The sequence below is a fragment of the Roseateles sp. Mitsp63 genome, from assembly GCF_059491535.1.
Genome location: NZ_CP168509.1, coordinates 2,361,263 through 2,414,848 on the forward strand (window position 1 = coordinate 2,361,263; position 53,586 = coordinate 2,414,848).

Annotated in this window: 56 protein-coding genes, 2 tRNA genes and 1 pseudogene (2 of these 59 only partly in view); 42 read left to right on the forward strand and 17 right to left on the reverse strand. The window is 70.0% G+C overall.

From position 1 onward, the window contains the following. On the forward strand, positions 1 to 46 hold the final stretch of the coding sequence (locus tag ACEN96_RS10400) for a helix-turn-helix transcriptional regulator (protein ID WP_495587944.1). The gene continues 482 nt to the left of window position 1, outside the view; the window shows 46 of its 528 coding nt (coding positions 483-528); its start codon lies off the left edge, out of view; it ends in the stop codon at positions 44 to 46. 130 nt (positions 47 to 176) lie between these two features. Here ACEN96_RS10400 and ACEN96_RS10405 read toward each other — a convergent pair whose 3' ends face one another. Continuing rightward, positions 177 to 488, reverse strand: coding sequence for a c-type cytochrome (locus ACEN96_RS10405; RefSeq protein WP_343641530.1), 312 nt, complete (start codon positions 486 to 488; stop codon positions 177 to 179). A gap of 151 nt (positions 489 to 639) precedes the next feature. Here ACEN96_RS10405 and ACEN96_RS10410 point away from each other — a divergent pair, with 151 nt between their 5' ends. Further along, positions 640 to 888 (forward strand): TIGR04438 family Trp-rich protein, encoded by a 249-nt coding sequence (locus ACEN96_RS10410; RefSeq protein ID WP_343641532.1) that lies wholly within the window; start codon positions 640 to 642, stop codon positions 886 to 888. A 91-nt stretch (positions 889 to 979) separates the two neighbouring features. Here the strand turns inward: ACEN96_RS10410 and ilvD are convergent, their stop codons facing one another. Continuing rightward, on the reverse strand, positions 980 to 2,689 hold the full coding sequence (gene ilvD, locus ACEN96_RS10415; protein WP_495587945.1) for a dihydroxy-acid dehydratase: 1,710 nt from the start codon (positions 2,687 to 2,689) through the stop codon (positions 980 to 982). 104 nt (positions 2,690 to 2,793) lie between these two features. Between ilvD and ACEN96_RS10420 the strand changes: the two genes are divergently transcribed. From ACEN96_RS10420 to ACEN96_RS10465, 10 genes are all read left to right on the forward strand, one after another. After that, positions 2,794 to 3,768, forward strand: coding sequence for a LysR family transcriptional regulator (locus tag ACEN96_RS10420; protein ID WP_495587946.1), 975 nt, complete (start codon positions 2,794 to 2,796; stop codon positions 3,766 to 3,768). Between the two features lie 14 nt (positions 3,769 to 3,782). After that, positions 3,783 to 4,850: a tetratricopeptide repeat protein gene (locus ACEN96_RS10425; RefSeq protein ID WP_495587947.1), complete on the forward strand. Its 1,068-nt coding sequence runs from the start codon at positions 3,783 to 3,785 to the stop codon at positions 4,848 to 4,850. 80 nt (positions 4,851 to 4,930) lie between these two features. Further along, the gene (lgt, locus tag ACEN96_RS10430) at positions 4,931 to 5,752 is read left to right on the forward strand and encodes a prolipoprotein diacylglyceryl transferase (RefSeq protein WP_495587948.1); all 822 of its coding nucleotides are present in this window, start codon (positions 4,931 to 4,933) and stop codon (positions 5,750 to 5,752) included. Positions 5,753 to 5,803: 51 nt separating this feature from the next. Then, complete coding sequence (gene dnaQ / locus ACEN96_RS10435) at positions 5,804 to 6,559, forward strand: DNA polymerase III subunit epsilon (RefSeq protein WP_495587949.1); 756 nt, start codon at positions 5,804 to 5,806, stop codon at positions 6,557 to 6,559. A gap of 110 nt (positions 6,560 to 6,669) precedes the next feature. Next, a tRNA-Val gene (locus ACEN96_RS10440) sits at positions 6,670 to 6,744 on the forward strand. Positions 6,745 to 6,791: 47 nt separating this feature from the next. Beyond that, positions 6,792 to 6,866: transfer RNA gene (locus tag ACEN96_RS10445), tRNA-Val, on the forward strand. 92 nt (positions 6,867 to 6,958) lie between these two features. Continuing rightward, on the forward strand, positions 6,959 to 7,096 hold the full coding sequence (locus ACEN96_RS10450; protein WP_495587950.1) for a hypothetical protein: 138 nt from the start codon (positions 6,959 to 6,961) through the stop codon (positions 7,094 to 7,096). Positions 7,097 to 7,182: 86 nt separating this feature from the next. Further along, positions 7,183 to 8,031 (forward strand): NUDIX hydrolase, encoded by an 849-nt coding sequence (locus ACEN96_RS10455; RefSeq protein WP_495587951.1) that lies wholly within the window; start codon positions 7,183 to 7,185, stop codon positions 8,029 to 8,031. Between the two features lie 30 nt (positions 8,032 to 8,061). Next, on the forward strand, positions 8,062 to 9,171 hold the full coding sequence (locus tag ACEN96_RS10460) for an NAD(P)/FAD-dependent oxidoreductase (RefSeq protein WP_495587952.1): 1,110 nt from the start codon (positions 8,062 to 8,064) through the stop codon (positions 9,169 to 9,171). Between the two features lie 49 nt (positions 9,172 to 9,220). Continuing rightward, positions 9,221 to 10,627: a hypothetical protein gene (locus ACEN96_RS10465; protein ID WP_495588589.1), complete on the forward strand. Its 1,407-nt coding sequence runs from the start codon at positions 9,221 to 9,223 to the stop codon at positions 10,625 to 10,627. A 24-nt stretch (positions 10,628 to 10,651) separates the two neighbouring features. Here ACEN96_RS10465 and ACEN96_RS10470 read toward each other — a convergent pair whose 3' ends face one another. Continuing rightward, positions 10,652 to 11,275: a hypothetical protein gene (locus ACEN96_RS10470; RefSeq protein ID WP_495587953.1), complete on the reverse strand. Its 624-nt coding sequence runs from the start codon at positions 11,273 to 11,275 to the stop codon at positions 10,652 to 10,654. Positions 11,276 to 11,623: 348 nt separating this feature from the next. On the opposite strand from ACEN96_RS10470, the gene ACEN96_RS10475 reads away from it, so the two are divergent. Continuing rightward, positions 11,624 to 12,109 carry a hypothetical protein gene (locus tag ACEN96_RS10475; protein WP_495587954.1) on the forward strand — a complete coding sequence of 162 codons (486 nt, stop codon included), beginning with the start codon at positions 11,624 to 11,626 and terminating at the stop codon, positions 12,107 to 12,109. A 25-nt stretch (positions 12,110 to 12,134) separates the two neighbouring features. On the opposite strand, the gene ACEN96_RS10480 is transcribed toward ACEN96_RS10475, so the two are convergent. Together ACEN96_RS10480 and ACEN96_RS10485 are read right to left on the reverse strand one after the other, a co-directional pair. After that, positions 12,135 to 13,991 carry a glycoside hydrolase family 13 protein gene (locus ACEN96_RS10480; RefSeq protein WP_495587955.1) on the reverse strand — a complete coding sequence of 619 codons (1,857 nt, stop codon included), beginning with the start codon at positions 13,989 to 13,991 and terminating at the stop codon, positions 12,135 to 12,137. 90 nt (positions 13,992 to 14,081) lie between these two features. After that, entirely contained in the window at positions 14,082 to 15,806 is a 1,725-nt protein-coding gene (locus tag ACEN96_RS10485; protein WP_495587956.1) for an alpha-amylase family glycosyl hydrolase, read from the reverse strand. A 205-nt stretch (positions 15,807 to 16,011) separates the two neighbouring features. Between ACEN96_RS10485 and ACEN96_RS10490 the strand changes: the two genes are divergently transcribed. Both ACEN96_RS10490 and ACEN96_RS10495 read left to right on the forward strand, forming a co-directional pair. Beyond that, positions 16,012 to 18,789 (forward strand): alpha-1,6-glucosidase domain-containing protein, encoded by a 2,778-nt coding sequence (locus tag ACEN96_RS10490; RefSeq protein ID WP_495587957.1) that lies wholly within the window; start codon positions 16,012 to 16,014, stop codon positions 18,787 to 18,789. 124 nt (positions 18,790 to 18,913) lie between these two features. Continuing rightward, complete coding sequence (locus ACEN96_RS10495; RefSeq protein ID WP_495587958.1) at positions 18,914 to 20,167, forward strand: tetratricopeptide repeat protein; 1,254 nt, start codon at positions 18,914 to 18,916, stop codon at positions 20,165 to 20,167. Here ACEN96_RS10495 and ACEN96_RS10500 read toward each other — a convergent pair. From ACEN96_RS10500 to ACEN96_RS10510, 3 genes are read right to left on the reverse strand one after another with little or no spacing between them, the layout of a single operon-like run. Then, the gene (locus ACEN96_RS10500; RefSeq protein WP_495587959.1) at positions 20,157 to 20,537 is read right to left on the reverse strand and encodes a YkgJ family cysteine cluster protein; all 381 of its coding nucleotides are present in this window, start codon (positions 20,535 to 20,537) and stop codon (positions 20,157 to 20,159) included. The genes ACEN96_RS10495 and ACEN96_RS10500 overlap by 11 nt on opposite strands. A gap of 48 nt (positions 20,538 to 20,585) precedes the next feature. After that, positions 20,586 to 22,202, reverse strand: a complete 1,617-nt coding sequence (locus ACEN96_RS10505) for a protein kinase domain-containing protein (RefSeq protein WP_495587960.1) — start codon at positions 22,200 to 22,202, stop codon at positions 20,586 to 20,588. Then, positions 22,108 to 22,866 (reverse strand): metallophosphoesterase family protein, encoded by a 759-nt coding sequence (locus ACEN96_RS10510; RefSeq protein WP_495587961.1) that lies wholly within the window; start codon positions 22,864 to 22,866, stop codon positions 22,108 to 22,110. The genes ACEN96_RS10505 and ACEN96_RS10510 overlap by 95 nt, the downstream gene beginning before the upstream one ends. A 301-nt stretch (positions 22,867 to 23,167) precedes the next feature. Here ACEN96_RS10510 and ACEN96_RS10515 point away from each other — a divergent pair, with 301 nt between their 5' ends. Continuing rightward, positions 23,168 to 24,019, forward strand: a complete 852-nt coding sequence (locus ACEN96_RS10515) for a substrate-binding periplasmic protein (protein ID WP_495587962.1) — start codon at positions 23,168 to 23,170, stop codon at positions 24,017 to 24,019. Between the two features lie 71 nt (positions 24,020 to 24,090). Here the strand turns inward: ACEN96_RS10515 and argF are convergent, their stop codons facing one another. Beyond that, positions 24,091 to 25,053, reverse strand: a complete 963-nt coding sequence (argF, locus tag ACEN96_RS10520) for an ornithine carbamoyltransferase (protein WP_495587963.1) — start codon at positions 25,051 to 25,053, stop codon at positions 24,091 to 24,093. Continuing rightward, positions 25,050 to 26,273 (reverse strand): aspartate aminotransferase family protein, encoded by a 1,224-nt coding sequence (locus ACEN96_RS10525; RefSeq protein ID WP_495587964.1) that lies wholly within the window; start codon positions 26,271 to 26,273, stop codon positions 25,050 to 25,052. Before ACEN96_RS10525 ends, argF begins: the two co-directional genes overlap by 4 nt. 241 nt (positions 26,274 to 26,514) lie before the next feature. Between ACEN96_RS10525 and ACEN96_RS10530 the strand changes: the two genes are divergently transcribed. The 3 genes from ACEN96_RS10530 to ACEN96_RS10540 all read left to right on the forward strand — a co-directional run bounded on the left by ACEN96_RS10530 (position 26,515) and on the right by ACEN96_RS10540 (position 28,825). After that, positions 26,515 to 26,850, forward strand: coding sequence for a DUF3579 domain-containing protein (locus ACEN96_RS10530; RefSeq protein WP_091723465.1), 336 nt, complete (start codon positions 26,515 to 26,517; stop codon positions 26,848 to 26,850). Between the two features lie 116 nt (positions 26,851 to 26,966). Further along, entirely contained in the window at positions 26,967 to 28,022 is a 1,056-nt protein-coding gene (locus ACEN96_RS10535; RefSeq protein WP_495587965.1) for a M14 family zinc carboxypeptidase, read from the forward strand. Continuing rightward, positions 28,019 to 28,825: an alpha/beta fold hydrolase gene (locus ACEN96_RS10540; protein WP_495587966.1), complete on the forward strand. Its 807-nt coding sequence runs from the start codon at positions 28,019 to 28,021 to the stop codon at positions 28,823 to 28,825. The genes ACEN96_RS10535 and ACEN96_RS10540 overlap by 4 nt, the downstream gene beginning before the upstream one ends. A 197-nt stretch (positions 28,826 to 29,022) precedes the next feature. Here the strand turns inward: ACEN96_RS10540 and rpsT are convergent, their stop codons facing one another. After that, entirely contained in the window at positions 29,023 to 29,319 is a 297-nt protein-coding gene (gene rpsT / locus ACEN96_RS10545) for a 30S ribosomal protein S20 (RefSeq protein WP_067066702.1), read from the reverse strand. 136 nt (positions 29,320 to 29,455) lie between these two features. Between rpsT and murJ the strand changes: the two genes are divergently transcribed. From murJ to ACEN96_RS10585, 8 genes are all read left to right on the forward strand, one after another. Further along, entirely contained in the window at positions 29,456 to 31,030 is a 1,575-nt protein-coding gene (gene murJ, locus ACEN96_RS10550) for a murein biosynthesis integral membrane protein MurJ (protein ID WP_495587967.1), read from the forward strand. A 47-nt stretch (positions 31,031 to 31,077) separates the two neighbouring features. Then, positions 31,078 to 31,854: a SirB1 family protein gene (locus ACEN96_RS10555; RefSeq protein WP_495587968.1), complete on the forward strand. Its 777-nt coding sequence runs from the start codon at positions 31,078 to 31,080 to the stop codon at positions 31,852 to 31,854. Between the two features lie 157 nt (positions 31,855 to 32,011). Further along, positions 32,012 to 32,686 carry an HdaA/DnaA family protein gene (locus tag ACEN96_RS10560; protein WP_495587969.1) on the forward strand — a complete coding sequence of 225 codons (675 nt, stop codon included), beginning with the start codon at positions 32,012 to 32,014 and terminating at the stop codon, positions 32,684 to 32,686. Positions 32,687 to 32,732: 46 nt separating this feature from the next. Next, positions 32,733 to 33,401 carry a histidinol-phosphatase gene (locus ACEN96_RS10565; RefSeq protein ID WP_495587970.1) on the forward strand — a complete coding sequence of 223 codons (669 nt, stop codon included), beginning with the start codon at positions 32,733 to 32,735 and terminating at the stop codon, positions 33,399 to 33,401. Next, positions 33,398 to 35,023, forward strand: coding sequence for a polynucleotide adenylyltransferase PcnB (pcnB, locus tag ACEN96_RS10570; protein WP_495587971.1), 1,626 nt, complete (start codon positions 33,398 to 33,400; stop codon positions 35,021 to 35,023). Before ACEN96_RS10565 ends, pcnB begins: the two co-directional genes overlap by 4 nt. Beyond that, the gene (folK, locus tag ACEN96_RS10575; protein WP_495587972.1) at positions 35,020 to 35,559 is read left to right on the forward strand and encodes a 2-amino-4-hydroxy-6-hydroxymethyldihydropteridine diphosphokinase; all 540 of its coding nucleotides are present in this window, start codon (positions 35,020 to 35,022) and stop codon (positions 35,557 to 35,559) included. The genes pcnB and folK overlap by 4 nt, the downstream gene beginning before the upstream one ends. Positions 35,560 to 35,617: 58 nt before the next feature. Next, a complete protein-coding gene (locus ACEN96_RS10580) occupies positions 35,618 to 36,265 on the forward strand; it encodes a DUF47 domain-containing protein (RefSeq protein WP_495587973.1) in 648 nt (215 codons plus the stop codon). 27 nt (positions 36,266 to 36,292) lie between these two features. Further along, complete coding sequence (locus ACEN96_RS10585) at positions 36,293 to 37,303, forward strand: inorganic phosphate transporter (protein WP_495587974.1); 1,011 nt, start codon at positions 36,293 to 36,295, stop codon at positions 37,301 to 37,303. A gap of 70 nt (positions 37,304 to 37,373) precedes the next feature. Here the strand turns inward: ACEN96_RS10585 and ACEN96_RS10590 are convergent, their stop codons facing one another. Both ACEN96_RS10590 and ACEN96_RS10595 read right to left on the reverse strand, forming a co-directional pair. Further along, positions 37,374 to 37,847 (reverse strand): NINE protein, encoded by a 474-nt coding sequence (locus ACEN96_RS10590; protein WP_495587975.1) that lies wholly within the window; start codon positions 37,845 to 37,847, stop codon positions 37,374 to 37,376. Beyond that, positions 37,844 to 38,464 (reverse strand): GNAT family N-acetyltransferase, encoded by a 621-nt coding sequence (locus tag ACEN96_RS10595; protein ID WP_495587976.1) that lies wholly within the window; start codon positions 38,462 to 38,464, stop codon positions 37,844 to 37,846. The genes ACEN96_RS10590 and ACEN96_RS10595 overlap by 4 nt, the downstream gene beginning before the upstream one ends. Before the next feature lie 274 nt (positions 38,465 to 38,738). Here ACEN96_RS10595 and rpsP point away from each other — a divergent pair, with 274 nt between their 5' ends. The 6 genes from rpsP to ACEN96_RS10625 all read left to right on the forward strand — a co-directional run bounded on the left by rpsP (position 38,739) and on the right by ACEN96_RS10625 (position 42,958). Beyond that, positions 38,739 to 39,011: a 30S ribosomal protein S16 gene (gene rpsP / locus ACEN96_RS10600; RefSeq protein WP_495587977.1), complete on the forward strand. Its 273-nt coding sequence runs from the start codon at positions 38,739 to 38,741 to the stop codon at positions 39,009 to 39,011. 21 nt (positions 39,012 to 39,032) lie between these two features. Next, positions 39,033 to 39,629, forward strand: a complete 597-nt coding sequence (gene rimM / locus ACEN96_RS10605) for a ribosome maturation factor RimM (RefSeq protein ID WP_495587978.1) — start codon at positions 39,033 to 39,035, stop codon at positions 39,627 to 39,629. A 21-nt stretch (positions 39,630 to 39,650) separates the two neighbouring features. Beyond that, positions 39,651 to 40,442 (forward strand): tRNA (guanosine(37)-N1)-methyltransferase TrmD, encoded by a 792-nt coding sequence (gene trmD / locus ACEN96_RS10610; protein WP_495587979.1) that lies wholly within the window; start codon positions 39,651 to 39,653, stop codon positions 40,440 to 40,442. 196 nt (positions 40,443 to 40,638) lie between these two features. Further along, a complete protein-coding gene (rplS, locus tag ACEN96_RS10615) occupies positions 40,639 to 41,007 on the forward strand; it encodes a 50S ribosomal protein L19 (protein ID WP_091723501.1) in 369 nt (122 codons plus the stop codon). A 133-nt stretch (positions 41,008 to 41,140) separates the two neighbouring features. Then, positions 41,141 to 41,923: an NUDIX hydrolase gene (locus ACEN96_RS10620; protein WP_495587980.1), complete on the forward strand. Its 783-nt coding sequence runs from the start codon at positions 41,141 to 41,143 to the stop codon at positions 41,921 to 41,923. Between the two features lie 45 nt (positions 41,924 to 41,968). Beyond that, the gene (locus ACEN96_RS10625) at positions 41,969 to 42,958 is read left to right on the forward strand and encodes a CobD/CbiB family protein (protein WP_343642492.1); all 990 of its coding nucleotides are present in this window, start codon (positions 41,969 to 41,971) and stop codon (positions 42,956 to 42,958) included. Positions 42,959 to 42,963: 5 nt separating this feature from the next. Here ACEN96_RS10625 and ACEN96_RS10630 read toward each other — a convergent pair whose 3' ends face one another. The 3 genes from ACEN96_RS10630 to ACEN96_RS10640 are packed head-to-tail and all read right to left on the reverse strand — an operon-like array spanning position 42,964 to position 44,926. Beyond that, the gene (locus ACEN96_RS10630) at positions 42,964 to 43,743 is read right to left on the reverse strand and encodes an SDR family NAD(P)-dependent oxidoreductase (protein ID WP_495587981.1); all 780 of its coding nucleotides are present in this window, start codon (positions 43,741 to 43,743) and stop codon (positions 42,964 to 42,966) included. 44 nt (positions 43,744 to 43,787) lie between these two features. Further along, a complete protein-coding gene (locus ACEN96_RS10635) occupies positions 43,788 to 44,444 on the reverse strand; it encodes an RluA family pseudouridine synthase (protein ID WP_495587982.1) in 657 nt (218 codons plus the stop codon). A 5-nt stretch (positions 44,445 to 44,449) separates the two neighbouring features. Then, positions 44,450 to 44,926 carry a protein-tyrosine phosphatase family protein gene (locus ACEN96_RS10640; protein WP_495587983.1) on the reverse strand — a complete coding sequence of 159 codons (477 nt, stop codon included), beginning with the start codon at positions 44,924 to 44,926 and terminating at the stop codon, positions 44,450 to 44,452. Between the two features lie 132 nt (positions 44,927 to 45,058). Here ACEN96_RS10640 and ACEN96_RS10645 point away from each other — a divergent pair. The 4 genes and pseudogenes from ACEN96_RS10645 to ACEN96_RS10660 all read left to right on the forward strand — a co-directional run. Beyond that, positions 45,059 to 45,463 (forward strand): annotated as a pseudogene (locus ACEN96_RS10645) (VOC family protein); the annotation flags it as partial. Positions 45,464 to 45,931: 468 nt separating this feature from the next. Then, positions 45,932 to 46,381, forward strand: coding sequence for a questin oxidase family protein (locus ACEN96_RS10650; protein WP_495588590.1), 450 nt, complete (start codon positions 45,932 to 45,934; stop codon positions 46,379 to 46,381). Next, entirely contained in the window at positions 46,378 to 47,628 is a 1,251-nt protein-coding gene (locus ACEN96_RS10655) for an MFS transporter (RefSeq protein WP_495587984.1), read from the forward strand. The genes ACEN96_RS10650 and ACEN96_RS10655 overlap by 4 nt, the downstream gene beginning before the upstream one ends. Beyond that, positions 47,625 to 48,332 (forward strand): helix-turn-helix transcriptional regulator, encoded by a 708-nt coding sequence (locus ACEN96_RS10660; protein ID WP_495587985.1) that lies wholly within the window; start codon positions 47,625 to 47,627, stop codon positions 48,330 to 48,332. Before ACEN96_RS10655 ends, ACEN96_RS10660 begins: the two co-directional genes overlap by 4 nt. Positions 48,333 to 48,569: 237 nt before the next feature. Here ACEN96_RS10660 and ACEN96_RS10665 read toward each other — a convergent pair whose 3' ends face one another. Continuing rightward, positions 48,570 to 49,043 (reverse strand): thioesterase family protein, encoded by a 474-nt coding sequence (locus ACEN96_RS10665; RefSeq protein WP_495587986.1) that lies wholly within the window; start codon positions 49,041 to 49,043, stop codon positions 48,570 to 48,572. 116 nt (positions 49,044 to 49,159) lie between these two features. Between ACEN96_RS10665 and ACEN96_RS10670 the strand changes: the two genes are divergently transcribed. The 5 genes from ACEN96_RS10670 to ACEN96_RS10690 form a co-directional block, all read left to right on the forward strand. Continuing rightward, positions 49,160 to 49,705: a YbaK/EbsC family protein gene (locus ACEN96_RS10670; RefSeq protein WP_495587987.1), complete on the forward strand. Its 546-nt coding sequence runs from the start codon at positions 49,160 to 49,162 to the stop codon at positions 49,703 to 49,705. Beyond that, positions 49,702 to 49,938, forward strand: a complete 237-nt coding sequence (locus ACEN96_RS10675; RefSeq protein WP_495587988.1) for a DUF1289 domain-containing protein — start codon at positions 49,702 to 49,704, stop codon at positions 49,936 to 49,938. Before ACEN96_RS10670 ends, ACEN96_RS10675 begins: the two co-directional genes overlap by 4 nt. A 36-nt stretch (positions 49,939 to 49,974) precedes the next feature. After that, positions 49,975 to 50,616: a 2-hydroxychromene-2-carboxylate isomerase gene (locus ACEN96_RS10680; RefSeq protein WP_495587989.1), complete on the forward strand. Its 642-nt coding sequence runs from the start codon at positions 49,975 to 49,977 to the stop codon at positions 50,614 to 50,616. Between the two features lie 210 nt (positions 50,617 to 50,826). Further along, complete coding sequence (locus ACEN96_RS10685) at positions 50,827 to 52,509, forward strand: MFS transporter (RefSeq protein ID WP_495587990.1); 1,683 nt, start codon at positions 50,827 to 50,829, stop codon at positions 52,507 to 52,509. Between the two features lie 226 nt (positions 52,510 to 52,735). Further along, positions 52,736 to 53,586, forward strand: the beginning of a protein-coding gene (locus ACEN96_RS10690; protein ID WP_495587991.1) for a type I secretion system permease/ATPase. The gene runs 1,387 nt beyond the window's last position; the window shows 851 of its 2,238 coding nt (coding positions 1-851); the start codon lies at positions 52,736 to 52,738; the stop codon falls past the right edge of the window.

Below are 53,586 nucleotides of genomic sequence, written 5' to 3' on the forward strand. Positions count from 1 at the left end.
TCTGGACGACAGCCGGCGCGAGGAGCTGGTCAGGCTCGTGGCCTGAGGGCGCGGGGCAGGGCGCCCGGGACGGGACGCCCTGGCATCCGCCGCAATGAGCAAAGGCCCCGAAGGGCCTTGGTCGCGAGGGGCGCGGAAGGCGCGTAAGGCGTGCGAGACGCGCGAGACGCCGCCGGTCACTTCGTGGACAGCACCCACTTGGCGAGCTGCTCGGCCTCGGCCGGGCTGACCTGCGTGTTGGCGGGCATCGGGACCGGGCCCCAGACGCCGGAGCCCCCCTTCTGGATCTTCTCGGCCAGCTTCTTCACCGCGTCCTTGTCCTTGGCGTACTTGGCCGCGACATCCTTGTAGGCGGGGCCGACCAGCTTCTTGTCGATGGCGTGGCAGGCCATGCAGTTCTTCTTCTGGGCCAGCTCCTGGTTGGCGAAGGCGCTGGGCGCGGCCAGGGCGGCGGCGAGGGCCGCGGAGACGAACAAGGCGTTTTTCATGGCATCCTTTCAGATCCTGCCGGGAAGAATCGGCACCCTGGGTCACCGGAGCCGCCCCGCGAGGCGGACGTGCCGGCCGGGGGGTGTCCGGGCTCGGGCGATTGTAGTGTTGGGGACCGCGCGGCCAGGGCGCGGCGAGAGGAGAACGACGATGTGGTTTGTGGTGATCGGTGTCTTGTTGATCTTGCTCAAGCTGATCGAGTTCGGCCCGGTCGGCGGCCTGAGCTGGTGGTGGGTGCTGTCACCCTTCGTGCTGGCGGTGCTGTGGTGGGAATTCGCCGACAAGTCCGGCTACACCAAGCGCAAGGAGATGGACAAGATGGACGCCCGCAAGGAGGAGCGGCGCCAGCGCTCGATGGACGCGCTGGGCCAGGGCGACAAGCAGCGCAAGCGGCGCTGAGCCCTTCGCATCCCTCCATGCAGAGCGGGGCCCTTGAGGCCCCGCGCTTGTTGCATCGGCGCGGACGCCGATGCCGCTCTGGCCGAGGGCCTTATTCGAACTTGTCGAGCACGGCGCCCGAGCTGGCGCTGGACGCGCTCTTCGCGAACTTGGCCAGCACGCCACGCGTGTAGCGCGGCGCGGGCTGGGTCCAGGCGGCCTTGCGGCGCGCGAGTTCGGCGTCGTCGACATGCAGCTGCAGCAGCAGCTGATGGGCGTCGATGGTGATGGCGTCGCCTTCCTTGACCAGCGCGATCGCGCCGCCCTCGTAGGCTTCCGGCGCGACGTGGCCGACCACCATGCCCCAGGTGCCGCCGGAGAAGCGGCCGTCGGTGATCAGGCCGACGCTCTCGCCCAGGCCCTGGCCGATCAGCGCGCCGGTCGGGGCCAGCATCTCCGGCATGCCGGGCCCGCCCTTGGGACCGAGGTAGCGCAGCACCATCACGTCGCCGGCCTTGATCTGGCCGGCCATGATCGCGGCGAGCGCCGACTGCTCGTCGTCGAAGACCCGCGCGGGGCCGGTGATCACCGGGTTCTTCAGGCCGGTGATCTTGGCGACGCAGCCTTCGGGCGACAGGTTGCCCTTCAGGATCGCCAGGTGGCCTTCGGCGTAGATCGGGTCCGAGACGGCGCGGATCACTTCCTGCTCCGGCGAGAGGTCCGGCACGTCGGCCAGGTTCTCGGCGACGGTCTTGCCGGTGATGGTGATGCAGTCGCCATGCAGCAGGCCGGCCTTGAGCAGCTGCTTCATCACGGCGGGGATGCCGCCGGCCTTGTGCAGGTCCACGGCCAGGAAGCGGCCGCTGGGCTTGAGGTCGCACAGCACCGGGATCTTCTTGCGCATGCGCTCGAAGTCCTCGATGGTCCATTCGACCTCGGCCGCGTGCGCGATCGCCAGGAAGTGCAGCACCGCGTTGGTCGAGCCGCCGGTGGCCATGATCACCGCGACGGCGTTCTCGATCGCCTGCTTCGTCACGATGTCGCGCGGCTTCAGGTCGGCCTTGACGGCCTGGACCAGATAGTCGGCGGCGCGCCGGGTGTTCTCGACCACCTCGTCCTCGACGTTGGACATGCTGGACGAGTAGGGCAGCGACATGCCCAGCGCCTCGAAGGCCGAGCTCATCGTGTTGGCGGTGTACATGCCGCCGCAGGAGCCGCTGCCGGGGATGGCGCGCTTCTCGATCTGGCAGAAGTCCTCCTCGCTCATCTTGCCGGCGCTGAACTGGCCGACGGCCTCGAAGACGCTGACGATGTTGAGGTCCTGGCCCTTGTAGTGGCCGGGCTTGATGGTGCCGCCGTAGATGTAGATCGCCGGCACGTTGGCGCGCAGCATGCCCATCATGCCGCCGGGCATGTTCTTGTCGCAGCCGCCGATCACCATCACGCCGTCCAGCCACTGGCCGCCGACGCAGGTCTCGACGCAGTCGGAGATGACCTCGCGCGACACCAGCGAGTACTTCATGCCCTCGGTGCCCATGGCCATGCCGTCGGAGATCGTGGGCGTGCCGAAGAGCTGCGCGTTCGCGCCGGCCGCCTTCAGTCCGATGACGGCGGCGTCGGCCAGCTTCTGCAGGCCGGAGTTGCAGGGCGTGATCGTCGAATGGCCGTTGGCCACGCCGATCATCGGCTTGCCGAAGTCGCTCTCCTGATAGCCCATGCCGTAGTACATCGAGCGGTTGGGCGCGCGGGCGACGCCCTCGGTGATGTGCTTGGAGCGGCGGTTGGGCGCGTCGTCGTGGGGGGCGTTCTTGGCGTCGGTCATGGCGCGGATCCTGGCGGGGAATGCTTGGAGCCGGCCAGTATGCGCCGCGTCATGAAGCGGGTCCAATATATAGTTGATGGCGTTTTGATTCATGGGATGTATCGATGCTCGAACTGCGTCCGCTGCGCCAGTTCCTCGTGCTGGCCGAGGAATTGCACTTCGGGCGGGCCGCGCAGCGGCTGCACATGACGCAGCCGCCGCTGAGCCTGGCGGTGCAGAAGCTGGAGGCGCAGCTGGGCGTGCCGCTGCTCGAGCGCGGCCGGCGCGCCGTCGCGCTGACGGCGGCCGGGCAGGCGCTGGTCGAGGCGGGCGCGCGGCTGCTGGAGCAGGCGGAGCAGGTGCCGGCCCGCGTGCGCGCGGCCGCCGGCGGCGAGGCGGGGCGGCTGAGCCTGGGCTTCGTCTCGACGGTCGGCTACGGCGACATGCCGCGCTGGCTGCGGCTGTTCCGCGAGGCGCTGCCAGGCGTCCAGCTGGCGCTGCGCGAGGCGACGCTGGATGTGCAACTGCGCGGCTTCGAGTCCGGCGAGCTCGACGCCGGCTTCGTGATCCACGCGCCGGGCGCGGAGCCGGCGGGCTTCGAGCGGCTGATCGTCTCGACCGAGCCGCTGGTGCTCGCGCATGCGCAGGACTGGGGACTGAAGCGCCGAGGGCGCGCGGCGCCGGCGCTCGACGAGGTGCTGCGGCAACCGCTGGTGGTGTTCCCGCGCGAGATCGCGCCGTCGCTGTTCGACGCGCTGCTGGGCTTCTACCGCGCGCATGGCGCCACGCCGCAGATCGCGCAGGAGGCCATCCAGATGCAGACCATCGTCAACCTGGTGTCGGCGGGCATGGGCGTGGCGTGGGTGCCGCAGTCGGTCTGCGCGCTGCAGCGGCCGGGCGTGCGCTATCAGCCCTGGCCGGCCGCGCGCGTGCCGGCCTGTGACACCAGCCTGATCTGGCGGCCGGACGCGTCGCCGGTGGTGCACCGGTTCGTCGAACACGTGCGCGGCCAGTTGCCGCAGGCGTTGGGCGATGCCTCGGGAGGACGTTCCCAGGCGCGCGTGCGCCCATCGCGGAGTTCTGCGACCATGCGCCGTTGAAAGGAAGTACGCCCGTGAAAACTCCCCGCGATTCCCATGGCTGCCGCCTCGATGGCCAGCATGGCCGCCTGCGCCGGCTGATCGGCGCGATCTGCGTCGTCACCGGTTTCTCGATGCTCATGAGCCTCGCCTTCGCCTCGCCGGCGCAGGCCGCCGTGTTCAAGGATCAGGAGCTGCAGTCGCTGCTGGATGCCGGACGCGCCGACGACCTCGAGAAGCTGGCCAGCCAGCGCGTCAAGGCCGATCCCGACGATGCGCAGGCGGTGGCCGCGCTGGCGCTGGCACAGCTGGACCTGGCGGACCCGTCGGTGCTGAAGCAGAACACCCAGCGGCTGGAGCAGTGCGTGCAGCGGGCGCCGGGCGAAGGCGCGTGCCATTACGCGCTGGCGCTCGCGCTGGTGATGCAGGCGCGCGGCGGCAGCAAGTTCAAGGCGCTGGGCTCGCTGGGCCGGGTCAGCGAGCTGGCCCAGCGCGCGATGGCGCTGCTGCCCGACGCGCCCGAGCCGCGCAGCGCGCTGCAGCAGTACTACCTGGCGCTGCCGGGCTTCATCGGCGGCGGTGAATCCAAGGCGCGCGCGCTCGAGCAGGACGTGAAGGACCAGGCGCAGCTGCATCTGATGCGGGCCCGCGTGGCCGCGTCGAAGAAGGACTGGACGGCGGTGGAGAAGGAGCTGCGCGCGGTGAGCACGCGGCGTCCCGAGCTGCTGCTGGAGCTGCGCGTGCTGTGGAGCGACTATGGCCGCAACCTGATGTACAGCGACCGCAAGGAGAAGGCCGTGCCCTGGTTCGAGGAGCTGCTCAAGAGCCAGCCGGCGCAGGCGATGGGCGCCTACAACCTGGGCCGCGCGTACGACGCGCTGGGCCAGTACGACAAGGCGGTGGCCGCCTTCGAGCGCGCCCGCGGCCTGCAGGGCGCGGAGCAGCTGGGCCTGGACCGCCGCCTGGCCAGCGCGCTGGCGGCCAGGGGCGACAAGGCCGAGGCGCGCGCCGCGCTGCAGCGCTGCATCGACAACCGCCGCGGCAGCAGCGGCGACGTCGAGGACTGCCGCAAGCAGCTTGCCGCGCTGGGCGCGGGCGGCTGACGCGCCGCCGGGCTGTCCAATCCGGGCCCGGATGCCGGGCCCTTATGATTCGGCCCTTCCCGCCCCGCTCAAGCTTTCTCATGTTGGTGCACCCCCAGTTCGATCCCGTGGCCTTCACGATCTGGCGTTGGCCGATCCACTGGTACGGGCTGATGTACCTGACGGCATTCGGGCTGTTCCTGTGGCTGGGCAACCGGATGGTGAGCAAGCCCTGGAACGCGGCGCGCGGCTGGACGCGGCGCGACATCGACGACCTGCTGTTCTACGGCGTGCTGGGCGTGGTGCTGGGCGGGCGGCTGGGCTACGTGCTGTTCTACAAGCCGGCCTACTACCTGAGCCATCCGCTGGAGATCTTCGCCGTGTGGCAGGGCGGCATGGCCTTCCATGGCGGGCTGCTGGGCGTGCTGATCGCACTGGCGTTCTTCGCCTGGCGGCGCGGCTTCCACTTCCTGGAGGTCGGTGACATCGTCGCGCCCTGCGTGCCCACGGGCCTGGCGGCGGGGCGGCTGGGCAACTTCATCAATGGCGAGCTGTGGGGCCGGCAGGCCGACGCCAGCCTGCCGTGGGCCATGATCTTCCCGCAGGCCGCCGACGGCCTGCCGCGCCATCCGTCGCAGATCTACCAGTTCCTGGGCGAGGGCGTGCTGCTGTTCATCGTGCTGTGGCTGTTCGCGCGCAAGCCGCGGCCGATGGCGGCGGTGTCGGGGCTGTTCCTGCTGGGCTACGGCATCGCGCGCTTCACCGCCGAGTACTTCCGCGAGCCCGATGCCTTCCTGGGCCTGCGCGCCTTCGGATGGAGCCAGGGCCAGTGGCTGAGCACGCCGATGATCGCCGGCGGCGCGCTGATGATGCTCTGGGCCTATCGCCGGCAGGCGCGGCTGGGCACGGCCCCGGCCCGCTGAGTCCTTCGCGCGCCCGCGGCGGCGGGCGCTCCGCACACGAGACTTCGAGACATGCGTCAGATCTTCTTCGATACCGAAACCACCGGCCTGAATCCCGAATCGGGCGACCGCGTCGTCGACATCGGCTGCGTGGAGATGGTCAACCGTCAGCTGACGGGCCGGCATCTGCACTTCTATCTGAACCCCGAGCGCGACATGCCCGAGGAGGCCTTCCGCGTCCACGGGCTGAGCAGCGAGTTCCTGGCGGACAAGCCCAAGTTCGCGGACGTCGTCGACGAGCTGCTGGAGTTCATGCGCGATGCGGAACTGGTGGCCCACAACGCGGCGTTCGACGTGGGCTTCATCAACGCGGAGCTCAAGCGCTGCGGGCGGGCGCCGCTGCATGAATGCGTGGGCAGCGTGCGCGACACGCTGCTGATGGCGCGGGACATGTTCCCGGGCAAGGCGAACTCGCTGGATGCGCTGTGCCGCCGGCTGGAGGTCGACAACAGCAACCGCGGCCTGCACGGCGCGGTGAAGGACGCGGAGCTGCTGGCGGAGGTCTACATCCGGCTGACGCGCGGCCAGGACTCGCTGGTCATCGACGACAGCGGGACGTCGACGCCGGGGCAGGGCGGGTCGATGGAGATCGCGGCGATCGACTTCAGCGCCTTCGATCTGCCGGTGATCGCGGCGACGGCCGAGGAGCTGGCGATGCACGACAAGGTGCTGGCGGAGCTGGACAAGGCCAGTGGGGGCAAGCGGATCTGGCAGGTGGAAGCGGTGGCGGAGGCTGCCGTGGCGGCGGAGGCCGCGACGGCGGCTTGAGCGTGAATCTCAAAGAGTTCTTGAGTGGCGTCAAAAACTCATGGCATAATCTTCGACTTTCCCGGACATCCCCGGCGGGCGCGAAAGCGGTGGCTGAGGGTGACAAGACCGGGCGGTTAGCTCAGCGGTAGAGCACTGCCTTCACACGGCAGGGGTCGCAGGTTCGAACCCTGCACCGCCCACCAAGTTCTTGTCGATGTCTCGCGAAATCCGGCAACCCGGTCCGAATACCGGGCGGTTAGCTCAGCGGTAGAGCACTGCCTTCACACGGCAGGGGTCGCAGGTTCGAACCCTGCACCGCCCACCAGAACAACCCCGTCAGCGCAAGCTGGCGGGGTTTTTTCTTTGTGGGCCTTTCCAGCGCGAGCCTCTTCGATCGCGGAGACAAAGCAGGCAAACATGGAGAGCGCGATAGCCATCGTCGAAGCCTGGCATGCGACGAAGGTCCAGAAGAACTCGGACGAGGTGACCTTCCGGATCTGGCTGATGACGGCCGGCTTGTTCCTTGTTTCGTTGCTGGGCATGTGCGTCTCCTGAAAGGAGCGCGATCATCCTGCGTTCAAGGGGGCGCGTCTCTCGCACATTCCAGTCATTTCCGAGGGAGCGGCAGAGAGAATTGCCCGATGCAAACCTTCCTGCCCCCGTCGCTCGTCGCGGTGATGCCGCGCTGCCTGCAGCTCGCGCGGCAGCCGTTGCCGGACGGATTGATTCCGCTGCGGCTGGACGGACTCGAGATCGGCCGCGTGCATCCGATGCGCCAGGTCTTGCTCGCCCAGGCGTGGCCCGAACTCGAGCGCCGCGACGGCGCGTTCTGGTGGGACGCGCGGGGCCTCGGTGCCGAGGCCCGATCGGAGCGTATCGGCGCTGTCGCGCTCGCGTTGAAGGCGCGCGGTGCGATCCCCGGCTGGCGGGGCGAGCGCTTCGCCTGTGAACGTCCCGTCGATGATCCCCGCGCGCAGCGGGGCGACGTGCTCTTCCGGCTCGAGCGCGCCGCGTTCCGCTTCTTCGGCCTGATGAGCCGAGCGGTCCACGTCAACGGTTTCCTGCCCGGCGCGCGGCTGGTCTGCGGCCGGCGCGCGATGTCCAAGGCGACCGATCCCGGCCGGCTCGACAACCTCGCCGCCGGCGGCCTGCCCGCCGATGAAGACCTCGTCGCCTGCGCGCGCCGCGAGCTGCTCGAGGAAGCGGGCGTGCCGATGACGATCAGCGCCTCGGTGCAGCCGCGCGGCGCCTTGCGCAGCACGCGGATGGAGCCGGAGGGCCTCCACGACGAGATCCTTCATGTGTTCAGCCTCCAGTTGCCCGCCGGCTTCACGCCGCGCAACGGCGACGGCGAGGTCAGCGAATTCCTCACGCTCGATCTCGAATCGCTCGCGCAGCGCCTGGCCGCGGGCGAGTTCAGCCACGACGCCGCCGCCGTCAGCGCGTTCGGCCTTCAGCATCCGCACGCGCTCGCCGACCTGCGCGGCTGATCGCCGGCCGGCTCGGCACAATCGGCGGTCATGGATCAAGTCGATGCGGTGGTGATCGGGGCGGGCGTCGTCGGCCTCGCGGTGGGCCGGGCGCTGGCGATGCGCGGCCTGGAGACGCTGGTGCTGGAGCGCGAGCACGCGATCGGCACCGGCGTGAGCTCGCGCAACAGCGAGGTCATCCATGCCGGGCTCTACTACCCTGCGGGCTCGCTGAAGGCGCGCCTGTGTGTGCGCGGCAAGGCGCTGCTCTACGCGCATTGCGAGTCGCATCAGGTCGCGCACCGGCGCTGCGGCAAGCTGGTGGTGGCGACGTCGCCCGAGCAGGTGCCGGGATTGCGCGCGCTGCAGGCGAAGGCGGCCATCAACGGCGTCCACGACCTGCAATGGCTCACGCGGGATGAAGCCCTCGCGCTCGAGCCGCAACTGCGCTGCGAGGCCGCGCTGCTGTCGCCATCGACGGGCATCGTCGACAGCCATGGCTTGATGCTCTCGCTGCAAGGCGACCTCGAACGACATGGGGGCGCGGTCGCGTTCGGCGCGGCGGTGAGCGCGGTGCGGCGTGATGACGATGGGCGGAGGCACATCGTCGACACCGCCGATCTGACGCTCGGCGCCCGCATCGTCGTCAACGCGGCCGGGCTGCATGCGCCGCTTGTCGCCGCCGCGATCGAGGGCCTGCCCGCCGTGCCGCCCGCGCGCTTCAGCAAGGGCTGCTACTTCGCGCTGCAGGGCAAGGCGCCGTTCTCGCGTCTGGTCTATCCACTGCCGCAGGATGCGTGGCTCGGCGTGCACCTGACGCTGGACCTCGGCGGCCAGGCGCGCTTCGGGCCCGATGCGCAGTGGCTGGACGTCGAGCGCCCCGAGGACATCGACTACACCGTCGATCCGGCGCGCGCCGAGGTCTTCTACGACGACGTCCGCCGCTACTGGCCCGCGCTCCCCGACGGGGCATTGCAACCCGCCTACAGCGGCGTGCGGCCGAAGATCCACGCGCCGCACGCGCCGGCTCCCGATTTCCGCATCGACGGCCCCGCGCAGCATGGCGTGCCGGGTCTGGTCAACCTGATGGGCATCGAGTCGCCCGGGCTGACGAGCGCGCTCGCGATCGCGGAAGAGGTGGTCCAGCGCCACACTTTCTGACACGGCCTTCAAGCGGCAGCAACGCGGGAACTCCACCATGACCGTCCTCATGCCCATCCATCGCAAGATCTCCTTCTCGCGCCTTCGCGGCGCTGTCGCGCCGGCGCTCGCGCTCGCGTTCACGGGCGGCGCGCTCATCGCCGCATGGGTGCCAGGCCTTGCCGCCACCAGGACGCCGGATGGCGCCCGCCTCGACGTGGCCGCCGAACCGGCGCCCGCGCCGACGGCCTGTCCGGCCGGTGTGGGCGAGGGCACGACCTGCCTGTCCGGCCAGGACAGCGCCGGCGCGTTCTACCTGATCGCGATGCCGAAGGCGTGGAACGGTGACCTGGTCGTGCATGCGCATGGCGGGCCGTTCCTGGGCGCGCCGACCGCGAAGCGGGTCGCGGAGGACCTGACGCGCTGGTCGATCATGCCGAGGCTGGGCTACGCCTGGGCGGCTTCCAGCTACCGGCAGGGCGGCGTCGCGGTGACGGCCGCGGCCGAGGACACCGAGCGCCTGCGGCGCCTGTTCATCGCCAAGGTCGCCAAGCCGCGGCATGTCTACCTGCACGGCCAATCGTGGGGCGCGAGTGTCGCGGCGAAGGGGGCGGAGCTGTTCGCCGACGGCAAGCCGTACGACGCGGTGCTGCTGAGTTCGGGCGTGCTGGGTGGCGGCACGCGCAGCTACGACTTCCGGCTCGACCTGCGGGTCGTCTACCAGTCCCTGTGCCACAACCATCCGCTGGCCAGCGAGCCGCAGTACCCGCTGAACATCGGCCTTCCCGCGGATTCGACGCTGAAGCAGCACGAGCTGGCCAGGCGCGTCGACGAGTGCCTGGGCCTGGACAAGCCGGCGGCGGAGCGCACGCCGGAGCAGGCGGCGAAGGTCAAGACGATCGTCGACGTGATCCATATCCCGGAGCGCAGCATCCAGTCGCATCTGAACTGGGCGACCTGGCATTTCCAGGACATCGTGACCCAGCGCACCGGCGGCGCGAGCCCGTTCGGCAACGCCGGCGCCGTGTACGCGGGGTCGGACGACGATGCCGCGCTCAACGCCGGTGTGGCGCGCTACCGCGCGGACCCGAAGGCAGTGGCGATGCTGTCGGCGGACGCGGACCTGAGCGGGAAGATCCCGGTGCCGGTGCTGACGGTCCATGCGATCCACGATCCGACGGCGATGGTGGAGCTGCAGGAGCGCTTCGGCCGCACGATGGCGGCGGCGGGGCGGGGCGATGCGCTGGTCCAGACCTACACGGGCGACAAGGATCACAGCTACCTGAGCGATCCGACGTACGCCGCGCTGATGGAGGCGCTGGGCGCGTGGGTCACGCAGGGGAGGAAGCCGACCGCGGCGTCGATCGCCGCGGGCTGCGAGCAGGCCAGGGCGAAGCTGGGATCGACCTGCCGCTTCGAGCCGGACTATCAGCCCAAGGCGCTGGAGACGCGGGTCGCGGAGCGCGATCGGCCTTGAGCGGAGCGCGGGCGCATTCGCCGGTCATGGCGCGCGCGGCGCGACCTTCATGGCCGAGTCGCCCGGCCTGAGCGTGGTGACGTGCACGCAACGCGTCGGCGCGGGCTCGCAATGGGTCACGTCGATCGAGGCCGAGCCGTCGCCCGCGGGCCGCAGCACCAGTTCCCGGTCATGCGGCCAGAGCCGGTTCACGGCGCCCTCGAGCAGGGCGTGCGGCACTGTTGGCAGCCTGAGCGCCAGGAGCGCCGTCAGCTCATCCCGATGCGCGGTCGTCGCGACATAGCGATAGAACCCCCACTGCTCGCGAATCGTCAGCGTGGCGTCCCGGTGCAGGACCGGCGCTCTGCTCGTGAGCGCCGCGATCGCGCAGGCTCCGGCGCACCGGCCATGGACCTCCACGGCGCGGGATCGCAGACTTTCGTCAAGCACGATTCGGACGAGCAGTGAATTGCCGCCTTGAATATCTCGGAAATGAAGGGTGTGGATTTCCGGATGAACGTCGAGCAGGGTTTCGATGCGCCGGATGTCTGAATTTTTCAGCGCGCCATCGGAGACCCAGAGCGCGCGGGCGGCAATATCGTGCCGCAGCGTGGTGCCGTGGGTCAGGGCGGGGAGAAGCAGGGCCAAGGCGAGCAGGCTTGATTTCATTTCCAGGAAAGCTTTTCAACAGCGGCGGCGAAAGCAGTCTGTTGTGAAGTTCCCGGTCGAGGGCTGAGGGTTATTGCCTTCAGCGAGGTTTCCCCAAGGCCTCATCGCAGCAAAGACGTCGCTCAACTGACTTTGATGAGTGGGTTTCCTGAATGATTCCTGCGAATATCTCCGGGAAACTCCTTGTGAGGAATTCGCAAAACCGGCGTCCTCGGTCTGGGGAGGAACGATAGAGCCGCAAGGGCATTTGGAACCGATCGCGCCTTGGGAGCCGGTCTTGCCCGCCCCAGGCTTCCTCGCGCCGGCTTCCCGCCGGCGGCTCCGCTGACTCGACCAAGGAATTCCGCCATGACCCGTTTCCCGCTGCGCAGCCTCCGTCCCGCGGACCTGGTGCGCGAATCGCTGATCGCCGGACTCGCCTCCGGCCTGCTGTCGGCGCTCGCCGTCGCATGGGGCAGCCGCGCCAGCGGCCATCGCGCCGTCGCGGGCCTGAACGCCCCCAGCCACTGGCTGTGGGGCGACGAAGCGCTCGAGTCGGAGGAACTGAACCTGCGCCACACGGCGGTGGGCGTCACGACGCACGTCGCGTCCGCGCTGTTCTGGGGCGGCCTCTACGGCCTGATGCGTGGCTGGCATCGCCGCCCGACGCCGCTCAACGCCGCCACCGACGCGATCACCCTCACGGGCGCCGCGATCGTCACCGACTACCTGCTCGTGCCCAAGCGCCTCACGCCCGGTTTCGAGGAGCGGCTCACGCCGCCCCGGCTCGGTGTCGTCTACCTCGCGCTGGCTGGCGGACTGCTGCTGGGCGCGCTGTGCACCGAGCGCGACTGAACCCTCGCCGCGGCCACTGCGCGCGTCACTCGATCGACAGCAGCGTCACCGATCTCGCCGGCAGCGTCAGCGAGCGCCCCAGCGTCCGGCGCTCGCCGGTCATGACGTCGAGCGCCGTCTCGCCGCCGCGCAGCATCTCCGGGAAACGCGCCAGATCCAGCTCGCGCGCCTCGCGCGCCTTGTTCAGCACCAGCATCAGCCGCTTCCCAGCCAGCCCCCGCGCCGCGTCGTAGCGGAACAGCACGTAGGCCTCGGCCATCGGCGCGTACTGCATCAGCGCGCCCTCATGCACCAGCCGCTCCGACTTGCGCCAGTTCAGCAGCCGCTTCAGCCACGCCTGCGCGCCGGCCTGGCGCTCCGTCAGCCCCGCGCCGGTGAAGGCGTTCACCTTGTCGCCCGCCCAGCCGCCCGGGAAGTCCGCCCGCACCGCGCCGTCGTCGCGATGGCGCGGGCTGGTCATCAGGATCTCCGAGCCGTAGAAGAACTGCGGGATGCGCCGCACGACGGCCAGGTAGGCCCAGGCCATCCGCGTCAGGTCCAGGTCCTCGTGCAGCACGCTGTAGGTGCGCGGCGTGTCGTGGTTGCCCTCGAACAGCACCAGGTTGGCCGGGTCCGGATAGACGAAGTCGTGCGCCAGCGCCTCGTACAGCCGCGTGAAGCCGCCATCGTGCGAATCCGGCTGGTTCAGCCCCGCCAGCAGCGCCTCCTGCAGCGGGAAATCCATCAGGCTGGGCAGCGACGACACGTAGCCATCGTGGTTGCGCTTGCCGGCCTGCCAGTACGACACCACCGCCGGATGCGGGCTCCACTCCTCGCCGACGATGTTGAGCCGCGGGTACTCGTCCTTCAGCCGCTTCGACCAGGCGGCCAGGAAGTCCTTGTCCGAATAGCTGTAGGTGTCGGTCCGCACGCCGGCCAGATCCGCCGTCTCGATCCACCACAGGCTCATCTGCGTCAGGTAGGTCGCCACCAGCGGCTGGCGCTGGTTGAGGTCGGGCATGCCCGGGCTGAACCAGCCGTCGCTGAAGCGCTTGCGGTCGCTCGGCGCCGCGTAGGGGTCCTGCAGCGACATGCGCGCGTGATGCGTCTCGGTGTACTGGGGCCAGGGGTTGACCCAGTCCGCCGTCGGCAGGTCCGCCATCCACCAGTGGTGCGCGCCGATGTGGTTCAGCACGATGTCCTGGATCAACCCGAGGCCGTGGCGCTTGGCCTCGACGCCCAGGCGCACGTAGTCGGCGTTGGTGCCGAAGCGCGGATCGACCCGGTAGAAGTCGGTCGCGCCGTAGCCGTGATAGCTCCACTGCGGGCTGTCGTTCACCGACAGCGGCGTGGGCCACAGCATCGTGAAGCCCATCGCCGCGATGTAGTCGAGATGGGCCGTCAGGCCGGCGAGGTCGCCGCCATGGCGCCCGCCCGGATCGTCGCGGCGCAGGCCCTCGGCCATGCCGGGGACCACGTCGTTGCGAGGGTCGCCATTGGCGAAGCGGTCGGGCACGACCAGGTAGATCGCGTCCTTGGGTCCGAAGCTCGCGCGTTGCGCCGAGCCGGGCGCGCGGGCGCGCAGCGGATAGGCGTGCTCGACGACGACCTGGCCCTCGCGCTTGAGCCGCAGCATCAAGGTGCCGGGCCGCGCCGACGGGTCGATGCGCAGGTCGATGAACAGGTAGTTGGGGCTGTCGCCACGCCGCGCGCCGATCAGCGTCACGCCGGCCATCGGCGCGATCTCGGCCTGCAGCGCGCCGATGCCGGCGCCATGCAGCATCAGTTGCAGCTCGGGGGACTTCATGCCGACCCACCAGTCCGGCGGTTCGACCCGGTCGAGCGTCACGGCGGCGGAAGAGACGGGAGCGGCCGTCGCGGCGGCGGCGGGAGTGTGCGTCATGGCAAACAGGCTGAGGGCGAGGGAAGCGAGGATCGCGGAAAGGCGGCGCGCGGGGTGGACGGTGGGCATGGCGGGCATCCTGCGCTCCCTTCAGCGAAGACGGAAGACCTGCACCGACAGCGGCGCGGCGTGCAGCGTGAGCCGGCCCAGCGCATCGGCGGCGAACGGCGCAGGCGGCGTGGACTTGGAGACTGGCGCCGGAGCAGGGTGGAGCGCGCTCAATCGCGCCTTCGGCGGCAGGCCCGGCAAGGCCACCTCGGCGGCGTCCTGGCCGTAGTTGATGACGACCAGCACGCGCTCGCCCTTGAACGCGCGCTGGAAGCCCAGCACGCGGCCCAGCGCGAACGGCGCCTCGTAGCTGCCGCGTGCGATCGCCGGCTGGCCATTGCGCAGCGCCAGCATCGCCTTGTAGAAATTCAGCAGCGAGCCCGGATCGGCCGCCTGCGCCTGCGCGTTGTGCGTCGCGATGTTGGGCGAGACCGGCCGGAAGGGCGTGCCGCTGGTGAAGCCGCGCGCGTCGGCGGTCCAGCTCATCGGCGCGCGCAGCGGCGAGTCGCCCGGCAGGCCGGTGACGCCGGCCTGGCCGATCTCCTCGCCGTAGTAGAGGAAGGGCGTGCCCGGCAGCAGCAGATAGGTCGCGGCGGCGAGCTTGTAGCGGGCCTCGTTCCCGCCGAACTGATCCCACGGCCGCAGGCCCGCGAAGATGTCGTGGTTGCTGAGCATCGTCGCCATCGACGGCGGCGCCTCGGTGAAGAAGCGCGCGACCTGGGCCACCGCCTCGGGCGCGTGGTCGCCGCCCTTGGCCGCGTCGATCACCGCGCGCTCGAGCCCGAACGCGAAGGCGCTGCCGCACAGCGCTTCGCGGGTGTAGACCTTGGGCTCCGCGGTCGCCTCGCAGACGACGAAGCGCCGCGGATAGCGCTTGATCTGGCGCGTGAACCACCCGGTCAGCGCGCGGCTCTCGGGCTGGTCGTTCCAGTCCCTGGCGCTGTTCTCGATCAGGTGCGGCACGGCGTCCAGGCGGTAGCCGTCCAGCCCGCGGTTGAGCCAGAAGCGCAGGTTGTCCGCGTGGTACTTCACCACCGCCGGGTTGCGCATGTTGAAGTCGGGCATGTGCGGCCCGAACACCGCGAAGTAGCGCGGCGTGCCCGCCGGCGCGTCGGGCTTGGGCAGCGCGCTCGCGCCTTCGGCCACTTCGGGGACTTCCTCGCCGGGCAGGTACCACGGCGTGTGGCCCCAGATGTCCCAGCCCCGCAGCGCCGGCAGCGGCTGCGACGACCACACGAACCAGTCGCGCCACGGACTCGCCGGATCCGCCGCCGCGGCACGGAACAGCGGATGCTCGCGCGCGCCGTGGTTGATCACGTAGTCCATGACGACGCCGATGCCGCGCCGGTGGGCCTCGCGGATCAGCGCGTCGAAGTCCGCCAGCGTGCCGTATTGCGGCTCGATCGAGCGGTAGCCGGTGGTGGCGTAGCCGTGGTCGCGGTCGGCGCTGGCGGTGATCGGCATCAGCCAGATGCCCTTCACGCCCAGGTCCTTCAGGTAGTCGAGCCGCTGGATCACGCCGCGCAGATCGCCGATGCCGTCGCCGTCGCTGTCCTGGAAACCGCGCACGAAGATCTCGATGAACGCGCCGTGCTGCCAGCCGTCAGGCAAGGTGCTGCGGCCGCGGACTTCCGCCACGGGCGACAGATCCACGGGGGCCGCCACCGGACCCGGCGGCACGGCCCGGGCGGGGAGGCTGACGCTCAGGCCCGCCACGCTCGCCACGGCGGCGAGCAAGGCGGCGACTGCGATGGGGCGGCGGGTCATCTCTGGGTTTCCATGTTCTTGTCTGTAGCAAAAGTACAGATTCGTCCGTGGTCTTGGAACGGCTTTGCGCGGCAGCATAGAAGGAATGACCTATGAATGGAAGTCCTGATCTCCATGGTTTGTAGTTTTGCTACTATCAAAAGGAAGGCGCGAGATCGAAATTCGAGCGAGCGCCGTCGCAGAACAACATGTCGATGGAGACCCGATGGCAGCGTCCGCCCGCCTGTTCCGCCTTTGGCCGCTGATGGCCGCCCTGGCCATCCCAAGCTTGAGCGCGCTGCCGGCGCGGGCGGCGGCTGATCAGTCGCTCGCGGCCTGTCAGGCGGAGCCGGGGACGCTGCTCGCTCCGCAATCTCCCACGCTGGCCGTGGCCCAGCCGGCGCCGCAGCCCGTCTGGCTCGACGCCCGGCGCCTGCGCTGGCCGGGCGTGTCGCTGGCCGACGGGCAGGTGGCGCGGCTGCATCACTCGGCGACGGGCGCGCTGGGACTGGTCGGCGACCGCATCACCGGCGCCGATCACAGCCTCACGCTGGTGCCCTCGACGCAGCCGCTGACCGGAGAGCTCGCTGCCCGCAGCGCTTATCTGGGCGACGGCGCGGAGCTGGCGCTCGCGGAGGCGGGCCAGCCTGGCGAGCTGGCCGCGATGCATCGCGGTCAGACGCTGGTGGCCATCGAGGATTCGCAAGGCCGCGTGCTGCGCTGGAGTGCGGCGCAAAGCGCGCTCGCGCTGGACGAGCTGTTCGCCGCGGCCGAGAACGAACCGGCGCTGGGCGTCTCGCTCACGCGCGCGGGGGCGGGCTTCAAACTGTGGGCGCCGACGGCGGATCGCGTCGAGCTCTGCGTCTACGGTGGGCCGGACAGCGCCGCCCGCGCGCGCCTGCCGCTGGTGCGTGACGACAGCACTGGCATCTGGTCCGCCATGGCTCCCGGCGTGCGCGGCGGCGCGTATTACCGCTACCTGGTGGAGGTCTTCGTGCCCGGCGTGGGCCGGGTGCGCAACCTCGTGACCGATCCCTATTCGGTGAGCCTGTCGGCGGACTCGGCGCGCAGCTACGTCGCCGATCCCGGCGAGGCGCGGCTCAAGCCGGCGGGCTGGGCCGCGAGCCGCATTCCCGATCGCGTGAAGACGCCCACCGACATGGTGATCTACGAGCTGCACGTGCGCGACTTCTCGCGCGACGACGAGAGCGTCCCCCAGGCGATGCGCGGCAAGTACCTGGCCTTCACGCAGCGCCACTCGCTGGGCATGCGGCATCTGCGCGAGCTTGCGCGCGCCGGGCTGACCGACGTGCATCTCCTGCCGGTCTTCGATCTGGCCACGGTGCCCGAGCGCGGCTGCGTCGTTCCGCGCGTGCCGAAGGCCGCGCCGGACAGCGCGGTCCAGCGCGCCGCCGTCATGGCGGCCGCCGACAGGGACTGCTTCAACTGGGGCTACGACCCGTACCACTACAGCGCGCCGGAGGGCAGCTTCGCCAGCGATGCCAACGATGGCGCGGTCCGCGTGCGCGAGCTGCGCTCGATGGTCATGGGGCTGCACGCGGCCGGGCTGCGGGTCGGCATGGATGTCGTCTACAACCACACGTCCGCGTCGGGGCAGCGTCCGCATTCGGTGCTGGACCGCATCGTCCCCGGCTACTACCAGCGGCTGGACGCCACCGGCCGCGTCGAGCAATCGACCTGCTGCGACAACACCGCCACCGAGCACCGGATGATGGGCAAGCTGCTCATCGACTCGGTGGTGCTGTGGGCGCGCGAGTACAAGATCGCCTCCTTCCGCTTCGACCTGATGGGCCACCAGCCGCGCGCGGTGATGGAGCAGCTGCAGGCCCGGCTGAAGCGCGAGCTCGGCCGCGAGGTGCCTCTGATCGGCGAGGGCTGGAACTTCGGCGAGGTCGCCAGCAGCGCGCGCTTCGTGCAGGCCTCGCAGCTGTCGCTCAACGGAACCGGCATCGGCACCTTCAGCGATCGCGGCCGCGACGCTGTGCGCGGCGGCGCGGCCGGGGACGATGCGGCGACGTCGATGCGCCGGCCCGGCTTCATCGTGCCGGCCGCGCCGGGCGGCGAGGGGAGCGAGGCGCGCCGCGAGGAGCTGCTGCGCCAGGGCGATCTCCTGAAGCTCGCGATGGCCGGCACGCTGCGCGGCTACCCGTTCGAGACCGCCGACGGCCGCCGCACCGCCGGCGGGCAGTTCGCTTACGGCGACCAGCCGGCCGGCTACGCGTCGGTGCCCGCCGAAGTCGTCAACTACGTCGAGAACCACGACAACCAGACGCTCTTCGACGCGCTCGTGCTGAAGCTGCCGCGCGCCACCTCCGCCGAGGATCGTGCCCGCACACAGGCGGTGGCGCTCGGCATCAACGCGCTGAGCCAGGGCGTCGCCTATTTCCATGCCGGCGGCGAGCTGCTGCGCTCCAAATCGCTGGACCGCAACAGCTATGACTCGGGCGACTGGTTCAACCGGCTCGACTGGTCCGGCCGGGACAACGGCTTCGGCGCCGGGCTGCCGCCGCCGGGCGACGGCGGCCGGGATGACGCGCTGCTGCGCCCGCTGCTCGCCGACCCCGCGATCAAGCCGGGGCCGGCGCAGATCGACTGGACGCGCCGGGTGTTCCTCGACCAGTTGCGCATCCGCGCCAGCACGCCGCTGCTGCGCCTGGCCGATCCGGCCGAGATCCAGCAGCGCCTGGTCTTCCACAACACGGGCCCGGGCCAGCAGCCGGGCGTGATCGTCGGCCGCCTCGACGGCCGGGGCCGCGCGGACGCGGTCTTCGACCGGCTGCTCTACGTCGTCAACGCCAATGCCGAAGCGGCGGCCCTGACCGTGCCCGAGGAAGCCGGCTTCGCCTGGCGCCTGCATCCGGTCCAGCGCGCGGCGTCCGCCGCCGACACGCGGGTGAGGGCGCAGGCCTGCGCCGACCCCGCCACCGGCCGTTTCCAGGTGCCGGCGCGCAGCGTGGCGGTGTTCGTCGTCGAGCGGCGCTGAGCCGCCGCGTGACGGCGTTCGCGCCGGGGAAGACCCGATCCGTCGCACAAGCGTGCGCATCCCGCGCGGCAGGACTAGCATGGCTGCTCAGCGGCCCTGTCAGAGGCCGTGTTTGGAGATGGTCATGGGAACGACGATTCCGGTCCTGAAGGGGTTCCAGGCGCTGAGGGCGCCGCTGCTGCTGGCCGCGGCGCTGCTGGCCGGCGCGCTGATGACGGGCTGCGCGACGCCGGCGCGCGACGCCGGCCCCGGCATCGACACCGCGCCGCTGATCCACGACGCGCTGTTCCCGGCCTCCACCGACGTCATCGATCCGGACCAGGTCATCACGATGACGCCGAAGATGCGCGAGTTCCTGCGCAGCCGGATCCCGAATGCCGGCGCGCACACGACGCTGACGATGGACGCGCGCGACATGCGCCACGCGCTGCTCGACGCGCTGTACACGCGCGGCGAGCTGCAGCTCGAGTACGACGCCGAGACCACCCGCACCGCCGCCGAGGCCTTCGAGGCCAAGGCCGGCAACTGCCTGTCGCTGGCGATGATGACGGCCGCCTTCGCGCGCGAGCTGGAGCTGCCGGTGGCCTTCCGCCAGATCTACGACGAGGAGCAATGGAGCCGCGTCGGCGACCTGCAGGTGGTGTCCAACCACGTCAACATCGCGCTGGGCCGGCGCAAGACGGAGTTCCGCGTGCTGGGCAGCGACGAGCCGACGCTGATCGTCGACTTCCTGCCCGGGGCCCAGATCGGGCGCCAGCGCGCGATGCCGCTGGAGGAGCGCACCATCGTCGCGATGTACCTCAACAACCGCGCGGCGGAGCTGATGTCGCAGGGGCAGCTGGCCCGCGCCTACTGGTGGGCCCGCGCCGCCTGGGTGCATGACCCGCGGCTGCTGACGGCGCTCAACACGCTGGGCGTGATCTACCGCCGTCATGGCGACACCGTGATCGCCGAGGGCGTCTTCCGCGCCGTGCTGCAGCGCGAGCCTTCCAACCTGCAGGCGATGTCCAACCTGGCGCAGTCGCTGCGCTTCCAGGGCCGGCTGGCCGAGGCGCAGCAGCTCGAGACGAAGCTGGCGGAGCTCCAGCCCTATCCGCCGTTCAAGTTCTTCGACCTTGGCCTGGCCGCGATGAAGGCCGGCGAGTACGCCAAGGCGCGGGACTTCTTCGCCAAGGAGATCGACCGCTCGGCCTACTACCACGAGTTCCATTTCTGGATGGCGCTGGCCAACGTCGGCCTGGGCAAGTGGGACATCGTGCGCGATGAGCTCGGCAAGGCCGAGGAGTACAGCATCACCGTGCGCCAGCGCCAGCTCTACGCGGCCAAGCTCGACAGCCTGCGGGCGAAGATGTCGAAGGCGCCGACCATCATGCGCTGAGGCGGCTCGGCGCGGCCGGGCCGCGCCGTTCAGACGGGATTGAGCGGCGGCAGCCCGTGGCGCGCGCGCGCGCGCAGGCCTCGTCGCCGAGGCCCAGGGGCGCGCGCATGCCGAATTCGCGGCACGGCGACGGGCGCCACTCGTAGATGCCGCAGCCGGCGCGCTCGCCGACCTTCCCCTGCAGCGCCGCGCAGTGCGGCCGCGCGTGGTCGGTGCCGCGCATGCGGCAGGTCGACTCCGTCACCTCGACCGCCAGGCCGTCCGGCACGGTGCCGCCTTCGCTCAGCAGCTCCTGGCGCGAGAAGTCGACGCGCAAGCTCGCGCAGCAGGCACCGCAGCGGGTGCAGGGGTTGTCGGCGATGGCGGACATGGCGGGGCAGGCGATGGGAAAGGGCAGGGACGGCGGCGCGGGGAGGCCTCAGTTCGAGGCCGAGGGGCTGATCAGCGCGTCGTCGCCGGGCGGCGGCGCCTCGGGCTGCGCGGGCTCGCGCACCACGGTGACGGTGCAGGCGCACTGGGTCACGACCTGCGTCGACACGCTGCCCAGATAGCGCCGCATCAGCGAGCTGGCGCGCGCGCCCATCACGACATGGTCGACGCCGGTCTTGCCGGCGAACTCCACCAGCGCGTCGGCGGCATCGGGCGCCTCCAGCACGTGGAAGGTCAGCCGGCCGTCCTCGAGCGCGAGCTCGCGCGTCATCGGATGGGCCCAGTTCTTCAGCGCGATCAGCTGCTGCACGTGATGGCTGCGCCCCTGCGCGTCGGTGAGTTCGTCCATGCCGATGCGGTTGGTCTTCATCACGCCCACGCAGGCCAGCCGCGCGCCGGGCTCGGTCTGCATCAGGCGCCGCACGACCTCGCGCAACTCCTCGAGCAACGCGGGCGTGGCGCCCTGCACGTCGACGGCGGCCATGATCACGGGACTGCGCGCGAGCTGCGCGCCCGCCGACGCCGGCGCATCCGGCTCCTCGCCCAGCGCCAGGAACCAGCGCTTGAAGCGCCGCACCAGGCCGCTGCGCTGCAGCTTGTGCGCGCGCGCCGTCAGCGGCACCGCGTCGGGCCGCTGCAAGTCGAGCGCGAGCTGGGCGGCGCTCTGGTAGCGGCGCTCGGCGCGGACCTCCAGGCAGTGCAGCACGATCTCCTGGAACCACGGCGGCAGCTCGGGCCGGATCGCGCGCGGCGGGATCGGCTCGACGTAGAGCCGCCGCCGCAGCTGCCGCACCGACAGCGGCTGGCCGAACGGGCGCTCGCCGGTGGACAGGTGGTAGAGCATCACGCCCAGCGCGAACAGGTCGCTGCGCGGGTCGTTGCGGACGAACTGCACCTGCTCCGGCGACATGTAGGGACCGGTGCCCATCGGCAGCGAGAACTCTTCCTCGAGCAGGTCGGGCAGGAAGTCGTGGCGCGACAGGCCGAAGTCCACCAGCACCACGCTGCCGTCGGGGCGCAGCAGGATGTTGCTGGGCTTGATGTCCAGGTGGACCAGATGCTGGCGGTGCAGGTCGGTGAGCGCATGCGCGACCTGGATGCCGATCTCCACGACCTCCACCAGCGGCAGCGGCGCCTGGTCCAGGCGCGGGCGCAGGCTGTCGCCCTCGATGCGCTCCATCACGATGTAGGCCTGGCGGCGCCAGTCGCCGCGCGCGACGAAGCGCGGCACGTGCGGCCCCTTGAGCGCAGGCATCAGCATCTGCTCGACCTCGAAGCCGACGATGGTGGCCGGGTCCTCGCCGCCCTTGATGCGGGGGACCTTCATGATCAGCGGGAAGTCCTCGCCGGGGACCGGCGTCTCGCGCCGCACCTGCCAGAGGTTGGCCATGCCGCCCTGGTGCAGCCGTGCCTCGAGCACGAAGCCGTCCAGCACCTGGCCGGGCTGCAGCGGCGTGGTGATCGGGCTCGGCGAGGGCGTGGCGGCGGCCGGAGCGGCGTCGTTCATCGAGTCAGCGGCCGGCGACGAGGCGTTGCGCCAGGCGGTCCGCCAGTCCGGCGGGCAGGCCGGGCGCGGCGCGCAGCCCGGCGGCGGCGGCTTCGACATCGTAGGGGACGCGCTGGAAGGTGAGCTCCTCGCTGTCGTGGTCGAACAGCGCGTAGGCCGCGGCCGGGTTGCCGTCGCGGGGTTGGCCGCAGGCGCCGGGGATGACCAGCCACTGCCGGTTGGGCAGCAGCGGGATCGGCACGCCGGGCTGCGGCTTGAAGTCGCCCGCCTTGCCGGTGCCCGACAGGTGGTAGAGCATCGGCTCGTGCATGTGGCCGCAGAAGGTGTAGCGGCACTCGGTCGCGTGCAGGCTGCGCATCGCCTCCAGCCGCCCCTGCACGTAGGCGAAGCCGGCCGGGTCGAAGGCGTTGGCGTGGACGTAAAGGCAGTCGTCCTCCTCCTCGGACATCGGCAGCGAGGCGAGGAAGGCGAGCTGGTCGTTGTTCAGGCGCGAGCGGGTCCAGGCGATGGCGGCGCGGGCGTCCTCGTTCATCGTCGGACGCGGGCCCTGGGTCACGCCCAGGTCATGGTTGCCGGCGACCGCGATCGCGCCTTCGGCCCGCAGCGCCCGCACCTGGTCGACCACCCAGCCCGGATCGCTGCCGTAGCCGACGTAGTCCCCCAGCAGCGCGAAATGCGCGACGCCTTGCTGCCGGGCATGGCCGATGACGGCCTCGAAGGCCTGCCGGTTGGCGTGCAGGTCGGAGATCAGAGCGGTTTTCATGTGATCGGCAAGCATGCCACGCGTGGCTGACGGCAGGCTTCGTGGGAATACGAAGACGAAGGCGAAGGCGAAGGGCGTGACGGCGGCGCGACGTCCAGAGCCATTGGAGCGTAATCCCAGACAGGGTACTCCCCCGAACCGGAGGGGCGATCCCCCTTCGGATGGGCGATGAATGGCGGGAGACGCGGGTTTCACGCGTTGTGGCCGGGGTTGCCTTTGCTAATCTGGCCGGCGACATGGACGCGAATGGCGATGGGCGGACCCCGGCGCCGTGGCGTCTCTGCGCACGGGAGCACACCAGATGACGACCTTGGAACGCGGGTGGAAGGGCAGGCGCGTGCGCTGGCGGGCGGGCCTGTGGATGGCCATGGCGGCGCTGGCCGGGGAGGCGGCGCGGGCGGAGTGCTCGCGGCCGATCCGCGTGCCGGTGGCGCCGATCGGGATGAGCGTGGTCGTCTCGGGCGGGGAGGTCAGCGGCGTGTATCCGGACGTGCTGCGCAGGATTTCGTCCGAGACGGGTTGCCAGTTCGAGTTCGTGGTCGTGCCGCGGGCCCGCGTGGAGGCGATGTTCGCCAGCGGCGGCGGGGATCTGCTGGCGCCCGCGACACGCACCTCGCAGCGCGACCCGTACGGCGAGTTCGTGCCGCTGATGAAGGCGCGGGCGATGCTGATCTCGCTCGGCGCGGACCGGGCGCCCGTGGAGAGTCTGGCCGAACTGGCCGAGCGCCGCGAACTGCGCGTGGCGGTGGTGCGCGGCTTCGACTACGGCGAGCCCTATCAGCAGTTGCTCAAGCAGTTGAAGGCGCAGCGCCGGCTGGTGGTCGAGGCCGACCCGGCGGCGGTGGTGCGCGCGCTGGACCGCAACCTGGCGGACGTGACGCTGATGGCGCCGTCGATCCTGGCCGGCACGCTGCTGCAGGACTCGAAGACGCGGCCGCTGCTGGACCGGCTGCGGCTGGAGGCGATCGCGGAGCTGGGCTGGACCGACAGCGGGATCTATCTGTCGCGGCAGTTGCCGGCCAGGGACCGCGAGGTGCTGGGCGAAGCGATGGAGCGCAACGCCCGCTCCGGCGCGGTGTGGAAGGCCGTGCAGAAGCATTACCCGGCGGGCTCGTATGAAGAGGGGTTGAAGGCGATCGCGGTGGGGAGGTAGCTGCCGCGTCGCGCATGCAACAAGGCCCGCATCGAGCGGGCCTTGTCGTGTGTCGTCAGCGGGCAGGGCGCTCAGCCGATGCGCCCCAGCAGCAGGTACTCCATCAGCGCCTTCTGCACGTGCATGCGGTTCTCCGCTTCATCCCAGACCACCGACTGCGGCCCATCGATCACGTCGGCCGTGACCTCCTCGCCGCGGTGCGCCGGCAGGCAGTGCATGAACAGCGCGTCCGGCTTGGCCACCGCCATCATGGCCGCATCGACACGCCAATCCACGAACGCCGCGCGACGCGCCTCGTTCTCGGCCTCGTAGCCCATGCTGGTCCAGACGTCCGTCGTCACCAGGTCCGCGCCGCGGCAGGCTTCCTTCGGGTCCTTGAAGACCTTGTAGCAGCCCGTGTCCTTCACGCCCGCGACCGCCGGGTCGATCTCGTAGCCGCTCGGCGTGCTGACGTGCACCGTGAAGCCCAGGATCTCCGCCGCCTGCAGCCAGGTGTTGGCCATGTTGTTGCCGTCACCGACCCAGGCCACCACGCGTCCCTTCAGGCAGTCCATGTCGATCGCGCCGCGGCGGTCCATGCCGCGCTGCTCGATGAAGGTGAACAGGTCCGCCAGGATCTGGCACGGGTGGTACTCGTTTGTCAGCCCGTTGATCACCGGCACCCGCGAGTGCGCGGCGAAGCGCTCCAGCTTGGTCTGCTCGTAGGTGCGGATCATCACGATGTCGACCATGCGGCTGATCACGCGCGCGCTGTCCTCGATCGGCTCGGCCCGTCCCAACTGGCTGTCGCCGGTGGTCAGGTGCACCACCGAGCCGCCCATCTGGTACATGCCCGCCTCGAAGCTCACGCGGGTGCGCGTCGAGGCCTTCTCGAAGATCATCGCCAGCGTGCGGTCCTGCAGCGGCTGGTACTTCTCGTAGTTCTTGAAGCGCCGCTTGATGATCGACGCCCGCTCGAAGAGATGGCCGTACTCCTCGGCGCGCAGGTCCTTGAACTGCAGGTAATGACGCATCAGCGTGTTCCCCGGCTTCATGGCGCGGACGCCGGTTGACCCAGGAAGGCCTTCACCAGCGGCACCAGGCGCTCGGCGATCTCGGCGGCCTCGGCGCTGGTCAGGATCAGCGGCGGCACCAGGCGGATGACCTTGTCGGCCGTCACGCTCAGCAGCAGCCCCGCGTCCATCGCCTGCGTCAGCAGCACGCCGCACGGCCGGTCCAGTTCGATGCCCAGCATCAGGCCGTGGCCGCGCACCTCGACGACACCGGCCACGCCGGCCAGGCCGTGCTCGATCGCGGCTTTCAGCTCCGCGCCGACGGTCGCGGCGTTGGCCAGCAGGCCATCCTCTTCCATCACGGCCAGCGTCTCGACGCCGGCGCGCATCGCCAGCGGGTTGCCGCCGAAGGTGGTGCCGTGGTTGCCGGGTCCGAAGACCTTGGCGGCGCGGTCGCCGCACACCACCGCGCCGATCGGCACGCCCGAGCCCAGGCCCTTGGCCAGCGGCATCACGTCCGGCACGATGCCGGCCCACTGGTGCGCGAACCACTTGCCGGTGCGGCCGATGCCGCATTGCACCTCGTCCAGCATCAGCAGCAGGTCGTGCTCGTCGCACAGCTTGCGCAGGTCCTTCAGGAAGTCGATGCGCGCCGGGTTGATGCCGCCTTCGCCCTGGATGGTCTCCAGGAAGATGGCCGTCACGCCCGGATGCTCGGCGATCGCCTTGCGCAGCGCGCCGATGTCGTTCAGCGGCACGCGGACGAAGCCCGGCACCAGCGGACCGAAGCCGGCCTGCACCTTCGGGTTGCCGGTGGCCGACAGCGTCGCGATCGAGCGGCCGTGGAAGGCCTTCTCGAAGACGATGACCTCGGGGTTGTCGTTGCCGCGGTCATGGCCGAACTTGCGGGCGATCTTCAGCGCCGCCTCGTTCGCCTCCAGGCCGGAATTGCAGAAGAACACGTTGGTCAGGCCGGACAGCGCGCAGAGCCTGGCCGCCAGCGTCTCCTGCAGCGGGACGTGGTAGTAGTTGCTGGTGTGGATCAGCTTGCCCACCTGGTCCCGCAGCGCCGCCACCAGCCTCGGATGGTTGTGTCCGAGCGTGTTGACGGCGATCCCGCCGAGGCCGTCCAGGTATCGTCGGCCGGCCGTGTCCCACACCCAGGCGCCTTCGCCGTGCGACAGGGCGATCGGCAGGCGGCCGTAGGTTTGCATCACATGGGGTTCGGTCGGGGCGGCGAACGAGGAGTCCGGGGCGTTCATCAAGTCTCCAAAGTGGTGGAGGGTGGAGGAAAGGAGCGATCGATTCTACGGGTCGACCCTGGTGGACGAGGAGATTCCTCCTGGACAGCCAGCGCAGCCACGCTGACCAGCGGGCGAGCAGAAGTCCGTGCGTGCTGCGCCGCAACACATCCAGGGCACAATAGCGGTTTTGCCTGCCGCGGTTGACCTTCGTCAAAGGAGTGTCACGTCCGCCGCAGCCGGGACGCAGACCGAGTAGCCAATGACTGAGCAGCCCAAGCCGCGAGAAGTGTTCATCCAGGGAATCACCACGGATGGTCGCACCTTCCGCCCGAGCGACTGGGCCGAACGTCTGGCGGGTGCCATGTCCTGCTTTCGTCCCGGCGGCACCCGCAGCGGCCGCGACGCCTACCTCGGCTACTCCCCCTACTGCGTGCCGCGCGTGGTCAACGGGGTCAAGTGCGTCATCGTCAACGAGGCGCTGAAGTCGGTCGAGCCGATGGCCTGGGACTTCGTCATGAACTTCGCCCGCGACAACAAGCTGCAGGTCGTCGATGCCTGCCTGCTGCCCGACGGGCGCGAATCGGGCAAGGCCTGAGTCCCTTCCCGTTCCCCTGAAGGGGTGAGACGGCTGGCCCGATCGGGCCATCGCGTGGAATCGCCGCTGCGCCTACGCTTGCAGGTTCGCTGCGACATCCCGACCGGGCCGCCGACATGGCTGTCTTCACCGCCGAAGCGGCCCCGCGGGCCGCCGCCGTCCTGCCGGAATTGCAGGAGCTGCTGCGCCTGATCGACCAGGGCGAGCCGATGGTCCGTGCACGCGAACTCGCGACGGTCTCCACCGCAGGCGGCGAACTGCCGGTGATCGGCGTGACGCTCGGCAATCCCGATCCCTGCGTGCCGGCGCTCGCCTTCATCGGGGGCGTGCATGGGCTGGAGCGCATTGGCGCGCAGGTGGTGCTGGCCTACCTCGGCAGCCTGGTGCGGCGCCTGCGCTGGGACTCGAGCCTGCATCAGCAGCTCGAGTCGCTGCGGCTGGTCTTCCTGCCGGTCGTCAACCCGGGCGGCGTGCTGGCCGGTTCCCGCGCCAATCCGCAGGGCGTCGACCTGATGCGCAACGCGCCGCAGGATGCCGAGCACGGTGTGCCGTTCCTGATCGGCGGGCATCGCCTGACACGCCGGCTGCCGTACTTCCGGGGCGCGCCGGGCGCGCCGATGCAGGTCGAGAGCGACGCGCTGTGCCGCTTCGTGCGGGACGAGCTGCTGGGGCGGCCGGTGTCGGTCTCGATCGACTTCCACAGCGGCTTCGGGTTGCGCGACCGGATCTGGTTCCCGTATGCGCGCAGCCGGCGGCCGATGCGGCATCTGGCGGAGGTGCACGCGCTGTGCGAGGTCCTGGACCAGTGCCTGTCGCCGCACCCCTATGTGATGGAGCCGCAGAGCCAGCATTACCTGACCCATGGCGACCTCTGGGACCACCTGTACGACGAGTCGCTCACCCTCGATCGAGGGATCTTCCTGCCGATGACGCTCGAAATGGGGTCATGGCTGTGGGTCAAGAAAAATCCCCGGCAGCTACTCTCCCGGCACGGCATGTTCAACCCGCTGATCGAACATCGACAACAGCGCGTGTTGAGACGGCACATGGCTTGGATGGACTTCATGACTCGCGCGACGCAGAGCGCGTTCCGGTGGCTGCCGGGGCCGGACACACGAATCGATCACGGGGAGCAGGCGTTGATCCGCTGGTATCGGAGGAGTTTCCGATGAGCGAGCACACCTGGGTGCTGTTGCGGGGCTTGACCCGCGAGAGCGCCCATTGGGGTGATTTCCCGGCGCGGCTGCAGCGGGCGCTGCTGGTCCAGCAGCCGGGGGCCCGGCTCGAGCTGCTCGACCTTCCGGGCAATGGCGACAAGCATCGCCAGAGCAGTCCGACGCATGTCGACGCGATGATGGAGGATTGCCGCGCCGAGCTGGCCCGGCGCGGCGTGCCGCCGCCGTACCAGGTGCTGGCGATGTCGCTGGGCGCGATGGTGGCGAGCGAGTGGGCGGCGCGCCATCCGCGGGAGCTCGACGGCATCGTGCTGATCAACACCAGCCTGCGGCCGTTCAGCGCGTTCTTCCGCCGCTTGCGGCCGTCGAACTACTGGACCTTGCTGATGCTGAGCCTGACGCGCCTGAGCCTGCGCCGGCGCGAGGCCAAGGTGTTGCAGATGACGACCCGCCTGCAGCGTGAGCCGGACCGGGTGATTGACACCTGGGTGTCGATCCAGCGCCGTCATCCGGTGCGGCGGCGCAACGCGCTGCGCCAACTGCTGGCGGCCGCACGCTATCGTGCCAGCCTGGCCAAGCCCGAGCCGCCGATGCTGCTGCTCTGCAGCCTGGGAGACACGCTGGTCGACTGGCGCTGCTCGCAGGCCATCAGCCGCGCCTGGGGTGCGCCGCTGCGTCTGCACAAGCACGCGGGGCATGACCTGCCCCTGGACGATGGTGACTGGGTCGCACGCAACGTCGTGGATTGGCTCCACGTGCGCGAGGTAGTAGGCCAGATCACCACCCCGATGCCGCTCTGATTCCGATGTACCAGGACCGCAGCTCCGAGCGGCTTCGGGTTGGGATGCAGAGCTAGGCGCGGACCGGAGCCATAGCGGTGCTATGGCGAGGATTCGCAACGACGCTATGCGCCCAACCCGAAGCCGCTCGGAGCTGCGGGAACGAAAAAGCCCGCCGGGCGGCGGGCTTTTCGTGCACCAGAGCTGGATTTTGGCTATCAGGCGGCCAGCGCCTTGATCTTGGCGGACAGGCGGCTCTTATGACGAGCAGCCTTGTTCTTGTGGAAGATGCCCTTGTCGGCGACGGAGTCGATGACGGGCTGAGCGGTCTTGAACAGGTCGGCGGCCTTGGCCTTGTCACCCGTGACGATCGCCTTTTGCACGTTCTTGATGACCGTGCGGAACTTCGAACGCAGCGCCGAGTTGGCGGCATTCAGCTTGACGTCTTGACGTGCGCGCTTGCGGCCCGAGGCCAGACGCACGGTTTTCTTCTTGGCTTTGGAAGAGCTTGCCATTGTCTTATGGGTCCAGTTGGTGCAAAGACGGCGAGTATAGCAGCCAGGAATTGAAAAACCAAATCCGAGGGATTGCGGCGCGCACGGACACCCATAATGCGCGGTCGCCCGCCGGGCGTGCCCGACCGTCTGCTGAATGAATCTGCTGCGCACTGCCTCCCTGGTTTCGGTTTTCACGCTGTTGTCCCGCATCACCGGGCTGGCCCGCGAACAGATGGTGGCGGGGCTGTTCGGCGCGAATGCGATGACCGACGCCTACAACGTGGCGTTCCGCATCCCCAACATGCTGCGGCGGCTGTTCGCCGAGGGTGCGTTCTCCCAGGCCTTCGTGCCCGCGCTGGCGGCCGCCCGTGCGCGCGATGGCGACGCGGCCACGCACAGCCTGATCGATGCCGTCGCCACCGTGCTGCTGTGGGCGCTGCTGGCGACCTGCGTGATCGGCGTGGTCGGCGCGCCGGTGCTGGTCTGGGCCCTGGGCGCGGGCCTCTCGGCCGATGCCCACGAGGCCGCCGTCGTCATGACGCGCTGGATGTTCCCGTACATCGGCTTCATGTCGCTGGTGGCCTTGTCGGCCGGCGTCCTGAATACCTGGAAGCGCTTCATCGTGCCGGCCATCACGCCGGTGCTGCTGAACCTGGCCTCGATCGCGGCCGGCTACGGCCTGGGGCCGGTGCTGGGCCGGCATGGCTACGAGCCGATCTACTCCCTGGCCGTCGGCGTGATGATCGGCGGCGTGCTGCAGCTCGCGGTGCAGGTGCCGGCGCTGCTCAGGCTCGGCCTGATGCCGCGGTTCTCGCTGAGCTGGAGCGGCCTGCGCCGCGCCCTCGCCGATGAGGGTGTCCGCCACGTGCTGCGCAAGATGGGGCCGGCGCTGCTGGGGGTGGGCGTGGCGCAGCTGTCGCTGCTGATCAACACGCAGATCGCGATCTCGGTCGGGGAGGGCGCCGCCTCGTGGCTGACCTACGCGGACCGGCTGATGGAATTCCCCACCGCGCTGCTGGGCGTCGCACTGGGCGTCGTGCTGACGCCGCAGCTCGCGGCCAGCCAGGCCAAGGGCGACACCGCGCACTACTCGGGCCTGCTGGACTGGGGCCTGCGCCTGACGCTGCTGCTGGCGCTGCCCTGCGCGGTCGCGCTGCTGGTCTTCGCCGAGCCGCTGGTGGCGGTGCTCTATCAGCGCGGCGCCTTCCATGCCGCCGACGTCGCCCACACCGCCCGCGCGGTGATGGGCTACGGCCTGGGCCTGATGGGGCTGGTCGCGATCAAGGTGCTGGCGCCCGGCTTCTACGCGCGGCAGGACACGCGCACGCCGGTGCGCATCGCCGTCGGCGTGCTGGTGCTGACGCAGGTCTTCAACGCGATCTTCGTGTTCGGGCTGAAGATCGGCGTCGCCGGGCTGTCGCTGTCGATCGGCCTGGGCGCGGTCGTCAATGCGTGGCTGCTCCTGCGCGGACTGCGCTTGCGCGGCAGCTACACGCCCGAGGCGGGCTGGCCGATGTTCCTCGCGCGCGTCGCCGTCGCGAGCGCCGCGATGGGCGCGCTGCAATGGTGGCTGGCCGGCCACTTCGACTGGGTCGGCGGACGTGGCGGGCAGTTCGAGCTCACGCGGGCCGGCTGGATGGTGTTGAGCCTGGGCGGCTCGGCGCTGCTGTACTTCGGCGTGCTGCTGCTGTCGGGCCTGAATCTGCGCCAGTTCGCGCGCCGGGCCTGAGTCCGCGCCGCGTGTTCCCGGCCATGCCGAAAGCGTAGACTCGGCGCATGAGTTCGCCCTTGCAGTGGACGGTGCCGTCGGCGCTGGATTATTTCTCGATGCTGGTTGCCGACGACGACACGCTCAACTTGGCCGAGGCCGCCACCGCGATCGCGCTGGACGACGTGCCCCGGCTGGACGTGCAGCAGGTGATGGCGGAGCTGGACCGCCTTGGCGAGCGGCTGCGCCTGCGGCTGCCGGCCGACGCGCCGCCCAGCCACCGGCTGCGCATGCTCAACCAGTACTTCCACGGCGAGCTCGGCTTCGCGGGCAACGTCAACGACTACTACGCCGTCGGCAACAGCTACATCCATCAGGTGCTGGCCACGCGCCGCGGTATTCCCATCACGCTGGCCATCGTCTACATGGAGCTGGCCTCGCATGTCGGCCTGCGGGTGAAGGGCGTCAGCTTCCCGGGCCACTTCCTGATGAAGCTGCGGCTGCCGCAGGGCGAGGTGGTGCTGGACCCGTTCAGCGGGCGCTCGCTGGGACGGGGCGAGCTCGACGAGTTCCTCAGCCCCTGGCGGGAGCGCGCCGAGCTGATGCCGCAGGAGCCGATGTCGCTGGATGCCTTCCTGGGCTCGGCCTCGCCGCGCCAGATCCTGGCGCGGATGCTGCGCAACCTGAAGCAGATCCATACCGACCGGCACGATCTGCCGCGGCTGCTGGCCGTGCAGCGCAAGCTGGTGGCGCTGCTGCCCCAGGACCGGCTCGAGCAGCTCGAGCTCGACCAATGCCTGCAGCAGATCCGCGACGCCGGCGGCGGGCCCGCGACCCGGCATTGACAGTCCGGCGCCGGACGATTCCTCCTCGCCTCCCCACCTTGGGGGGCGCTTCGTCCGAAGGGCGTCAAGTCGTGCCGCTTAGAATCCCCCACTTCCTGAGGGGATGCCCCCGCTCCGCGGCCGTTGAGTGCCCCCCTCCATCCAACGCTGAAGTGGTTTGAAGCAGATTCCGCTGTCGCTCGGTCCCGAGCCCGACTACACCTTTGACACGCTCCTCACCGGCGCCAATACCGCGGCCCTCACGCATGTGTTGGGGCTGGGCGGGGGCTCGCCGCCGGTGTTCCTGTGGGGCCCGCCCGGCAGCGGCAAGACGCACCTGCTGCGCGCGCTCGCGCAGCACTGGCAACAGGCCGGCGCGCAGGTGGGCTGGTACGACGCCGACCCGCCGCTCCCCTGGGAGCTGCCCACCCACCCCAGCCTGCTGCTGCTGGACGACACGCAGCGCTTCGACGCCGGCCAGCAGCACGCGGCCTTCGCGCTGTTCGTCGAGGCCGCGACGCTGGGCCTGGCGGTCGTCTCCACCGGCACCGCGCCGCCCATCGACCTGGCGCTGCGCGAGGACCTGCGCACCCGGCTCGGCTGGGGCCCGACCTTCGCGCTGCAGCCGCTGTCCGAGAACGAGGTCCGCGCCGTGCTGCGCCGCGAGGCCGACCGCCGCGGCATTGCGCTGGCCGACGACGTGATCGACTACCTGCTCAACCGCTACGCCCGCGATCTCAAGCATCTGATGACGCTGCTGGACGGGCTGGACGAGTTCGCGCTGGCCAGCAAGCGCGCCGTCACCGTGCCGCTGCTGCGCCAGATGCTCGCCGACCAGGGGGCGCTCGCCTAGGCGCCACCGGTTGCAACGATTTCAAGCTTTTTCAAGGACTCGCGACGTGGACCTGACCCTGTTCGACCTCGACGGCACGCTGATCCCGCAGGACTCCGACCACGCCTTCGGCGGTTACATGGTGGACATCGGCTGGGCCGACGGCGCCGCCTGGGCCGCCCGCAACGACGAGTTCTATGCCCAGTACCAGCGCGGCGCGCTCGACCTGGACGAGTACGTCGAGTTCGCCACCTCCGTCTGGCGCGCCCGCCCGCTGGCCCAGGCCGAGGCCGCCCGCGAGGCCTTCATGGCCCGGATCATCGCGCCGATGTTGCGCGACAATGCGCGCGCGCTGGTGCGGCGCCACCTCGACGCCGGGGACCTGGTGGCCGTGGTGACCGCCACCAATGAATTCGTGACCGCGCCGATCGCCAAGGCCTTCGGCGTCGACCACCTGATCGCGGTGCAGTTGGAGCGCGATGCGGCGGGCGCCTTCACCGGGCGCGTGCGCGGGACCCCGTCCTTCCAGGCGGGCAAGATCGTGCGCGTGAACGAATGGCTCGCGGACCTGGGCCGGCGCTGGGAGGATTTCGAGCGCGTGCATTTCTACAGCGACTCGATGAACGACCTGCCGCTGCTGGAGCGGGTCAGCCATCCGGTGGCGACCAATCCGACCGCGGCCCTCGAGGCGCTGGCGCGCGAGCGCGGCTGGCCAATATTGAAGCTCTTCGAATGATTAAAAAACTGATCAACAAGCTCTTGGGCAAGCCCGAGGGGACCGCCACGCCGCTGGGCAAGCGGGTGGAGATCGCCGCCGAGGAGCACCGCATCGACCCGGCCCTGCTCGACGAGCGCGGCGTCAAGGTCGTCAAGGGGCTGTCCGACGCGGGCTTCGAGGCCTACATCGTCGGCGGCGCGGTGCGCGACCTGTTGCTGGGCCGGCGGCCCAAGGACTTCGACGTCGCCACCGACGCCACGCCCGAGCAGGTCAAGAACCAGTTCCGCCGCGCCTTCATCATCGGCCGGCGCTTCCGCATCGTCCACGTCGTCTATGGCCGCGGCCGCGAGCACGAGGTCATCGAGGTCTCGACCTTCCGCGCGCTGCTCAAGGAGGACGATGCCGAGCAGGTGCAGGGCAACGAGAAGACGTCCAAGGGTGCGCTGGAGGGCAAGTCGCATGTCGTCGACGCGTCCGGCCGGGTGCTGCGCGACAACGTCTGGGGCCCGCAGATCGAGGACGCCGCGCGCCGCGACTTCACCGTCAACGCGATGTACTACGACCCGCAGCGCGAGCTGGTGGTCGATTACCACGGCGGCCTGGCCGATGCGCGCAAGAAGGTGCTGCGCATGATCGGCGACCCCGAGACCCGCTATCGCGAGGATCCGGTGCGCATCCTGCGCGCGGTGCGTTTCGCCGCCAAGCTGGGCTTCACGATCGAGCCCAAGACCCGCGCCCCGATCGCGGCGATGGCGCCGCTGCTCGCCAACGTGCCGCTGTCGCGGATGTTCGACGAGATGATCAAGATGCTGCAGACCGGCCACGCGCTGGCCAGCATCGAGGAACTGAGCAAGCAGGGTCTGTCGCGCGGCGTGTTCCCGATCCTGGATGCGGTGCTCGACAAGGATGGCCGGCTGCCGGAGAACGTGCATGGCAAGTTCGTCCGGCTGGCGCTGGAGGACACCGACAAGCGGGTGGCCGAAGGCCGCTCGGTGGCGCCGAGCTTCATGCTCGCCTGCATGCTGTGGGGCGAGGTCCAGCAGCGCTGGAAGCGTCTGGTCGATGGCGGCGAGGGCCCGGTGCCGGCGCTGCAGCAGGCGATCGACCTGGTCTTCGACGCGCGCGTGGGCGACATCTCGGGCCGCGGCAAGCTGGCCGCGGACATGCGCGAGATCTGGATGATGCAGCCGCGCTTCGAGCGCCGCACCGGCAGCGGTCCGCACCGCCTGATCGAGCAGCCGCGCTATCGCGCGGGCTTCGACTTCCTGGCGCTGCGCGCCGAGGCCGGCGAGATCGATCCGGCGCTGGCCGACTGGTGGGAGGACTTCGCGCTGGGCAGCGAGGACGACCGCCGCGCGCTGCTCGATCAGGCGCGCGAGACGCAGCGCCAGGGCGGTCCGCGCAGCAAGCCCAAGGCGGGCGGCGGCCGCGTGCACGCGGTGCCGCGCGGCGCCGTCAGCGGCGAGTCGGCCGCGGCGCTGCCGCTCGATCCGGCCGCCGTGGACGGTGAGGGCGGGGAGGGCGGTGAGGGCGCCGCGCCCAACCCGGCCAAGAAGCGCCGGCGCCGCCGCAAGCCCAGGACCGCGGGCGGCGGCGAGTCATCGGACGCGCCGGCGGGCGCCTCTTCCGGCGACGAATGAACACGGCCTACGTCGGCCTGGGCGCCAACCTCGGCGACCTGCGGTGCACGCTGGAGGCGGCGCTGGCCGACCTCGCCGACGTCCAGGGGCTCGAGCTCGACGCCGTGTCGAGCGCCTGGCGCAGCGCGCCGGTTGGCTGCGACGGCCCCGACTATCTCAATGCGGTCGCGCGCGTGCGCACGGGCCTGGCGCCGCTGGCCCTGCTCGACGCGCTCCAGGCCATCGAGCAGCGCCACGGGCGCGAGCGGCCCTATGTCAACGCGCCGCGCACGCTCGACCTCGACCTGTTGCTTTACGGCGATGAGACGCTCGCGCTCGAGCGTCTGACCGTGCCTCATCCGAGGCTGCATCAGCGCGCCTTCGTCCTGAAGCCCTTGCTGGAACTCGATCCGGCGTTGAGCGCGCCGGGACTCGGCGCGCTGCGGAGCCACCTGCCCGGCGTCGCCGCCCAGGCGATCGCGCGCGAGGACGAGCCGTTGCGCCGGCCCCATGGCCCGTTCGGGCCCCAGGCCGCTACACTTGCCGGTTTTCCGTGACGCGGAAATGAACCATTTGTGACGATCCGGCGTGGATCGCACGGCGCGGAGCCTCCCCATGTTTTTCGGCAAGCTGCTGCCCCGAGAGGGCAATTTTTTTGAACTGTTCAATGAGCACGGCACGCAGATCGTCGAAGGCGCGCGCGCCTTCATGCTCATGATCCAGAACTACAACGACCTGACGCTGCGCGAGAAATACGCCGCCGAGGTCGACAAGGCCGAGCACCACGCCGACCGCATCACCGCCGAGGTGAACCGGCTGCTGCACCGGACCTTCATCACGCCGATCGACCGCGAGCAGATCCACGGCCTGATCAACGCGATGGACGACATCCTGGACCTGCTGCAGGACTCGACCGAGACGATGCAGCTCTACGACGTGCGCTCCATCCCCGAGGAAGTGCTGCGCCTGGGCGAGCTGTCGGCCAAGTGCTGCGAACGCGTCAAGCATGCCGTCACGCTGCTGCCCAAGCTGAGCGAGCCGCAGACCGCCGAGGCCGCCATCAAGGCCTGCGAGGAGATCGACAAGCTCGAGTCCGACGCCGACCGCGTGATGCGCGCCGCGATGTCCAAGCTGTTCCGCGAGCAGGAGGACGTGCGCGAGCTGATCAAGCTCAAGGCGATCTACGAGCAGCTCGAGTCGATCTCCGACCGCTGCGAGGACGTCGCCAACCTGATCGAGGGCATCGTCCTCGAGAACTCCTGATCCTGCGGACCGTTAGGAGCTTCTCCCATGGGAACGATGCAGGTGGCCTTCTGGGTCGTGGCCATGCTCGTGGTGCTGGCCGTGCTGTTCGACTTCATGAACGGCTTCCACGACGCGGCCAACTCGATCGCGACAGTCGTCTCGACCGGCGTGCTCAAGCCGCAGCAGGCGGTGCTGTTCGCGGCCTTCTTCAACGTGATCGCGGTGCTGTTCTTCGAGCTGAAGGTGGCGGCGACGATCGGCAAGGGGTCGATCGATCCGGGCATCGTCGATCACCACGTGATCTTCGGCGCGCTGATCGGCGCCATCGCCTGGAACGTGATCACGTGGTTCTACGGCATTCCGTCGAGCTCGTCGCACGCGCTGATCGGCGGCCTGGTCGGCGCGGCGATCGCCAAGGCGGGCACCAAGGGCCTGATCATGAGCGGCATCGGCAAGACCGTGCTGTTCATCTTCGTGTCGCCGCTGCTGGGCTTCCTGCTCGGCTCGCTGCTGATGGTGGCGGTGGCCTGGCTGTTCCGCCGCAGCTCGCCGCTGCGCGTGGACAACTGGTTCCGCCGGCTGCAGCTGGTCTCGGCCGGCCTGTACAGCCTGGGCCACGGCGGCAACGACGCGCAGAAGACCATCGGCCTGATCTGGATGCTGCTGATCGCCTCGGGCTACGCCGGCGCCGGTGAACACGCGCCGCCGACCTGGGTCATCGTGGTCTGCTATCTGGCGATCGGCATGGGCACGATGTTCGGCGGCTGGCGCATCGTCCGCACGATGGGCCAGAAGATCACCAAGCTCAAGCCCGTCGGCGGCTTCTGCGCCGAAACCGGTGGCGCCATCACGCTGTTCCTGGCCACGGCGCTCGGGGTGCCGGTGTCGACGACGCACACGATCACCGGCGCCATCGTCGGCGTGGGGTCGACGCAGCGCGCCTCGTCGGTGCGCTGGGGCGTCGCCGGCAACATCGTCTGGGCCTGGATCTTCACGATCCCGGCGTCGGCGTTCATCGGCGGGCTGTTCTACTGGATCAGCTTCACGGTGTTCTGAGCGGGGCCCGCGGGCAGTCGCTGCCCGAGGGGCTCGTCGCCAATCCTCGCCGCTACTGCCGCTGTTGCCGCTACTGGCTGATCTCGCGCGCGGCTTCGACCTGCGATTCGAAGTAGCGCTGCGCGGAGAAGGCGATCGTCGCCATCAGGCATGCGCCGCCGACCATCAGGCAGGCGATGACGCCGAGGATCGGCAACCAGCCGGTCTTGCGCACCGGTTGGCCGGGGTTGAAGCGCTCGGCCCAGCGCTCGTCGGACATCAGCCCATAGACGATACCGGCCAGCATGCTCTGCGCGAGCATCAAGCCCAGCAAGGGAATCAGGAACCAGGCGGTGACGTCGTCCTGGCCGAGCGTGTCCATGCGGTGCACGCCGTAGAGTCCCAGCAGCGTGGGCAGCGGATGCAGCCAGCCGAGGCGGTCGCCGAATCCGTGCAGATAGAAGCGATGCGCCCCAAGGCTGCCCAGCGCGAAGCTCAGCCAGGTGGCGACGGCCTTGGACTTGGGTGCCGCCGGAGCGCCGGCGCCCGGGGCGGCGGCGCTCATGCGGAGGGAGTGGCGGACGGAGTGGTGGAGGCGGCGGGCGTGGCGGCCGGCGAGGGCGCCGCGGCGGCGCCGGTGGGCGAACTGGTGTCGCCCTGTCCCAGCTGACGCTGCATCAGCACGACGTCCAGCCACTTGCCGAACTTCCAGCCGGCGGACTTCATGACGCCGATGTCCTCGAAGCCCTGGGCGCGATGCACGCCGATCGATCCGAGGTTCTGCGAATCGCCGATCACCGCGACCATCTGGCGCGCGCCGGCGGCCTCGCAGCGGGCGATCAGCTCGGCCAGCAGCAGCCGGCCGACGCCCTGGCCCTGGGCCTGCGGCGAGAGGTAGATCGAATCCTCGACGAAGTAGCGATAGGCCAGGCGGGGGCGGAAATAGTTGGCGTACGCGAAGCCCAGCACCTGTCCGTCACGCTCGGCGACCAGGTAGGGCAGGCTGCGGCTGAGGACCTCGGTGCGGCGGCGGGCCATCTCGGCGCGGTCCGGCACGTCGGTCTCGAAGGTGCCGGTGCCGTGCAGCACCGCATGTTCGTAGATCTGCTGGATCGTGGCGATATCGCCTTCCAGGCTGGGGCGGATCAGGAGAGGGGCGGAACTGCTGGTGGTCGTCGTCATTGGAGGAGGAGGACAAAGCGTCAAGAGCGAGTTTATAATGCCGGGTTTTGGCGCTGGCCCCTGGGTGTGGCTGTCAGGCTTCGAAGCTTCCTGATCCGAAGTTTCCGGGGCGATGGACGGACCGGGGGTGTATCTACGGCGCCAGCTTCCGGCTCTTTGTGGGGATTCGATGCGCGACACACGCGCTCCCTGACGAAGATGACCGATTCAACTCTGCTTGCCCGCTGTGTGTCCCTGTGGTGCGGTGGAACGCCAAAAGACTGAAGGATAGATCATGGTCGTGATTCGACTCTCCCGCGGTGGCTCCAAGAAGCGTCCGTTCTACAACCTCGTCGTGACCGACAGCCGCAACCGCCGTGACGGCCGCTTCATCGAGCGCGTCGGTTTCTACAACCCGGTGGCTTCCGGCAATGCCGAAGGCCTGCGCATCGCCCAGGACCGCGTGTCGTACTGGGTTGGTGTTGGCGCCCAGCTGTCGCCCGCCGTCGCCCGCCTGGTCGACGTGGCCAAGAAGGCCGTCGCCCCCGCCGCTGCCGCGGCGGCCTGATTCGTCGACGGATTCCCATCGATGAAGCAGACGCCCGATGACGTGGTCGAGAGTTCTTCGGTCTTTCCGGAGGACGCCATCGAAGTCGGGCGCGTGCTGGACGCCTGGGGCATCAAGGGCTGGCTGAAGATCCTCAGTCACTCCGCCGATGCCCAGGCGCTTTTTTCTTCCCGCCGCTGGTTCCTGAAACCCAGCGAGAAGGCCCTGCCGGGCAAGCCGCACGTCGTGCCGCCCGTGCTCAAGATCCTGTCGGTCCGCGATCACGCGGACGGGATCGTCGCCCAGGCCGAGGGCATTGCCGACCGCAACGGCGCCGAAGCGCTGAAGGGCGCCCGGATCTTCGTCTCGCGCAGCACCTTCCCCGATGCCGGAGAGGACGAGTACTACTGGGTCGACCTGATCGGCATGTCGGTCATCAACAAGGATGGCAAGACGCTGGGTGAGGTGGCCGACCTGATCGACACCGGCCCGCACTGCGTGCTGCGCATCGTCCCCGCTGGCATGACCGCGCCGGTGAAGCCGGACGAGGAAATCCTGATCCCGTTCGTGAATGCGTTTGTCGGCACCGTCGACAAGGCGGCGAAGACCATCGCCGTCGACTGGGACACCGACTACTGAAGCCGCCGGGCCCGCACGCCCATGCGCTTCGACATCCTCACCCTCTTTCCCGAGCTCTTCGATCCCTTCCTGCGGGTCGGCGTGACGCGTCGCGCGTACGAGAGCCGGCAGGTCGACGTGCGCCTGTGGCAGCTGCGCGACTTCGCCGAGGACAACTACCGCCGTGTCGATGACCGCCCGTTCGGCGGCGGTCCGGGCATGGTGATGCTGGCCGCGCCGCTGGAGCGTGCGCTGGCCGCGGTGAAGGCCGACCGCGCGGCCGCGGCGCCGGGCGCGCCGGCGGTGATCCACTTCAGTCCCACCGGGCGCAGGCTCGACCAGGCGCTGGTCCAGGAACTCGCGCGAGGCGAGGGCGCCATCCTGCTCTGCGGCCGCTACGAAGGCATCGACCAGCGCGTGCTGGACCGCCACGTGACGATGGAAATCAGCCTGGGCGATTTCGTGCTCTCCGGCGGCGAACTGCCGGCGCTGGCAATGCTGGATGCGTTGACGCGCCTGCAGGAGGGTGTGCTGAACGACGCCGCGTCGCACCAGCAGGACAGCTTCTCGGACGGGCTGCTCGACTGCCCGCATTTCAGCCGTCCCGAGGTGCTGGACACGGCCGAGGGCCCTTTGCCGGTGCCGCCGGTGCTGCTGTCGGGCCACCACGCGGAGATCGCGCGCTGGCGCCGCGAGCAGTCGCTGGCGTTGACGCTGCGCCGCCGGCCGGAGCTGATCGAGGCCGCGCGCCGCGACGGCCGGCTCGACAAGAAGGACGAGAAATTCCTGGCGTCGCTGGCGGGTGCCGCCGTGCGCAAACCAGACGGCGTTTGACGATCGACCATCCGCGTCTATAATCGCCGGTTTTTCCGATCCTCTACCGGGTTGATGGGGCAAGGGCAGTACAGGACCACGGTCCAAGGTGCTGTTGGTTGAATCCCCACGCGGGCGGCGCTCAAGAACTCCTTCGAAAGCGGCCAGTCCTGGAATCATCCTGATTCACGCCGGCAATGATCACCAGGAGATCCTCGTGAATCTGATCCAGACCCTCGAGCAAGAAGAAATTGCTCGCCTGAACAAGACCATCCCCGCTTTCGCCCCCGGCGACACGGTGATCGTGAACGTGAACGTCGTCGAAGGCACCCGCAAGCGCGTGCAGGCCTACGAAGGCGTCGTGATTGCCCGCCGCAATCGCGGTCTGAACTCCAACTTCATCGTCCGCAAGATCTCGAGCGGCGAAGGCGTTGAGCGCACGTTCCAGCTGTACAGCCCGCTGATCGCCTCGATCGAAGTGAAGCGCCGCGGTGATGTCCGCCGCGCCAAGCTGTACTACCTGCGTGAGCGTTCGGGCAAGTCGGCGCGCATCAAGGAAAAGCTGTCCTTCAAGGCCGCCGAATAATCCTCGGCATGCGCCCCTCTCAAAGCCGCTCCAAGGCCCTGCCCGGAGCGGCTTTGTCGTTTCCGGCGTCCAATCGGGGCTTGGCTTCCCGAGCCCCCACGACCAGGTCCGCCACCGCGGACGCACGCCCCGCATGTCGACGCCTCCTCCCAGCCGTTCCGCCATCAAGGATCCCCGCGTTGTTCCCGTCGTCGGTACCGATGCCCATCTGCCCGCCGTCGCGCGCGAGCGCCTGACGCCGGACTGGCTGCGCGACCGCTTCCTGCATCCGCCGGCGGTGGCGCCGGAGATCCCCGGCGACGGCGGCCTGTTTCCCGGCCGCACGACGACGCAGGCGGCCGTGCTGGTGCCGCTGGTGCAGCGCGCCGAAGGCCTGCAGGTGCTGCTGACGCAGCGCACCGCGCACCTGCGCGACCATGCCGGGCAGGTCAGCTTTCCCGGCGGCCGGGCCGAGCCCGAGGACGGTTCCCCCGAACGCACCGCGCTGCGCGAGGCGCACGAGGAGATCGGCCTGGACGAGCGCCATGTCGACCTGATCGGCCAGCTGCCGGTCTACCGCACGGTGACGGCCTACGAGGTCACGCCGGTGGTCGCGCTGATCCGCCCGGGCTTCTCGCTGCGGCTGGACGCCTTCGAGGTGGCCGAGGCCTTCGAGGTCCCGCTCGAGTTCCTGATGAATCCCGCGCACCACCAGCGCCACAGCTTCGAGTACGACATGCCCGGCATGACCGGCGACGATGGCGGGCCCTTGAAGGGCCGGCGGCAGTTCCTGTCGATGCCCTGGACGGGGCCAGGTCTTGCGGTCTCCAACGCGGATCCCGGCGTGGGCCTGACGCCCGCCGAGCCGAAGGAGTTCTTCATCTGGGGCGCGACCGCCGCGATGTTGCGCAATCTCTACCGCTTCCTCCAGGGCTGACACTCCCTGCTGCGAGGGTGTGGCGGGCCGCTATCATCCCGGGCCATGAACTTCTTCGCGGTCTTGCTGGCGCTGGTGTGCGAGCAGCTCAAGCCTCTGCCGCACGGGAATCCGGTCCACCAAGGCATGATCGCCTGGGTGCGCTGGACCGGGCGCAACTTCGACGCGGGACGGTCGCATCACGCGGCCGTCGTGTGGACGATCACCGTCGTCGGCCCGGCGCTGCTGGTCGGCGCGATCTACGCGCTGGTGCGGCCCTACAGCCTGCTGCTGTCGCTGGCGCTGGACGTGCTGGTGCTCTACCTGACGCTGGGCTTCCGCCAGTTCAGCCACTACTTCACCGACATCCGTGACGCGCTCGAGCGCGGTGACGAGCTCGAGGCCCGCCGCCTGCTAGCCGAGTGGCGCCACCTCGACGCCAGCGAGCTGCCGCGCACCGAGCTGCTGCGCCATGTGCTGGAGCACTCGCTGCTGGCGGCGCACCGGCATGTCTTCGGCGTGTTCTTCTGGTTCGTGCTGTTCTCGACGCTGGGCCTGGGCCCGGCCGGCGCGGTGCTGTACCGGATGGCCGAATTCGCCGGCCGCTACTGGGCCTTCAAGAGCCGCACGCTGGACGCGCCGACCAACGAGCGGCTGATGGAGCTCTCGCGCAAGCTGTTCGGCATGATCGACCACATCCCGGCGCGCCTGACCGCGACGGGTTTCGCGATCGTGGGCAATTTCGAGGAGGCCGTCAGCGCCTGGCGCCGCGATGCGGCGCTCTGGGCCCATGACAACGAGGGCATCATCCTGGCCTCGGCCGCGGGCGCCGTCGGCGTGCAGCTGGGCGGCAGCGCCGCGCCGGGCGTGACGCCGGACCGCAGCAAGACCTTCGAGTCCGGCGGCGACATGGACGCCACCCGCGCCGAGGGCTCCACCGGCGGCGTGCCGCCGCAGCTGGGCCACCTGCAGAGCGTGGTGGGTCTGGTCTGGCGCTCGGTGGTGCTGTGGATGATGCTGCTGGCGCTGCTGACGCTGGCGAACCTCGTCGGCTGAGCGCCTCAGGCGTCGCGCACATCGGCCAGCACCTGCTGGCCGAAGTCGTTTCTGGCGAGAAACTTCAGCACCCGCGCCGCGGTGTCCTCGGCGCTGACGAGCTGGCCCTCGGCCTTGAAGGCCGCGAAGCGGTCGCGGTCGGGGAACCTGGACGCATCGCCGCCGCGCAGCTGTGCCTGCATGTCGGTGTCGATGATCCCCGGCGCCAGCGACACGACGCGCGCGGCGCGCTCGCCCTTGGCCGCCTTGTGCTCCTCGTCGAGCGCCATCGCGCGGCTGAGGTTGTCCATGCCGGCCTTGGCCGCGCAATAGACCGCGCTGCCGGCCATCGCCCGGCGGCCCAGGCCGGAGGAGATGTTCAGCACCTTGCGCTCGGCCGGCCAGCCGCGCGTGGCGTCGAGGAAGGCGGCGCTCATCAGCAGCGCGGCCTCCAGGCCGACGCGCATCGCGGACGACAGCGTCTCCAGCGATTCCCCATCGATCGGGCCGGGCGGCGGCACGACGCCGGCGTTGTTGATCAGCGTCGCGGCGGTCCAGGTGCTGGGCTGCGTGCGCAGCCAGTCCGCCAGGTGCTGCGCGATGGTCAGCGGATTGGAAAGATCGGCCTGCCATTGCTGCAGCGCGAGGCCGCGCTCGTGGGCGAGGCGCTCGAGCGCCTCGCTGCGGCCGCGGGCGATGCCGACGACCAGATGACCGGCCTCGAGCGACTGGCGCGCCAGCGCCTCGCCCAGGCCGCGCGAGCTGCCGGTGACGATGGTGAGGGAATGCGGGGTGGCGGGGGACATGGGCAGGGCTCCTGGTTCGTCGGGAAAGGCCGCGGCGCGGGCCGTCAAAAGCCGGGCGGCGAGTGCAGCGAGAGCGCCGGCGCACCCGTCCCGCCGGGCACGGCGGGCAGATGCAGCTCGCGCGCATGCAGCAGCAAGCGGGGCGCCCGCGCGAGCACGTCCGGCGGCGCATACAGCGCGTCGCCGAGGATCGGATGCCCCGCGGCCAGCAGATGCACGCGCAGCTGGTGCGAGCGGCCGGTGACCGGCTCCAGCTCGACGCGCGTGCTGCCGGCGCCGGCGTCGCGCCGCAGCACGCGCACGCGGGTGAGGCTGGGCTTGCCGGACGCGTGATCGATCTTCTGCCTCGGGCGGTTGGGCCAGTCGACGAGCAGCGGCAGGTCGATCTCGAAGCGGTCCTGCTCGACGAGCCCCTCCACCACCGCTTCGTAGCGCTTGTCGACAAGCCGCGCGGCGAAGGCCTCGCTGAGCGCGCGCTGCATGGCCTCGCCGCGCGCGAACACGATCAGGCCCGAGGTCGATTGATCGAGCCGGTGCACGATCAGCGCGTCGGGATACAACGCCTGGACACGCGCGGACGCGCAGTCCTGCTTGTGTTCGCCGCGTCCGGGCACGGACAGCAGGCCCGATGGCTTGTCGACGACGACGCGCCAGGCGTCGGCGTGGACGATGCGCAGCGCGGGAGGCATCGGATCGCTCATGCGGCTCAGAACTGATGGATCCAGCCGGACTGCAGCGCCGATTGCGGATTCGATCCGGCCGCGCTGACGACGGCGAGCGCCTCCGCCGCCGGCACGCCGAGCCGCTTGAGCACGCAGGCCGCCATCGTGCCGGTGCGGCCCATGCCGGCGGCGCAATGCAACAGCGCGCGGTCGCCCAGGCTGAGGCCTTGCGCGATCTGCTCCACGCCTTGCCGGAACGCCGCCGCGTCGGACGCCAGGCCGAAATCGCGCATCGGCACGTGCAGCCAGCGGAAGGGGAGACGGCCATGGGCGACGGCCTTGTGATACGCCGGCGACAGCTCGGCGACCTCCTCGAGCGGATTGAGGCAGACCACCAGGTTCAGCTGGTTCAAGCGCGCCTCGTCGAGGAACGCGGACCAGGGTTCGCGGCGGCCGGGCATCGACTGCAGCCACAGCCGGCCGGGGATCTCGTCGGGGAGGGGAAGGGGTCGGAACGCCATGGGCGCGATTGTCGTGTCTCCCTGCTGCGTGGAGTGTTAATCAACAGAAAGTTTATTTATTGCGGGGCTGCGGCGATCATGGTGGCACGGCAAGACGACAAGCAAGCCAACCAGCAAGCAAAGGAGCTGACGATGATCAAGATCCAGGGACTCGACCACCTCGTGCTGCGGGTGCGTGACCTGCAGGCCTCGCTTCATTTCTACGTCGACCTGCTCGGCTGCACGATCGAGCGCCGCCAGGAGGCGATCGGCCTGGTCCAGCTGCGGGCGGGCGCGCAGCTGATCGATCTGGTGCCGCTGGACGGCAAGCTGGGCAGCGCCGGCGGGGCGGGGCCCGGCAAGGAAGGGCGCAATGTCGACCACTTCTGCCTGCGCGTCGAATCGCTCGACGAGCCCGCGCTGCGCCGCTGGCTGACCGAACGCGGCGTGACCGTCGATGCCTACGGCTCGCGCTACGGCGCCGAAGGGGAGGGCCCGTCGCTGTACCTGTTCGATCCCGATGACAACGTGCTCGAGCTGAAGGGGCCGCCGTGGCCCGCCGGCCTGCATGAGGCGCTCGACGAGTCGGTGCAGTACGGCCCGATGTACGGCACCGAGGCGATGCCGCTGTTCAATCACCTGCCGATGGCGCTGGGCGCGCTGGCCCGGCTCGATGCGCCGCGCGAGGCGCTGCGGCGTCATCTCGACCATTGGGGGCCGCTGTCCCGTCCGGCCGTCGACGATGGCCTGCCGCCGCCCTCGGTCGAGGACGCGCTGCGGCGCGTGCTGGCCGCGCCGGAGGCGCAGGCCTTCCACGTCGCGATCCGCCTGGCTTACGCGCTGCAGTCGGGGCATCGGAAGGAGCTCGATGCCGCGCTGAGGACGACCGTTGGCCTGGAGAGCCCCCTCGGACCGCCGGTGCCGGCCGGGCAGGGCAGTGCCAGCGTGCGCGAGGTGATCGACGCGGTGCGCGCCGACGCCGCGCTCGCGCTGCCGTCGATGGCCGGCTCGCTGATCACGACACGGATGCAGCATGCCGCCGCGCTGCCGGGCTTCGACGGGTATGTCGAGCGTCCGCGCCTGACGCTGGACGCGCTGGCCGAGGCGTCGCTGGCGGTGTACCTCGCGCGCCATGGCTTCGCCTCGCTGCACCTGGTGACCGGCACGCATGCGCTGCGGGTGTTGCTGGAGGCGGCGGCCTCGCGCGGTGTCGCGGTCGACGAGGGCCAGGTGTTGCGCAACGCCTGGCGCGCGTGGCTGGCCACCTATCTCGCCGAACTGCGGCCCGCGCCGGCCTGGGCGCTGGTGCACGCGGGCAGCGCGTCGGAGGAGGACTGGACGCGTGAGCTGCCGTCGCTGCACGCGTCGATGAACGATCACCGCATCAAGCTCGCCGACGCGGCGCGCGAGGAGTGGTGCCATCGCGGCTGGCCGGGCTATGCCTTGTGCCTGCGCCGCGAGGGGGCCGCACAATGAGCGCCGTGCTGTCGACCACCGCCCCCACCGATCCGCCGGCGCCGCTGCGCCATCCGCACCTGCTGCTCTGGGCCGTCTGCGCGCTCGCGCTGATGAGCACGGCTGGCGTCGCGCTGCCGTATCCGATCCTGGCGCCGATCTTCGTGGACGGGCCGGTCGATGGCTTCACGCATTTCCTGGGCCTGCGGCCCGAGCTGCTGATGGGGCTGGCGCTGGCGGTGAACCCCGCGGGCATCCTGGCCGGCAGCCTGGTCGTGGGGCCGATGTCCGATCGCTACGGGCGCCGCCGCGTGCTCAGCGTGACCATCACCGCGACGCTGGCCGGTTACGGGCTGAGCGCCTTCGCGCTGGCCTCGCGGGACTATCCGCTGTTCGTGCTGTCGCGCTTCGCGACCGGGCTGACCGAGGGCAATGTCGCCGTCGTGCGGGCACTGCTCGCGGACTGGCATCCGCAGCTGGAGCGCACGCGCAGCTTCGCGTGGCTCAATGCCAGCCTCTACATCGGCTGGCTGGTCGGTCCGTTGTTGGGCGGCCTGACGCTGCCATGGGGCGAGGCGGTGCCCTTCATCGTCGCGGCGGCGGTGCTGGTGCCATGCCTGGCGCTGCTGGGTCTGGGCCTGCCGGACGACCGTCCGGCGGCGGCGCCCCAGGGCGGGCTGCTCGCCGCGATGCGGCGCCAGCAGTCGCTGGGGCTGTTGGCGCAGGATCCGGTGCTGCGTCACCTGGCGCTGCTGCAGCTGGCCTACACGCTGGGCGTCAATGCGCTGTACGAGTTCGCGCCGCTGTGGATGCTGCAGCAGGCGGGGCTGGGCAGCCGCGGCATCGCGCTGGTGACGGCGGTGCAGTGCGCGGCGATGACGGCGGCGAGCCTCCTCGCGGCGCGCATCGGCTCGGGACCGGCGCCGCTGCATCGGGCGGCGCGCTTCGCGGTGGTCGCGGCGGTGGGGCTGCTGGCGTTGAGCCTGGCGCCATCGTGGCTGGGCCTGGCCTTGATTCCGGCGCTGGGGATTCCGCTGTCGTTCTACAACGCGCTGATGCCGGCCTGGATGTCGGAGCGCTTCGCCGCGCATGGGCAGGGCCGCGTGATGGGACTGCTGACGACGGTGTTCTGCCTGTCCAACACGATGATCGCGCTCATCGGCGGTGTGCTGGGCATGGTCTCGGCGCGCTGGATCATGCTGCTGGGCGGGACGACCTGTCTGCTCGCGGCGATCGGCTTCGTCCGCTTCGCGAGGCGCCATTCATGAGCCAGGGGAACGAGGAGCGCCTGCTGTTCGAGCTCAAGAGCCGCGGGCCGCAGCCGGCCGCCGCGCTGGCGGCGGCGCTCGCGATCACGCCGATGGGCGCGCACAAGCTGCTGGCCCGGCTGGAGGCGCAGGGGCTGGTGGAAGCGGGCGGGGAGGAGGCGTCTCCGGTCGAGGCGGCGCTCGCGCGGGGGCAGAGGGTGCAGGAAGGGGCGGCTGCCCCGGCGCGCGTGGGGCGGCCGCGCAAGCTGTGGTCGCTGACGGCGGCGGGGCATGGACGCTTTCCGGATCGGCATGGGGATCTCACCGTTCAACTGATCCAGCAGGCGCGGGCGGTGTTCGGCGAGGCAGGGCTGGAACAGCTCATCGCGGCGCGGGAGCGGGACAGCGAGCAGCGCTACAGCGCCGCGCTGGCGCGCTGCCGCACGACGGGCGATCGGGTGAGGGAGCTGGCTCGGCTGCGCGCCGAGGAGGGCTACATGGCGCGCGCGGAGCGCGTGGGCCGCGATTGGGTGCTGGTGGAAGACCACTGCCCCATCTGCGCCGCGGCGCAGAGCTGCCAGGGGTTCTGCCGGTCGGAGCTGGCGCTGTTCCGGCGCTGCCTCGGGCCTGGACTGCAGGTCGAGCGGACCGAGCATCTGCTGGCCGGCGCGCGGCGATGCGCGTATCGGATCAGCGCTGTGAAAGAGGAGCTTGCGGCGGAGTGACAGCGGTGTGGCACGAGCCCCCTCTCCCCTCCCTCTCCCCGCTGGGGCGAGGGGGTAAGAAGGAGCGAGCGCTGTCGCAAGAACTCCCTCACCCTTCGCATGAACTCCCTCACCCCTCGCATGAACTCCCTCACCCTTCGCATGAACTCCCTCGCCCTTCGCATGAACTCCCTCGCCCCCCGCGAGGGGGGAGAGGGCAGGGGAGAGGGGGTGCTCCCGCCGTCGCTCCATCGTGGTTCACGACACGATGTACGCCGCCGCCCCGGTGGCCAGCAGCCGTCCCTGTTCATCGGTGAACGCCATGCGCGTATTGGCTACGCGGCTGCCCAGCCGCATGATTTCGGCCTCGCAGCGGAACAGCGGCCCTATCGCGGGCCGCAGGTAATCCACCCGCAGATCGATGGTGCCCAGCTTGCCGAACCGTTGCAGCCGCTGCTTCGGCGGCTCATCGAGGTGCCTCGCCCCCGTCGCCGCCATCACCGCCAAGCCGCCCATCGCATCCAGCGTCGCGCTGATCACCCCGCCGTGGAGCCGGTTGTGGGCGTAATGCCCGACCAGGTCCGGCCGCATGAGGATGTGGGCTCGCACGATCTCATGCTGCAGTTCGTCGACCTTCAATCCCAGCACCTGATTGAAAGTGATCAACTGCTCGAAGATCTCGCACAGCGCGCTGGTGAACTCGGGCTCGAATGGGCTCTTCACGTCGGTCATGGCCGCGGACCTTAGCGCAAGGCCGCCGGCAAATGCAGAGCGCTCGCCCTAGAGCGCCCTGACGCCGAGGTGACAGCGTCCGGCCCGGCGATCGTCCCTTCGGCACAATGCGCGCCATGAGCGACACGACTTCCCCTTCGACCGCCTCCCCCCAGGCCGACGCCTCGCGTCCCGACGGCTTCCTGCGCGTGAGCGCCGCGCTGCGCGCGCTGTCCCATGAACACGCGCCGCGCTGGCTCGAGGTCTCGGCCCGCAGTTCCCAGGAGGCCGCCGACGCGCTGGGTGTCGCGCTCGGTCAGATCGCCAAGAGCGTCGTGTTCCGCCGCAAGAGCGACGACGCCGCCGTGCTCGTGATCGCCTCCGGCGACAAGCGCGTCGACGAGCGCAAGCTCGAGGCCCACACCGGCAAGCTCGGCCGCGCCGATGCCGACTACGTGAAGGCGCGCACCGGCTTCTCGATCGGCGGCGTGTCGCCGCTGGGCTTCCAGCCAAGCTACGCCGCCGAGGGCGAACCCGCTCCGCCACTGCTCTTCATCGACAGGGAGCTGTTCCGCTTCGACGCCATCTGGGCCGCGGCCGGACATCCGAACGGCGTGTTCCTGATGTCGCCGCCGCAGCTCGTGGCACTGACCGGCGCGCCGGTGATCGAGGTGACGCAATGACCGCCTTCGCCCGCACGCCCGAAGGGCGCATCGCCTCGCCCTGCATCAACGTCTGCAAGATGCATGAGCCGACCGCGCTGTGCCGCGGCTGCGCCCGCACCATTCCCGAGATCGCCGGCTGGAGCAAGTCGGACGATGCCGAGCGCATCCGCATCCTGACGCTGCTGCCCGAGCGCCGCGCGCTGCTGGCCGCGCACGGGGCGCTCGCGACCGAGCCCCTCCCGAACGCCTGACCCCAACGCCCGACCCCACGCCGCACAGGGACCGCGATGACCACCATCGACTTCTACTTCGACCCGATCTCGCCCTACGCCGCGCTCGCCTTCGAGCGGCTGCCCGAGGCGCTCGCCGGCCGCAGCGTCGCGGTGCGCTACCTGCCGGTGCTGTTCGGCGCGATGCTGAAGTCGCTGCAGCACAAGGGCCCGGCCGAGATCCCCGGCAAGCGCGACTGGACCTACCGCCAGGTGCAGTGGCTGGGCCACCGGCTGGGCGTGCCGCTGGACCTGCCCGCGGCGCATCCGTTCAACCCGCTGGGCCTGACGCGCCTGCTGTGGGCCACCGCGCCGGCCGGCCAGACGCCGGGCCGCTACGCCGTGGAGCGCGTGCTGCGCCACGTCTGGCGCGGCGGCCTGGACGCGGCCGATCCGGCGCGGCTCGCCGCGCTGACGGCGGACCTGGCGCCGATGCGCGATCCGGCCTCGGACGAGGTCAAGGCCGACCTGCGCGACGCGACCGACGCGGCCCTGGCGCGCGGCGTCTTCGGCGTGCCGACCTTCGGCACCGGCGACAAGCTGTTCTGGGGCCTGGATGCGCTCGACATGCTGACCGCCTGCCTCGACGGCGATGCCTGGTTCGACGGTCCCGCCTGGGACGCCGCGGCGGCCCTGCCGGTGGGGATACGCCGCGCCTGAAAAGAGGCCCTGCCGAGGGGGTAGGGACATACCCTTTGCTGCGGCGCAAAGGCCTCGAAATTCCGCATCGAGAAATCCGGCCTCAGGGTTCCGCCGGGGTTTGTCAGCCAGAGGCAAGCAAGCCGTCAGAAATGGGTCAGAGCGGGCCCGGATAGTCCCGTCGCAAGGGCCATCGGTCGATGGTTCTGGGAATTCCGAGGAGACAACCCCATGGCAACTGCAAGCGCAGTGACCACGAGCGCACCGATGACGGCGGAGGAGAAGAAAGTCATCTTCGCCTCGTCGCTGGGCACGGTGTTCGAGTGGTACGACTTCTACCTGTACGGCTCGCTGGCCGCGATCATCGGCAAGCAGTTCTTCACCGGCCTGGATCCGACGGCGCAGTTCATCGCGTCGCTGATGGCGTTCGCGGCGGGCTTCATCGTGCGTCCGTTCGGCGCGCTGGTGTTCGGCCGGCTGGGCGACATGATCGGCCGCAAGTACACCTTCCTGGTGACCATCCTGATCATGGGCCTGTCGACCTTCATCGTCGGCGTGCTGCCCACCTACGACACGATCGGTCCCGCCGCCGCGGTGATCCTGGTCGGCCTGCGCCTGCTGCAGGGCCTGGCGCTGGGCGGTGAGTACGGCGGTGCCGCGACCTACGTCGCCGAGCACGCGCCGCACGGCAAGCGGGGCGCGTACACCTCGTGGATCCAGACCACGGCGACGCTGGGCCTGTTCCTGTCGCTGATCGTGATCCTGGGCACCCGCACCGCGCTGGGCGAGGCCACCTTCGCGGCCTGGGGCTGGCGCGTGCCGTTCGTCGTGTCGATCCTGCTGCTCGCGGTGAGCGTGTGGATCCGGCTGTCGATGAACGAGTCGCCGGCCTTCCAGAAGATGAAGTCCGAGGGCAAGACCTCCAAGGCGCCGCTGTCCGAGTCCTTCGGCCAGTGGAAGAACCTGAAGATCGTGCTGCTGGCGCTGTTCGGCCTGGTGGCCGGCCAGGGCGTGGTCTGGTACACGGGCCAGTTCTACGCGCTGTTCTTCCTGACCAGCGTGGTCAAGGTGGATCCGGCGGCGGCCAACATCATGGTGGCGGTGGCGCTGCTGATCGGCACGCCGTTCTTCGTCGTGTTCGGCACGCTGTCCGACAAGATCGGCCGCAAGCCCATCATCATGGCGGGCCTGCTGCTGGCGATCCTGACCTACTTCCCGCTGTTCAAGGCGCTGACCAACGCGGCCAACCCGGACCTGGCCAAGGCGCAGGCCACCGCGCAGATCACGCTGACGACGGACCCGGCGCAGTGCTCGTTCCAGGGCAGCCCGGTGGCGCGCGACGTGGACTTCACCACGCCCTGCGACATCGCCAAGCGCGCGCTGGCGCAGGCCGCGGCGAACTACGAGACGGTGCCCGGCGCGGCCGGTACCGGCCAGGTCAAGATCGGCGAGAAGGTCATCGAGGCGCCGACCGCCACGCTGACCGCCGGCGGCCACAAGTTCGACGAGGACAGCGCCAAGAAGATCGCCGCGTTCAAGAAGGACCTGGCGGAGGCGATGAAGGCGGCGGGCTATCCGGCCAAGGCGGATCCGGCCAAGGTCAACACGCCGCTGGTGATCGCGATCCTGACGGTGCTGGTGCTGTACGTGACGATGGTCTACGGCCCGATCGCCGCGATGCTGGTGGAGCTGTTCCCGACGCGCATCCGCTACACGTCGATGAGCCTGCCGTACCACATCGGCAATGGCTGGTTCGGCGGCCTGCTGCCCTCGATCAGCTTCGCGATGGTGGCGCAGAACGGCAACATCTATCACGGCCTGTGGTACCCGATCGGCATTGCCGCGCTGACCCTGGTCGTCGGCCTGCTGTTCGTGCGCGAGACCAAGGACGTGGACATCTACGCCCGCGACTGAGCGCGACGCTCAAGCGCATTGGCGCAAGACCTGAAAGGCGGCTTCGGCCGCCTTTTTCATTTCCAACCGGCCCTTAACGCAGCCGTCCACAGAGCGCACCCGCCCAAATTTGCGGAGACTCTTTGCCACCACACCCTCTTTTGTGGGGTGACCAACATATCTATGTGTGGCTTAACCTTTTAGCAATACAAATTTGAGCCGCCGTTGATGTGGCACGGGTGGGGTTATGTCGGGAGTGACGGGCGTGCAAAACGCCCCGAGGGAGGCGCGCGAGTCCGAAGCGCCGCGCGGTGAGAACCAGGATCAAGGGCAACAAGAGCCGCATCCACAGCGAGACGACGGCGCCCTGCACGCGCTGTGCGTCATCGCCCGGCTGCATCAGGTCTCGGCCGACGTGCCGTCGCTGCGGCACGCGTTGGGACTGGGGCCGAGCGACGCGGTCCGCGAGCGCGACGTGCTGCTGGCCGCGAAGAAGCTCGGGCTGAAGGCCAAGGCCTCGCGCAGCGCGGCGGACCGGCTCACGCTGGTCGGCCTGCCGGCGCTGGCGCGGCTCAAGGACGGCCGCACCGTCGTGCTGGCGCAATGCGACGGCAAGCGGGTGCTGTTCATGGACCCGTCCAGCGATCCGCAGGCGGCGCGTCCCACCATCGAGCCGCTGGAGACCTTCGCCGCCGAATGGACCGGCGAGCTGATCCTGGTCACCAGCCGCGCGAGCCTGGCGGGCGAGCTCGCCAAGTTCGACTTCTCCTGGTTCATCCCCAGCATCGTCAAGCACCGCCGGCTCCTGGGCGAGGTGCTGACGATCTCGCTGTTCCTGCAGCTGTTCGCGCTGGTCAGCCCGCTGTTCTTCCAGGTCGTGATGGACAAGGTGCTGGTGCACCGCGGCATGACCACGCTGGACGTGCTGGTCATCGGGCTGGTGGTGATCATGCTGTTCGAGAGCGCGCTGAACATCCTGCGCTCCTACGTCTTCAGCCACACCACGAGCCGCATCGACGTGGAGCTGGGCTCGCGGCTGTTCCGGCATCTGATGAACCTGCCGCTGGCCTACTTCCAGGCGCGGCGCGTGGGTGACTC

Excerpts from the sequence above, each read along its gene's own strand:
- ACEN96_RS10405 (WP_343641530.1), bottom strand. The coding sequence starts at position 488 with ATGAAAAACGCCTTGTTCGTCTCCGCGGCCCTCGCCGCCGCCCTGGCC.
- ACEN96_RS10410 (WP_343641532.1), top strand. The coding sequence starts at position 640 with ATGTGGTTTGTGGTGATCGGTGTCTTGTTGATCTTGCTCAAGCTGATC.
- ilvD (WP_495587945.1), bottom strand. The coding sequence starts at position 2,689 with ATGACCGACGCCAAGAACGCCCCCCACGACGACGCGCCCAACCGCCGC.
- ACEN96_RS10420 (WP_495587946.1), top strand. The coding sequence starts at position 2,794 with ATGCTCGAACTGCGTCCGCTGCGCCAGTTCCTCGTGCTGGCCGAGGAA.
- lgt (WP_495587948.1), top strand. The coding sequence starts at position 4,931 with ATGTTGGTGCACCCCCAGTTCGATCCCGTGGCCTTCACGATCTGGCGT.
- dnaQ (WP_495587949.1), top strand. The coding sequence starts at position 5,804 with ATGCGTCAGATCTTCTTCGATACCGAAACCACCGGCCTGAATCCCGAA.
- ACEN96_RS10450 (WP_495587950.1), top strand. The coding sequence starts at position 6,959 with ATGGAGAGCGCGATAGCCATCGTCGAAGCCTGGCATGCGACGAAGGTC.
- ACEN96_RS10455 (WP_495587951.1), top strand. The coding sequence starts at position 7,183 with ATGCAAACCTTCCTGCCCCCGTCGCTCGTCGCGGTGATGCCGCGCTGC.
- ACEN96_RS10460 (WP_495587952.1), top strand. The coding sequence starts at position 8,062 with ATGGATCAAGTCGATGCGGTGGTGATCGGGGCGGGCGTCGTCGGCCTC.
- ACEN96_RS10465 (WP_495588589.1), top strand. The coding sequence starts at position 9,221 with ATGCCCATCCATCGCAAGATCTCCTTCTCGCGCCTTCGCGGCGCTGTC.
- ACEN96_RS10470 (WP_495587953.1), bottom strand. The coding sequence starts at position 11,275 with ATGAAATCAAGCCTGCTCGCCTTGGCCCTGCTTCTCCCCGCCCTGACC.
- ACEN96_RS10475 (WP_495587954.1), top strand. The coding sequence starts at position 11,624 with ATGACCCGTTTCCCGCTGCGCAGCCTCCGTCCCGCGGACCTGGTGCGC.
- ACEN96_RS10480 (WP_495587955.1), bottom strand. The coding sequence starts at position 13,991 with ATGACGCACACTCCCGCCGCCGCCGCGACGGCCGCTCCCGTCTCTTCC.
- ACEN96_RS10485 (WP_495587956.1), bottom strand. The coding sequence starts at position 15,806 with ATGACCCGCCGCCCCATCGCAGTCGCCGCCTTGCTCGCCGCCGTGGCG.
- ACEN96_RS10490 (WP_495587957.1), top strand. The coding sequence starts at position 16,012 with ATGGCAGCGTCCGCCCGCCTGTTCCGCCTTTGGCCGCTGATGGCCGCC.
- ACEN96_RS10495 (WP_495587958.1), top strand. The coding sequence starts at position 18,914 with ATGGGAACGACGATTCCGGTCCTGAAGGGGTTCCAGGCGCTGAGGGCG.
- ACEN96_RS10500 (WP_495587959.1), bottom strand. The coding sequence starts at position 20,537 with ATGTCCGCCATCGCCGACAACCCCTGCACCCGCTGCGGTGCCTGCTGC.
- ACEN96_RS10505 (WP_495587960.1), bottom strand. The coding sequence starts at position 22,202 with ATGTCGAAGCCGCCGCCGCCGGGCTGCGCGCCGCGCCCGGCCTGCCCG.
- ACEN96_RS10510 (WP_495587961.1), bottom strand. The coding sequence starts at position 22,866 with ATGAAAACCGCTCTGATCTCCGACCTGCACGCCAACCGGCAGGCCTTC.
- ACEN96_RS10515 (WP_495587962.1), top strand. The coding sequence starts at position 23,168 with ATGACGACCTTGGAACGCGGGTGGAAGGGCAGGCGCGTGCGCTGGCGG.
- argF (WP_495587963.1), bottom strand. The coding sequence starts at position 25,053 with ATGAAGCCGGGGAACACGCTGATGCGTCATTACCTGCAGTTCAAGGAC.
- ACEN96_RS10525 (WP_495587964.1), bottom strand. The coding sequence starts at position 26,273 with ATGAACGCCCCGGACTCCTCGTTCGCCGCCCCGACCGAACCCCATGTG.
- ACEN96_RS10530 (WP_091723465.1), top strand. The coding sequence starts at position 26,515 with ATGACTGAGCAGCCCAAGCCGCGAGAAGTGTTCATCCAGGGAATCACC.
- ACEN96_RS10535 (WP_495587965.1), top strand. The coding sequence starts at position 26,967 with ATGGCTGTCTTCACCGCCGAAGCGGCCCCGCGGGCCGCCGCCGTCCTG.
- ACEN96_RS10540 (WP_495587966.1), top strand. The coding sequence starts at position 28,019 with ATGAGCGAGCACACCTGGGTGCTGTTGCGGGGCTTGACCCGCGAGAGC.
- rpsT (WP_067066702.1), bottom strand. The coding sequence starts at position 29,319 with ATGGCAAGCTCTTCCAAAGCCAAGAAGAAAACCGTGCGTCTGGCCTCG.
- murJ (WP_495587967.1), top strand. The coding sequence starts at position 29,456 with ATGAATCTGCTGCGCACTGCCTCCCTGGTTTCGGTTTTCACGCTGTTG.
- ACEN96_RS10555 (WP_495587968.1), top strand. The coding sequence starts at position 31,078 with ATGAGTTCGCCCTTGCAGTGGACGGTGCCGTCGGCGCTGGATTATTTC.
- pcnB (WP_495587971.1), top strand. The coding sequence starts at position 33,398 with ATGATTAAAAAACTGATCAACAAGCTCTTGGGCAAGCCCGAGGGGACC.
- folK (WP_495587972.1), top strand. The coding sequence starts at position 35,020 with ATGAACACGGCCTACGTCGGCCTGGGCGCCAACCTCGGCGACCTGCGG.
- ACEN96_RS10580 (WP_495587973.1), top strand. The coding sequence starts at position 35,618 with ATGTTTTTCGGCAAGCTGCTGCCCCGAGAGGGCAATTTTTTTGAACTG.
- ACEN96_RS10585 (WP_495587974.1), top strand. The coding sequence starts at position 36,293 with ATGGGAACGATGCAGGTGGCCTTCTGGGTCGTGGCCATGCTCGTGGTG.
- ACEN96_RS10590 (WP_495587975.1), bottom strand. The coding sequence starts at position 37,847 with ATGAGCGCCGCCGCCCCGGGCGCCGGCGCTCCGGCGGCACCCAAGTCC.
- ACEN96_RS10595 (WP_495587976.1), bottom strand. The coding sequence starts at position 38,464 with ATGACGACGACCACCAGCAGTTCCGCCCCTCTCCTGATCCGCCCCAGC.
- rpsP (WP_495587977.1), top strand. The coding sequence starts at position 38,739 with ATGGTCGTGATTCGACTCTCCCGCGGTGGCTCCAAGAAGCGTCCGTTC.
- rimM (WP_495587978.1), top strand. The coding sequence starts at position 39,033 with ATGAAGCAGACGCCCGATGACGTGGTCGAGAGTTCTTCGGTCTTTCCG.
- trmD (WP_495587979.1), top strand. The coding sequence starts at position 39,651 with ATGCGCTTCGACATCCTCACCCTCTTTCCCGAGCTCTTCGATCCCTTC.
- ACEN96_RS10620 (WP_495587980.1), top strand. The coding sequence starts at position 41,141 with ATGTCGACGCCTCCTCCCAGCCGTTCCGCCATCAAGGATCCCCGCGTT.
- ACEN96_RS10625 (WP_343642492.1), top strand. The coding sequence starts at position 41,969 with ATGAACTTCTTCGCGGTCTTGCTGGCGCTGGTGTGCGAGCAGCTCAAG.
- ACEN96_RS10630 (WP_495587981.1), bottom strand. The coding sequence starts at position 43,743 with ATGTCCCCCGCCACCCCGCATTCCCTCACCATCGTCACCGGCAGCTCG.
- ACEN96_RS10635 (WP_495587982.1), bottom strand. The coding sequence starts at position 44,444 with ATGAGCGATCCGATGCCTCCCGCGCTGCGCATCGTCCACGCCGACGCC.
- ACEN96_RS10640 (WP_495587983.1), bottom strand. The coding sequence starts at position 44,926 with ATGGCGTTCCGACCCCTTCCCCTCCCCGACGAGATCCCCGGCCGGCTG.
- ACEN96_RS10650 (WP_495588590.1), top strand. The coding sequence starts at position 45,932 with ATGCAGCATGCCGCCGCGCTGCCGGGCTTCGACGGGTATGTCGAGCGT.
- ACEN96_RS10655 (WP_495587984.1), top strand. The coding sequence starts at position 46,378 with ATGAGCGCCGTGCTGTCGACCACCGCCCCCACCGATCCGCCGGCGCCG.
- ACEN96_RS10660 (WP_495587985.1), top strand. The coding sequence starts at position 47,625 with ATGAGCCAGGGGAACGAGGAGCGCCTGCTGTTCGAGCTCAAGAGCCGC.
- ACEN96_RS10665 (WP_495587986.1), bottom strand. The coding sequence starts at position 49,043 with ATGACCGACGTGAAGAGCCCATTCGAGCCCGAGTTCACCAGCGCGCTG.
- ACEN96_RS10670 (WP_495587987.1), top strand. The coding sequence starts at position 49,160 with ATGAGCGACACGACTTCCCCTTCGACCGCCTCCCCCCAGGCCGACGCC.
- ACEN96_RS10675 (WP_495587988.1), top strand. The coding sequence starts at position 49,702 with ATGACCGCCTTCGCCCGCACGCCCGAAGGGCGCATCGCCTCGCCCTGC.
- ACEN96_RS10680 (WP_495587989.1), top strand. The coding sequence starts at position 49,975 with ATGACCACCATCGACTTCTACTTCGACCCGATCTCGCCCTACGCCGCG.
- ACEN96_RS10685 (WP_495587990.1), top strand. The coding sequence starts at position 50,827 with ATGGCAACTGCAAGCGCAGTGACCACGAGCGCACCGATGACGGCGGAG.